The organism is Frankia sp. AgPm24 (assembly GCF_023243055.1).
In the GTDB taxonomy this organism is placed as follows: domain Bacteria; phylum Actinomycetota; class Actinomycetes; order Frankiales; family Frankiaceae; genus Frankia; species Frankia umida.
In genome coordinates, this window is the sequence record NZ_JALKFW010000158.1 from 1 (window position 1) to 54,260 (window position 54,260).

Here is a 54,260-nt window from a genome sequence, read left to right on the forward strand (position 1 = left end):
AGGCGTCTGTCAGTGAAACAGGAAAACCTGCCCGCGAGGGTAGGAATCCCCGGTCTTCAGGCCGGGGAGGATGTCAAGAGGACGCCAGGTACGCGCCGGCGCGGGCGGCGGCCGCCGCGGCCAGGGCGGCGCGGTCGGCCGCGAGCGCGTCCGGTAGCTCCCCGTGGGTCAGCAGGCGGTAGTAGAGCGGGGCGCAGACGGCGCGGATGACCTCGTCGGGGTCGGTTCCCGCCGGCACCTCGCCGCGGTCGATCGCCTGCGTCACGCAGGGCGCCCACTCGGCGATCCTGGTCTCGTAGAAGCCGCGCAGCGCGTGCGCGGTGGGCCCGTCCCAGGTCGCGGCGGCGATCATCGCGGTGAACAGCGCCCCCTGGCGCGGGTCGCACAGGGTGCGCCGGACGAGCTCGGCGTTGGCTCGCAGGTCACCGAGCAGGGTGCCGGTCTCGGTCCTGGGCACGGACTCCTGCGCCATCTCGGTCAACAGGTCGGCCACCAGAGCGACGGTCGACCCCCAGCGGCGGTAGACGGTGGTCTTGCCGACGCCGGCGCGGCGGGCCACATCGGCGAGGTCGAGGTGGGCGAGGCCGAGTTCGACCAGCGCGTCCGCGGCGGCCCGCAGCACGTTGGCGCGCACCCGCGCGGTGCGTCCGCCGGGCCGAGGCGTTCCCGACCCACGGCCGTTCTCGTCCACTGTAATGGTTCCCCATTCCCGTTAGCAGCCTGTTCGGTGGTACGGTTGGCTTCGATATTAACGGAACTATGGAACCGTTAGGTGGCTGCGATGGAGTATCGACGGCTGGGGGCGTCCGGGCTGCTGGTGCCAGCGCTGAGCTTCGGCACCGGCACGTTCGGCGGACACGGCCCGCTGTTCGGCGCCTGGGGAAACACCGACGTCGACCAGGCCCGGCGTCTGATCGACATCTGTCTGGACGCGGGTGTCACGATGTTCGACACCGCCGACGTCTACTCCGACGGTGCCTCCGAACAGGTGCTCGGTGCGGCCGTCCGAGGCCGGCACGACAAGGTCCTGCTCGCCACCAAGGCGAGTCTGCCCACCGGAGACGGCCCGAACGACGCGGGTTCGTCGCGGGCCCGGCTGCTCGCCGCCTGTGACGGCGCCCTGCGCCGGCTCGGCACCGACCACCTCGATCTCTTCCAGCTGCATGCCTTCGACGCGGGCACGCCAATCGAGGAGGTGCTGTCCACACTGGACGATCTGGTGCGGGCCGGGAAGATCCGCTACATCGGCGTGTCCAACTTCGCCGGTTGGCAGCTCATGAAATCCCTCGGTGTCGCCGAGCGGTACGGCTATCCGCGGTATGTGGCGCACCAGGTCCACTACTCGCTGGTCGGTCGCGACTATGAATGGGAACTGCTACCACTGGGCCTCGACCAGGGCGTCGGTGCGATTGTCTGGAGCCCGCTGGGCTGGGGTCGCCTGACCGGACGGGTCCGTCGCGGCGAGCCGTTGCCCGCGGGCAGCCGGCTGCATGCCACCGCCGATTTCGGCCCACCGGTGGACGACGAGTATCTGTACTCCGTGGTCGACGTGCTCGACGAGATCGCCGCGGAAACCGGCCGGGCGGTGCCGCAGATCGCGCTCAACTGGCTGCTGTCACGCCCGACGGTCGCCTCCGTCATCATCGGCGCCCGGGACGAGACCCAGCTGCGGCAGAACCTCGGGGCGGTCGGCTGGTCGCTGACCGCGGACCAACGAACCCGGCTGGACACGGCCAGCGCCCGCACCGCCCCCTACCCCTACTTCCCGTACTACCGACAGGACGGTTTCGCCCGGCTGAACCCGCCACCGGTCTGAGCCCGGACTCGGTCTGAGCCCGGACTCGGAACGGACCGTTCTCCGTCAGGCGGACACGGCCCCCGTCGGGACGTGCGGAACGGCCGAGGCGGGATCAAAGCCCGCGAACGCCAGCCCGATGACGAAACCCGCGGTTTCCTCGAGCTGACGGGCGCGGTCCAGGCCCCCCAGCGCGGCCGCTCTTCCCCCGACATCCCGGATGAGATCGCTGACGACCGACAACGCGGACGCGTCGTCGCCGCAGATCACCACGGTCGGAGTCGTCGCCCCGGGGTCGCTGCTGGGAGAGCGTGTCCACTGGTCAGCGGCAAACAGATGAAATGCCTTCACGACCTGTGCGCCGGGCGCGGCCGCGGCGATCCGGCTGGCCGCCGAGCTTCCCGGTTCGGGCAGCAGCAGGCCGACGCCGTGCTCCACGGCGTTCGTCGGATCTATCAACGGCGTTCCCGCGAGCGTGCCCTCGCCCGCGCCGGCGGCCCGAAGAACGTCCTCGATGCCGGCCCATGACACGGCGAGCAGTACCGCATCGCGGCCGGTGACGGCCTCCCGCGGGGTGCCGGCACGGGCCGCCCCGCCCAGCCGTGCGGCGAGCGCGTCTGCCTTGGTACGTGAACGCCCGCCGATGACCAGTTCGTGCCCGTGTCGCGCCCAACCCTGGCCGAGGGCGGCGGCCAGGGTGCCCGTCCCCAGAATTCCAATGCGCATCGGTGTCCCTTTCGCCGCGTGCTGATTCTTCGCGGCCCACGGTAGGCAGGCCGATACGCACCAATCGGTGCGTGCGAGACCTGCGACGATGGCAGGGATGAACGAGCACGAACGTCACTGCGAGGAACTGGTCGCCGATTGTCGCCTTCGGGCGGTGACAGAGTTGTTCGCCCATACCTGGGACCCGGTGGTGCTGGCCGCGCTGCGTGCGGGCCCTCGGCGACGCCGCGAACTGCGGGCGGCCATCGGTGGTCTGAGCGACAAGGTCCTGACGGAGACGCTGCGCCGACTGTGCGCTCGAGGCCTGGTGGGGCGACACGCCTTCGTCCAGGCGCCGCCGCGGGTCGAGTACGCGCTGACCCCGTTGGGGTGCAGTCTCGTGAACGGTCCGATGCGGGTGCTCGGCGAATGGATTCTCGAACACGGCGACGCGCTGCTGAAAGCACAGGAAGATCAGGAAGAACAGGAGAAAGCACTCCCTGCCACCTCTAACATATAGCAGGCTAAGGGGCTTGTCGCAAGACCCGGGTCGTGCCGCACAATCGTCGGCCGGGCCACGATCAGACGGGGCCATGGGCGCGATGCGCGTGTCGATGTCGACCGGTAGGGGACGCGGTGAGCGATCAGAACGTGGTGGGGCTGCACGAGGTCGACGAGGGTCAGCTGGCGCTCGTGGGCGGTAAGGGCGCGCGGGTGGGCGCGCTGTCGCGGATCGAGGGCGTGCACGTGCCGGCCGGTTTCTGCGTGACGACGAACGCCTTTCGGCGGATCCTTTCGGCGACGCCCGCGACCGCGGATCTGCTCGACCGGCTGTCGCACGCGAACCCGGACGACCGGGTGGCGATCGGTTCGCTCAGCGCGCGGCTGCGCCGCACCATCGAAGGCACCGCCATCCCGGCCGATCTGGCGTCAGCGATCACACGAGCGCACGCGGGGCTCGGCGAACGGGCCGGCTACGCGGTGCGCTCCAGCGCGACAGCCGAGGACCTGCCGACGGCCTCCTTCGCCGGCCAGCAGGACACGTACCTGAACGTCGTGGGACCCGCGGCGCTCCTCGCGCACATCAGCCGGGCCTGGGCCTCGCTGTTCACCGAGCGGGCCGTGACCTACCGCCAGCACCACGGCATCGATCACCGCCAGGTCGCGATGGCCGTGCTCGTGCAGCGGATGGTCCTCCCGCGAGCGGCCGGCGTGCTGTTCACCGCCGACCCCGTCACGTCCAACCGGAAGGTCGCCTCGGTGGAGGCCAGTTTCGGCCTCGGTGAGGCCGTGGTCTCCGGGCTGGTGAACCCGGATGTCCTCACGGTGCGCGATGGCGAGATCAGCACCAGGACCATCTCCGTCAAGCGGCGCGCGGTGTACGCCCTGCCGGGAGGCGGGACGCGGGACCAGGAGATCGACCCGGAGCACCAGGAACAACCCGCGCTGACGGACACGCAGGTGCTGGAACTCGTGCGGCTCGGCCGGCGGATCGAAACGCACTTCGGGTGTCCCCAGGACATCGAATGGTGCCTGGTGGACGGCGATTTCCGGATTGTGCAGAGTCGGCCGATCACGACGCTCTTCCCCGTCCCGCGGGTCAGCGACGGGGAGAACCATGTGTATGTCTCCGTCGGTCATCAGCAGATGATGACCGATCCCATGAAACCGCTGGGGCTTTCCTTCTGGCAGTTGACGACCCCCGCGCCCATGGCCGAGGCCGGTGGCCGGCTGTTCGTCGATGTCACTGCGAGAGTGGCCGCGCCGACCGACCGCACCAACCTGCTGGAGCTGATGGGCAGATCCGATCCGCTGACCCGCGACGCGCTGCGGACCGTCCTCGACCGGGACGGTTTCATCCGGTCACGGCCGGACGGTGCTGCGCCCACGCCGCTGGCCGGCGGCCCACCAGCGCCGATCGAGACCGACGCGGCCATCGTCACCGAGCTGATCGCGAGCAGCGAGGCGTCCATCGCCGCCGTGGAACGTGAGATCCGGACCAGGTCCGGGGTGGCGCTGCTCGACTTCATCCGGACCGACCTCCAGGAACTGCGGCGCATCCTGTTCGATCGGCGTAGCCATCAGGTGTTCATGTCGGCGATGGACGCCACGTGGTGGCTCAACGAGCGGCTGGCCGCCTGGCTGGGTGAGAAGAACGCGGCGGACACGCTCACGAAGTCCGTGCCCCACAATGTCACCTCGGAGATGGGACTGGCGCTGCTCGACGTCGCCGACGTGATCCGTGAGCACCCCGACGTGGTGGCGTTCCTGCGTCGCGTCGCGGACGAGGGTTTCACGGGCGGCGGTTTTCTGGCCGAACTACCCGGGCTCGCGGGCGGACGGGAGACACACGACGCTTTCACGGCCTGGCTCGACCGGTACGGAATGCGCTGCGCCGGCGAGATCGACATCACCCGGCCGCGGTGGAACGAGAATCCCGCCGCCCTGCTGCCCGTCCTCCTCGGCCACGTCCGCAACGTCGAACCGGGTGAGAGCCGGCGGCGTTTCGACCAGGGCCGCGCCGAGGCCGAACGCAAGGAGCAGGACCTGCTGGCGCGCCTACGAGCCGGGCCGGACGGGCAGCGCCGAGCCGCGGAGACCAAGCGGATGATCGACCGGGTCCGGACCTTCATCGGATACCGGGAGTATCCGAAGTACGGCATGATCAGCCGCTACTTCGTGTACAAGCGGGCCCTGCTGGCCGAGGCCGGACGGCTCGAGAAGGCCCACGTACTGCGCGAGCCGGCGGACATCTTCTACCTCACGTTCGAGGAGCTGTACGACGTCGTGCGCACGAACCACGTGGACGACCAGCTCATCCTCCGACGCAGGGAGGCGTTCAGGTCGTATCAGGGGCTCACCCCACCCCGGGTGCTCACCTCCGAGGGGGAGTGCGTCGCCGGGGCGCATCGACGCGACGACACACCGCCCGGCGCGCTGATCGGCCTGCCGGTCAGCACCGGAACGGTGGAAGGGCGCGCCCGCGTCATCCTGGACCTGGCCCAGGCGGTGCTGGAGCCGGGCGACATTCTCGTCACCGCCCACACCGACCCCAGCTGGACGCCTCTGTTCGTCGCCGCCGCGGGCCTGGTGACGGAGGTCGGCGGGCTGATGACCCACGGCTCGGTGATCGCCCGGGAGTACGGGCTACCGGCGGTCGTCGGCGTGGTCGAGGCCACCCGACGCATCCCCGACGGGCAGCGCATCCGCGTCCACGGAGCCGACGGCTACGTCGAACTACTGCCCGCGGATCCGCCGCCCGCACCTTCCGCGGACCTGACCGACTAGGCGCGGAGCTCCTCGTTCATGGCGACGAGCCGCTCATGGGCGAGGGCGAGTGGCGGGACATCCCAGGCGAGGCGTTCCTCGTCGGTGGTAGCGGGGTCGACCGGGTAGAACTCCCATTCGGCCCCCTCCCTGAAGTACTGGGTGCCGAACCTCTGCGGCAGGCCTTTTCGGGTGAGCCAACGGTCCAGCGCGGCGGCCGCGAGCCAACGGGCATCCCGACAGCCGGCGTCCGCGGCTCGGCAAGCCAGTTCGAAACTCAGGTGATTGTGCTCCGGAAGGCTGCCGTGCTGAAAGACCATCGCCGCATGGTAGAAATCGGGGGCGGTCCGGACCTGGCCGTCTGCCAGCAGACTCATGACGGTGCGCTGGCGTTCCGAGTCCCGATCGACCGCCTCGGGTGGCAGCTCCCGCCCCTGGCGGTCAGCCTGATCGGCTTCGTAGAGCTCGCGGAGCCGAGGGTCGGCGTCACCGGGGCATGGTGACGGAAGCTTCCGAAGTAGCTCTGGCAGGTTGAACATCTCAACGGACACGGATCGAGTCTGGTCCGTGCTCGGGCGGGCCGTCCGGGGTCCACTCCCAGTGGGGCACCTCGCGGATCGGGTGCAGGTCGGCGTCGGTCTCGGCCCAGGAGTTCTGCTGGGCGACCTGCGCGCCGAACTCGATGTGCTCGCGCACCGCGGTGCGGAACGGGGCGTCGTCGGGCAGGCCGGCCTCGTCGAGCGCCCGCAGGTACGTTTCGACGAACCGGTCGCGCTGCTCGTCGGTGATCTGGAGATGACGGTGCACGTCGATCAGGTACTGAAAGCCGGTCTCGCGACTGAAGTCGTCGGGGCCGCCGAACGACTCCCCGGTGAACGAGGTCAGCCGGTCGACATGGGTCGCCACCCGCTCAGGGAAAAGCCTGCTCAGGACCGGATCGGCGAGCGCGCGTTCGTAGAACAGCTCCTCGAGTCGGTGCAGGGCGCTCGCACCACCGGCGTGCTCGTACAGCGACTCGGCCATGGTCGTCGGGATCCCCTCACCTGGACGCGTCGTGCACGCATCCCCGGCGTGCAACGCTAGGGCGATGTCCACCGCAGGGGAAACAGAAGTTTTCGGTGGCCCCACAGCCGCTGTCGGTCGATCGACGGCACCGACCGTACCGCCGTTCGCCGCCGTGCGGTTCGACCTTCGGCAGCTCGCCTACTTCCTGGCGGTCGCCGAGGAACTGAACTTCACCCGGGCGGCCCGGCGCCTCAACGTGGCCCAGCAGTCGTTGAGCAGCGCGATCGCACGGCTCGAATCGCATGTCGGGTTCGACCTGTTCGAGCGGGCCCCCCGGGCGGTGGCGCTGACCGAGCGCGGATCGGCCTGGCTGCCCTACGCCCGTGACCTTGTGGCCGTCGCGCAGCGGTGCGTGGACGCCGCGCACGAACTCAACGCCGGCTCCGGCCCCAGCCTGCGGATCGGGCTGGCCGCCACCGCGGCCGTCGACATCACGCCCAGGCTGCTGCACGCCCACGCCGAGCGGCATCCCGGCGTCCGCGTCACGACGAAGCACTACGGCCTCGAGGATCCGACCGGTGGCCTGCGCACCCACCACAGCGACATCGCGATCGTGCGCCCTCCGTTCACCAGCACGGGCCTGGACCTGGTCGTGGTGGCCTCCGAACCGCGGTTCGTCGCCCTCCACACCGGCCATCCCCTGGCAACCAGGCGGCACATCGAGTTCGCGGAGATCGCCGACCTGCCCTGGATCGACATCGTCGGTTCCGATCCCATCTGGTGCGCGTTCTGGCGGGTGAACGAGCGACGCGGCAGACCGGCGCGGCTCGGCGCACAGGGCCATACCCTCGACGATCTGCTCGAGGCGGCCCGCTCCGGCCAGGCGGTCGGTCTGGTACCCGCCTCGATCGCCCGCGCGCAGCGCTGGCCCGGCCTGACGTTCGTCGAGGTCACGGACATCCCGGCGGCCGACGTCGCCATCGCCTGGAACGCGAACGTCCCGCTGCCCAGCCCAGCCCGTGACTTCCTCGACCTCGCCACGACCCTCACCGCCGCCCAGCCGGAACGCTGAGTCCGCCCGGTGGCTATGCGGCTGTTCGTGTCGCCGGCGCGCGCCGGTCGAGGTGGGCGACCAGCAGATTCGGGTCGACGCGGGTGAAGAAGGCGCTGTTGGAGACGTAGACGGTGTCGCCACGCAGCTGGACATGGGTGGGGTTGGACAGGCCGTCGGCGGCGGTCAGCACCACCTGTGGCTGCTGGCCCGGGCGGATCAGGACGATCTCGTTCGTCGCGATCAGCGGGGCGAGAATCGTGTCGTCCGGCCCGAAGACGGTGAAGTTGTCCACCCCACCGGTCAGCCCGCTGACCATCGTCCGGATCGGTCCGGCCGCACCGCCGGCACCGATCGGAATCCGCATGATCGTGCCCCGATCGGTGTTGCTGACCCACACCTGACCTCGATGGACGGTGATTCCGTTGGCGCCGAACAACTCGTCGCGGGTCAGCTCGGGGCCGCTGGCCCAGACCCTGGGCGTGCCGCCGGTCGTGGGTACCTTCCAGATCACGCCGAGGGCGGAGTCCGCGGCGTAGAGATCGCCGGTTCGCTCGTCCAGGGCGAGGCCGTTGGGAAACGCCTGCACGGGCAGGCGGGCGATCTGTTCCGGCACGCCGCCGCGCCGAATCCGCCACACTCCGGAGTCGGCGCTTCCCGTGCAGTTGAGGACGTAGACCGTGCCGTCGGGCCCGCGGGCGATACCGGAACTGTAGGAGCCCCCGAGGATCGGGCAGGCACCGCTTCTGGGCAGCTGGCCGACCGGCTCCACCTGTCCGTCGCGGCGCACCCGCACGACCGCACTCGCGTTGGCCAGCGAGATCAGTGCCGATCCGGTCGGCTCCAGCGCGATGCCCTCGGGCGACTGCCCCGTGTTGACGTCGAAACGCGCGACGATGCGCGGGGCGGACACCACCCACGTCGCCGCGCTGGCCGGGCTGGTCGGGGTGGCCGCGGTGGCCGTGGTTGTGCTGAAAGCGAGCAGAGAGGCACTCAGCGTGACCAAGGCGCCGAGTGTGCGGAGCCGTCTTCTCATCGGGGTCTTCGTCTCCAGAATCCGGGGAGGTGCGTCCGCCCGCGGCACTGTCGGCCGGGATGATGGACCGCACCTCGCGGGCCGAACTATCTCGGCTGTCAAAGTGTCTTGTGAAAACATATATCTCGGATAGGCGAGATACAAGGGGGTTGGGGACATGCCGGACGATCCGCCGCGCGGCGCGGTCCAGGTGCGGATCTTCGACTCGGTGGTGCGCATGATCGCGGGGGCGATCCTGCACAGTCACGAGGTCGCCGAGAAGGTCGGTCTCGGCCCGAGCGACGCCCAGTTCCTCACCCTGCTGCAGGTGCACGGGCCTCTGACACCCGGCCGGCTGGCGGAACTGAGCGGTCTGACGTCCGGCACCGTCACCGGTGTGGTCGATCGGCTGGAACGAGCCGGCTACGCCCGGCGGGACCGCTCGTCCGACGACCGTCGCAGGGTCGTGGTGTCCCGGGTCGAGGAGAAGGTGCGCCACGACATGGGTCCGCTGTACGAGGGGTACGGCCAGGCCCTGCACGAGCTGCTCGGGCGCTATGACGACGAGCAGCTCGCCGTCATAGCCGACTTCACCGCCCGGCTCGCCCACCCCTGACCGCGTGGCTAGCGCAGGCGGGACAGGTCGGCGTTCACGGCCTCGAGGTCGAACCATCGCGGGTCGAAATCGGTCGCCTCCGCCAGGCCGATCTCCGTCAGCCGCTCGTAGGACTCCTCGGAGTCGGGGTCGGCGTCCTCGCCCTCGAGGATCCGCAGGAACTCCTCGTAGACGTCCCAGCTCTGACAGCCTTCCGGCGGCGCAGCCCGCTGTCCGTCGAGGCACCGCGGATCACTCGCGCCGGTCGTGCGACCGCTGATCTTCGCCAGCTCGATGTCGAGCTCCCACTCGTTCTCGAGCAGGTACACGCCGACGATCTGGCTGCCGACCCCGGTCAGGACCTGGCCCAGGGAGACGGTCCGGGTATCGGGCCAGTCGGGCGCGGGGCCGGGGAAGTCCGGGTCCGGACCGTCGGGGTCGGGTGCGGTGAACGTGCCGAACGGCGTCTCGAACTCGTGCAGCTCGGACTCCTCCCAGCCGAACGCCGCCTGGATGACGGCGTGCAGCCTCGCCAGGGAGAGATCCGCGGGGACCTCCAACCGGCGCCAGATCGGCTGCCGTGCCCCGCGCATGTTCACCGTGATCTGGTAAAGCGGCGCCGGGCCTTCCTGCCGCGCCCACCTCGCGGGCAGCGGCCCGGGGTGGCGCGTGGGGGATCGGCGCGCCACGATACGGATCAGTTCGTCGCAGGCCGCCGTGTGCGGCCTGGGTGGCTGGTGGCGAAGGATCGGTAGCGCCTGGAGCCGACCGGTGAGCAGCAGCGCCGTGGCGTGGTATCCGGGCACGTCCTGACCGTGCGGATCGCTGCTGGGTCGAAAGCCGAGCAGCAGGTCCGCGGCCTCGTGCGCCGCCCGGATGGCCAGCGCTTCGCTGACCTCCCAGCGGAACTCGGCCGCGTCCAGCTCCTTCCCACCGAGACCGGCCGCGTCCCTCGTGGCGTCGGCCTGGACCTGGGCGATAGCCCGGTCGAGGTCGAGGTCGGTGCGCAGGGTGACGAGGCCGGCGGCCTCACCGCATCTCAGGGGGTTGAGCCTGACGGCGAGGATGTGCCGGCGGCCGGCCCGCACGAACTCACCGCCGAGGACGGCGGTCTTCCCGGCGGCGAGCCCGGTCGTCCTGCGAAGCAGCCGAAAGCCGGTGGCGGTGATCGGTTCGGCCAGCTCGTCGGCCCAGGACGGCGCGGGAACCCCCGCGGCGGCGAGGACCGCGGCACTTGTGCGGGCCGCCTCGCCCGTCGACTCCGGTGTCGCCGCGCCGATCGCCAGCAGGATCGCGAGCGCCTCGGTGTTGGCGGCAGCGGTGACGCGGGGTAGCACCTCGTCGACGAACAGCCTCGTGGGCTGCCCGTCGGGTCGTCGGTAGCGTGCCGCGATCACGGACCCGGCGGTCTCCGCGTCCAGGGGATCGGTGCGTTCGCGCAGCCATGCGCCCGTGCTGAGCAGCCCACTCACGATGCGCTCCGCCCCGGGTATGTCGTCGTTGGCGCACCGTGGGCAGAGGCAGAGCGGAGGGGTGCCGGGCGAGTGGGGCCGCGATCCGAACCCGCGGGGGGTGGGTCGCCGACCCGGATTTCCGTGGTTTCCCTTGCGGCGCCTGCGGCCGCGGCTTGTCGGACTCATGCGCAGATCGTCGACCGGCCCCGAACACCGCATTCGGGTGCCCCGCCTGTCTTTTCACCCTCTGGACGTCATCGTGGGGGTTCCGTCGCTTCAGTGGTCCACGGTCGAGCATCCGCGCCGAGGTTTCGATGACATCAGGCCTGCTCTTTGCTGCCCAGCATGAATTCCTCCGTGGCGACTCGGCTTCGATCCGGCAGCCGCCGGCGATCGAGAGGTTGGGCCCGCGCGGGCGCCGACACCGCGCCAAAGGCCTTGGCTTTCGGCTACAGCCGGATGGCGAGGTCGAGGCCGTCGTCGATGGGGACGGGCAGGCCGAGATAACCGTTCGCGGGGTCGTGGACGTACTCGAGATAGCCGTGGGTCTCCTGCGCGAACAGCGTCACGTCGTCGGCGACGACCAGGGCGCCGGGTGCGAGGTGGGGCTCGAGCACGCGCAGCAGCGGCAGGTAGAGCTGGTTCCAGCCGTCCAGCAGCAGCAGGTCGATCGGCCCGGGCAGATCCCGCAGGGTCTCGAGGGCGTCGCCGACCCGTAGGTCGACGAGGTCCGCCAAGCCCGCCTCGGCCAGGTTCGCGCGGGCCGCCGCCGCCTTCGTCGCCGCCAGCTCGGTCGTGATGACCCGGCCGCCGCCGTTGTCACGGACCGCCGCGGCCAGGTGGATCGTGGAGATCCCGAAGGACGTGCCGAACTCGACCACGAGCGCGGCGCCCCGCGCCCGGGTGAGCAGGTAGAGCAGCCGTCCGACCTCCGGGGCGACGGGCATGTAGATCTCGGCGGCGGCCTCGGCCACCGTCGCGGCCAGGGACACGTCGATCTCACCGCTGAACCGGTCGCGCAGCGCCAGCAGGGAGGGACCTTCCTGGGCTGCCGCCGTGAACAGGCGGTCAAGCACGGTGCGGGTGGCGTCATCCAGCAGTGTCGCGGGCATGGCGAAGGCACCTTTCGGGAGCGGTGGTGTCACAGCGAGATGCTGGTCAAAGCCTAGGCAGCGGACGATCTGTCTTCAAATGCAGGTGAAGCACTGAAAAGATGCGCGGCATGCATAGTTCTGATGCGCCGGCGTCCCCGTCCTCCCCGACGTCCCCGGCGGCAGGTGGGGCACGGCCGCTGTCCGGCATCGACCTCAACCTGCTCGTCGCCCTCGACGCGCTGCTCACCGAACGCAGCGTCAGCGGCGCCGCCCGCCGCCTGCACCTGACCGAACCGGCGACCAGCCGTGCCCTCGGCCGGATCCGTCGGACCACCGGCGACCAGATCCTCGTCCGCTCCGGCCACACCATGGTCGCGACCCCGCGCGCCCTGGAGATCCAGGCGGAGGTCGCCGACCTGGTCCGCCGCGCCCACGGTGTGTTCGCACCGGTCGGCATGCCCGACCCCGCCGACCTCGACCGGACGTTCACCATCCTCAGCAGCGACATGCTCATCGCCGCCATCGGCCCCGACCTGCTCGGCCGGCTCGCCACCGCGGCCCCCGCCGTGCGGGTGCGCTTCCTGCCCGAACCGACCCCGGTCGCCGATCCGCTGCGCGACGGCACGGCCGACCTCGAGATCGGCGAGATCGACTCCACCGCGCCGGAGATCCGAGCCGAGACGCTCGGCACCGATGACGCCGTCCTCATCGTCCGCGCTGGCCATCCGTTCACCGCGGGTCCGGTCTCGCTGGACCAGGTCGCGGCGGCCCGGCACGTCGTCGCCTCCCGGCGTGGCCGCTTCCGCGGCCCCCTCGACGACGCGCTCGCGGCCCGGGGCCTGCGCCGTACGGTCGCCGTCGCCGTGCCGTCCCACACGGTCGCCCTGACGGTCATCGCCCAGAGCGACCTGGTCGGCATCGCCCCCCGTCGCCTCGGCCGGCCCGCCCTCGCCGCCGCGGGCCTCGCCGTCCTCGACCTCGATCTCGACCTGGCTCTGCCGCCGCTGCCCATCAGCCTCGCCTGGCATCCGCGCAACGATGCCGACGCTCCTCATCGCTGGCTGCGCGCCCACGTCCGCGACGCCCTCACCGCCGCACTGACCGGGCCGGGGCCGGGCGGCCCGTCGGGCACTGACCGCTGATTATCATCAGCCGGGTGGCCAGCCTCTTTGTTCTGGATCTTACGTATACCGCCGACCTGACCGAGGTCGACCGTCATATGGACGGTCATCGGGAGTTCCTGCGGCGCAACTATGATGCCGGAGTTTTCCTGGCGTCCGGACGGAAGGAGCCGCGCACGGGCGGAATCATCCTCGCGACAGGTGACCGTGCCGCGATCGAGGAGATCATCGAGAGCGACCCGTTCAAATACCACGGCGTCACCGCGTACTCCATTACCGAGTTTCTGCCCACCACGACCGGCCCCCAGCTCGAGGCGTTCCGACACCAGCTCTGACCAGACTGACGGCGATCATTGGCCTCCTCCGCCGGGGTCGCGCCGGTCGCGACACCCACATCGAGATGACGATCGGGCGACCCTCGGATCGTCACCCGGGAAGCGGGAAACGGGAAACGGCCGATGCGCCGCCGTCAATTGCAGCCGCTGGCGGCGGCGCGCGCGTACCGGCGGGCCAGGGCGGCGAAGGCGTCCGCGAGCTCGGGTGGCCCGAGGACCTCGATGTCGGCGTCGAACCGGCCGACGGTGGCGGCCAGGCTGGGCCAGGACCAGGAACCGAGAACGAGCCGGCAGCGGTCCGGGCCGAGTTCCTCGACGATCCCGTCCTGGGCGTACCGGGAGACGAAGGCGGCGGGCAGATGAATGATCATCTCCCCGTGGCAGGGCTGGCGCTCCGGTCCGAAGGAGCCCTCGAAACGCTGGGCGACGAAGGCGGCCACATCCGTGCCGGGCAGCTGCCGCGGGGTGAACCGCGGCCCGGTCGGGGTGCGCGGGCTGATCCGGTCGGCCCGGAAGGTGCGCCAGTCCTCCCGGTCCAGATCCCAGGCGACGAGATACCAGCGTCCCGCCCAGGTGACCAGGTGGTGCGGCTGCGCCCGCCGCGGCGGGGAGGCAGCGGCCGACTCCGATCGCGACGAGACGGCGTAGTCGAAGGAAAGCTCCTCGCGGGCGTGGACCGCGGCACCGAGCGTCACGAGAACGGCCGGGTCGACCCGCGGGTTCAGCCGATTTCCGCCGCGTTCGACCGCGGTGACCTGAAGCGCGTCGATCCGGTGGCGCAGCCGGGCGGGCATGACCTGCCGGATGGTGCTCAGCGCGCGGGCCGCCGCCTCCTCGACACCGACGCCGGAGCTGGCGGCGATCTGGAGCGCGACGGCGACGGCGACGGCCTGCTCGTCGTCGAACAGCAGCGGCGGCAGGTCCGCCCCCGCATCGAGCTGGTAGCCACCGTCGGGGCCCTTGGTGGCCCGGATCGGGTAGCCCAGCTCACGAAGGCGGTCGACATCGCGGCGCACCGTGCGCGGACTGACCTCGAGCCGGGCGGCCAGCAGCGCCCCCGGCCAGTCCCGGCGTGCCTGCAACAGCGAGAGCAGGGCCAACAGGCGCGCTGAGGTCGTCGGCATGTCACTGAGATTGCCCGTAGAAGAGGCCAGAAACTGACCGCTTCTCCGGTGACAGTGGTCTTCAGTCGACCACGGCGACAACAGAAAGGCCGATCATCATGACGACCGCCCCCGCCCCCGCCCCCGGGCACGCCAGCGTCCTCGACGCCGAGCGGGCCGACCTGCTCGCCGAGCTCGCCGCGGCCCGCACCCTGCTGATCAACACGACTCGTGGCGTCAGCGACGCCCAGGCCGGCGAGCGACCGACCGTCAGCGCCCTGTGCCTGGGCGGGCTGATCAAACATGTCGCCTCCTGCGAGGAAACCTGGGCGCGGTTCATCCTCGAGGGGCCCTCGGCGTTGGACGTCGCGCTGCCCGACGGCGTCACCTGGGACGAGTTCATGACCGGCACCGCGCGCGAATACCCGGCCTGGGCCATCAGGCGTCACAACGACTTCCAGATGCTGCCGGGTGACACGCTGGCCGGGGCCATCGCCCGCTACCGGCAGGCCGCTGCCCGCACCGACGAGATCGTCGCGACCATTCCCGACCTGTCCGCGGCGCAGCCACTGCCGGCGGCACCCTGGAACGAACCGGGCGCGCGACACAGCGTCCGCCGGGTGCTGATCCACATCATCGCCGAGACCACCCAGCACGCCGGGCATGCCGACCTTCTGCGCGAGACGATCGACGGCCAGACCACAACCTGACGACCGCCTCGTCCAGGCCCTGGATGGGGCTGGACGGGCCTGGCGGTGGACGAGTCGCACCAGCGTCCGTGCGGGTCCGCGGCGTCGGCTACCCGGTCACACCCAGCCCGCGGCGGACGGCGAGTTCGACGGGGGAGTAGGTGTCGTCGGCGCGGTCCAGGTCGAGCAGGCCTACCGGGTCCAGCGGGGGCTGGGCGATGAAGCGTGGAACGGACCCGCGGTGTCGTTGCGCGGCGTGGATGAGGAACGGGTGGCAGAGGTACACGTCACCGGCCCGCCCGGTCGCGAGGACCACCGGACGGTCGGGACTGTCGAGGCTGCCCGCGGCGTCCATCTGCCCGCACAGCTCCAGCCCGTTTCGGCCGCGTTCACCCCCCGGCGCCAGAAACGGCGGCACATCGAGGTGTGATCCGGCCTTGATGCGGGTCGGTGCGTCGTCGGGGCCGATGTCCGAGAACAGGAACAGCATCAGCAGGGCGCGGCCGCGGGACCTGATGTTCAGCCAGAACCACGTCTCACCGTCGGGCAGGTAGGAGCCGTCCATGTGCCAGCCGGCATCACCGGGGTCGCCGGGGTGCGGGAAGCGGATGGGAAACGTGCCCAGGCCGGTGCGTGGCCGCCATCGACCAGGCCCGACCAGCTGATCGAAGGCGGCGTGCAGTCGTGGTGTGGTGGCGGCCCGCTGGAAGGGCTCCTGCGCGCTGCCGTCGATCCGGATGACGGGACGGGTCCAGCCAGCCGGGTTGTCGGGGTCGAGGCCGGTCAGGCGCCACAGGATCGCACGGCACTCGTCGGCCAGGTCCCTCGGGAACGCCTCCCGGACGTGGACGAAGCCCTCGTCGATGAACGTCTGGATCTCTTCGTCGGTCAACGTCGACACCGCGGCCATCACCTCGACCTCGGATTCTCGTCGGCCGGGGACGGTCACTCAAGCGCATTTCGTGCGGCCACGGCGCGCCCGCACCGGATGCGCTGGGCGGTCAGACGGCTGGGAACAGCAGTGGGGCGAGCCGTTCGAGCTGGTCGACCGCCTGAGTGAGGTCCGCCGCGAACGGGTTGACCAGCACGTGGTCGGCGCCCGCGTCGAGATGGGCGGTCAGCCGGGCCGCGACAGTGGTTTCGTCGCCCCAGGCGAGGACGTCGTCGATCAGCCGGTCGCTGCGTTCGCCGGTCACCTCCGCCTCGCTGTAGCCGAGCCGGCGGTAGTTCCTGGTGTAGGGGGACTCGGGGGCACCCGCGCCGAGGCTGAGGATGCGGCGCAGCCGCGCCCGGGCGGCCGGCGCGTCGGTTTCGAGGACCACGGCCTGATGGGGGATGACCAGGAGGTCCGGGCCGACCGCCGCGCGGGCGACCGCCGTGTGCGCCACGGGCTGCAGGAACGGATGGACGCCGTCGGCTCGTTCGCGGGCCAGTTGGTGCGCACGCGGTCCAAGGGCAGCCAGGACGCGCGGGTAGGGGGGAGCCGGTAGCTGCGTCAGACGCCGCCCGGCATCGTCCATGGCATCGAGGTAGTCACGCAGGTGAGCAAGAGGCCGCTCGCCGGACTGACCACCAAGGCCGAGGACGAACCGGTCCGGATGGGCCTCAGCCAGTGTGGCGGCGCCGGTGTGCATCGAGCCCGCGGCGCGGACACTGATGTTCGCGATGCCGGTGCCGACGGTGATCCGATCGGTCGTGGCCAGCATCAGACCGTGCTGGGTGAACGCCTCGCGGCCGCTGACCGGCGCGACTGGCGGGGTCTCCCCGCTCCACACTGATCCGTACCCCAGCCGCTCGATGCGGACGAGCTCGCGGCGCTGCATGGCCACCGGCGTACTGAGCAGGACGAACGGGGGAATCCAGACCCCGAACCGGCCCAGCCTTCGCCTGGTCTCCGCAACCGTCATCGCCGATCCCTCCACCTCTTCAAGTCAAACGGAGGCTGCCTCCGCCTGAGGGAGGCGAGCTTACCGGAGGCAGCCTCCGCCTATGGCTGTGGGGGGGAGGTACCCTCCGCTTGTTCGCCGGGAAAGGAAGCGCGGGTGAGTGCAGTGGCCGAGCCGAGGCCCATGCGGGCCGATGCCCGGGCCAACTACGAGCGTCTGCTGGCGTATGCCCGTGCCGCGTTCGCCGAGCACGGCATCGGGGCCTCCCTGGAGGACATCGCCCGCCGGGCCGGAGTTGGTACGGGAACGCTGTACCGGCACTTCCCGTCGCGAGAGGCTCTTCTCGAGGTCCTCCTCCACGATCGGTTCGACACACTCGCGGCCAGGGCCCGCGAGCTGTCGGCCACCGCGGCGCCCGGATTCGCGCTGACCTGCTGGCTGCGGGAGTTCGTGGAGTTCACGGGCACCTACCGCGGGCTCACCGCCGCGTTCACCCGGACCCTGCGGGATACCTCGACCGAGCTCCACACGGCCTGTGAGGGCATGCGCGAGGCCGGGGCGTCCCTGCTCACCCGCGCGCAGCGGGTGGGCGTGGTCCGCGCCGACCTCGACGCGCTGGAACTGTTCACCCTGGTCAGTGGACTCGCGTGGTCCTACGAGCAGACCTCGGCCGCAGTCCCGGGGCGGGTGACGGTCGACCGGCTGCTCACGCTCGCGCTCGAGGGCGTGGCGCCGACGGCCCTCCCCGACCGCGGTCGGGGTCGCCGTCGCGGAAAGGCGGACGAGCCTTCCGAAAGAAGGTCGCCGCACACATCAGTGTCGGAACAGGCGAAGCCCGGTGTCGACGAGGGCGACCCCTTGATCACGGCAGGCACTGAGGATCTCCGCGGAGCGGATTGATCCGCCGGGTTCGGCCACGTAGCGCACCCCGTGTCGGCGGGCATGAACAATGTTGTCCTGAAAGGGGAGGGCGCCGTCGGAAGCGAGGCTGGCCTGGTCGAGTCGACTCAGCCATCGGGAGCGCTCCGTGGCGGTCAAGGGCGGGCTCCCGCCGGGCCCGAGCGGGAACGCGGGATCGGCGGAGCTCGCCTCGAGGTAGTGGATCTGGGCATTGATTCTTTCTTGGATCTTCGAGTTCTGGCCGACGTGCAGTGCCCGGACGAGGCGGTGTCGGCGTAGCCACGTCCACCCGGGACTGTTGGCCCGCGCCCACGCCGAGCGTCATCCCGCCGCGGACGTAGGCGACCGAGTTCGACTGGGTGTGACGCACCACGAGAAGGCCCGAGGAGCAGGTCGTCGAGGGCGTGGTCGGGAATCGTGCCGACGCGGATATCGGCCAGGGTCTGCCGGTTCGGAACGGCGTCATCCCAGGGCTGGGTGAAGCGCATCCCGTGCACCTCGCGGATCTCCCAGGGGGTGGCCGGTGGGTCGGGTCGGCCTCCAGGGTCAGGAATGTGCCGTTCTTCTTCGCGGACAGGGTTGCCACGACCCCTGGCTCATAGCCGGGCGCCACGATTCCGTCGCAGACCAGCTGGCGCAGCAGCAGGGCTAGCGGGGCTGGCGGTCGCCGGCCGCTGGCGAGGATTCATGCCGTACCGCAGGTCCATCGACCGTCCTCACCGCGCACAGTCAGCTGTGCGTCGCGGGCCCAGGCGGTCGGCGTCGACGATCTTTCGGCCGTTCCCCGGTGGTCATCCACCCGCGCCAGTAGCGGCCACGTCCAACCGTAGCAGCTACACATCAGCCGGTAGCTGCGCATCAGGATGATCTTGTTTATGGGGTGTGGTCGGCACGCTTTTGTTGGTGTCCGCCATGACCATTCTCGCGGTTACCGAACATGCGGACGCGCTGCGCTCCGTGCCTCAGCCAGACGAGAGGGGCGAAACGCCGTGTGCGGAGGACGGGGGGCGAGGTGGGTGGACAGCGCGCCGAGCAGAGTGATCGTGCGGGCGTGTTCCTCAGGTGTGGTGACTCCGGAGAGGTTGGCGATGACCTGGGTGGCGCCGGCGTCGGCCAGCCGGGTCAGCTCCCTCTCGACGTGGCGTTCGTCTCCGATGATCGCCACGTCGGCTGCTGTCCGGGCGCCCTCACGGTCGAGGATCGTGCGGTAGGACGGTACCGAGTCGAAGAACGCGAGGTTGGTCGCGGCGCGGGCGCGGACCTCGTCGGGTGCGTCGGTCACACAGATCGGGAGGCCGGCGATGACCTCACGGTGCTGTCCGCCGGCACCAGCGGACAGCGTGGGCACGATGTGCTCCGCGAGCGTGCGCGGCCCGGCCAGCCAGGTGATCGTCCCGTCGGTCAGCTCGCCGCACAGACGCAGCATGGCCGGGCCGAGCGCCGCAAGCAGCAGCGGAGGAGGCGGAGTGGCTCCGGCGACCCGGGCGGACCATCCCGAGGTGTCTGCGGTCATCTCCTGGCCACGAAAGGTGACTGTTCCGGATTCGAGGAGCGGGCGTAGAGCCGCGAGATACTCGCGCATCCGGCGCACCGGCCGGTCGAAGCGCAGGCCGTGGCGCTGTTCGACGGCGGCCCGGTGGCCGACGCCGAGACCGAGCCACAGGCGTCCGTCGACCGCGGCCTGGGTGGTCTGTACCTGGCTGGACATCGCGATCGGGTGTCGGGAGTGGATGGTCGTCACGGCTGTTCCCAGGGCCAGCCTCGGGACCTCGCGCCCGATGAGGGCGAGGGCGGTCAGCGCGTCGACGGTGTAAACCTGGCCGAGCCACAGCGATGCCAGGCCGGCGTCCGCGACCACGCGAGCTCGGGTGACCAGGTCGTCCACGGCGTTGGGGCCGTCCGCGGCGGGCAGCTCGAGCGCGAGTCCGAGTGGGATCATCAGTGGTCACCGCCGTCGCTCGCGAACGAAAAGCTCGTCCGATGTCCACCTACGATGACCATGCGCAGGTGCCGCCGAAGTCGGTGCCCGGCATGGTGCGATGAGGCGCGGCGTGCCGCTCTGGTTCTTCCGACCGGCGATTCCACGGGGGTGGGGGTGGGCACTGCGTGGCTCCCTTCAACGGCGGCTGTGGAAATCCGACCCCAGATTCTCCGTAACGCGCCATGAACCCACACATTCACTTTCACGGGATGAAAGTCGGTCCACTCGCGGTGAGGAGCACACACAGTGTCGGTGGTGGGCAGAGCGTTCTCGATCCTGGACGCCTTCGCGGACGGGACGCCAAGCCTGCGGCTGACCGCGATCGCCGAGCGTGCCGACCTGCCACTGCCGACGGCGCTGCGGCTGGTACGTGAGCTGGTCGCCTGGGGTGGCCTGCAACGACAGTCCGACGGCTCCTACCGGCTGGGAAGCCGGCTGTGGACACTGGGTGGGCAGGCCCCCTGCCAACGGCGGCTGGTGGAGACCGGACGCCCCGTTCTGCACGGTCTGAGCCGGGAGACGGGGCTGCCGGTGCTGCTCGCCGCGCTGGATGGCAGCCGCCTCGTGGTGCTGGACGGTGCTGATGCCGGGGCCGGCACCGCCGTGCGGCCGGGGACGATGCTGCCGCTGCACGCCACCGCGGCCGGCAAGGTCCTGCTGGCCTACCTGCCGGACTCCCGCCGTCGGCAGCTGCTGACCGACCTGGTGCGCCTCACGCCGCACACGCTCACCGCACCTGGCCTGCTGGATCGGCAGCTGGCCGCGATCCGGGCCGGAGTGCCCGCGAGCGCATGGGAGGAATGGCATCTCGGCGAGAACGAGGTGGCCGTTCCCGTGGACCCGTTCGCCGTGCACGGCCCTGAGGCTGCCCTGGCCGTGACGGCACGCTCGGCGGCCCAGGCCCGCCGTGTGCTGCCGCTGCTCGCCCGGGCGGCGCTGACGATCAGTGCTGGACTGCGACCCTCGGGGCAGGCCACGGCCTGTGCGACCCGTGCAGGCGAGCCGCGGTGACCAGCGGCGCGGAGCGGTCTGACTACCAGTGATCGTGATGGAGAACCTGGTCGGCTCGACACCTGGTAGCTGTTCGCAGGTGTCAGCGGACGAGGGGCTGGAGCCCGCGCAGCATGAGGTTGCGGACTGTCGCGCCGCTGCGGGCGTGCGAGACGGTTCCGATCCGTCGTGACCGCGCCGCGATCTGCTGTGCCTTCTTGCGGCGCTCGCCGTCATAGCGACGCAGCGCGGCGGTGACGCCGTCGTCGCCGTCGTCACGGGTAGCAGCCGTCAGATGGTGCACGAGACTGATCGCGTCGATGATCGCCTCACATCCTCCTCTTCCGGCGTGCGGGGTCATGGCATGTGCGGCGTCGCCGAGCAGCGCGACCCGGCCGGCGACGAAACCGGGCAGCGGCGGGTGCAGGTCGTAGATCGGGTTGCGAAGAAGATCCGCCTCCTGGGCTGCGGCGAGGATGGTCGGAATGGGCTCGCGCCAGGCTCCGAACCGTTCACGTAGTCCGTCGAGTCCCGGGGTGTCCTGCGGCTGCGCACGGAACGCCGCGTAGAAGTTCGTCCTGCCCGGCTCCATCGGGGTGTTGCCGAACAGGGCGCCGTCACCCCACGTCTCGCCGTAGGAGCCCGACTCGAAGTCGACGGTGCCCCGGTAGCCGATCAGCCCGCTGTAGCGGGGTGTGGTGCGGTCGCCGAAGAACGTCTGCCGCACTGCGCTGCGCAGCCCGTCGGCACCGATCAGGACGTCGGTCTCGGTGAGTTGGGCGCGCAACGCGGCCTGGTCCGCCCGCACGCCGGTCCGGATGTCGATGTCGTTCGCGTGCGTCAGCAGGAGGTCCATCAGCGTGCGGCGGCTGATCAGGCGCACGCGTGGAGTGCGCGGTGAGTCCCCGGGTAGCCGGAGCAGCCGGCGGCCGTCGTGGCGGTAGATCGCCGCCTCGGTAACGGGCACGGACGCCTGGGAGAACTGGTCACCCAGGCCGATCGTCGCCAGCCCGTCCTGTGCTTCGGGCCAGAGGCCCAGGGCGGCGCCCACACCGACGACCCGCGGCCACCGCTCCCAGACGGTGACCGACCATCCCGCGTCCCGCAGGCCGATCGCGGTGCTCAGACCGCCGACGCCCGCGCCCACGATCAGTGCTTGCTTCGCCATGCCTCAAGAATACTACGCCTGTAGTAAAACTACAGTCGTCTCGTGTCCACCCAGCGCAGCCGACGCGAGGCGGTCCTTGATGCGGCGATCGAGGTGCTCGGCAGCGGCGGCTCCCGGGCTCTCACCCACCGCGCGGTCGACCGCCTCGCGGGCGTCGCGGAGGGCACCACCTCCAACTACTTCCGCACCCGGCAGGCATTGGTCGCAGGCGTGCTGGCCCGTATCGCCCGACGGGAAAGCGCACCGTCCACGAGCCCGGCCGCCGTACCGACCGACGCCGAGCAGCTCGTCGCCGTGATCGCCGAGCGGCTGCGGTTCCTGCTGGGCCCGGGCCGTACGCTGACCCTGGCGCGGCACGCCCTGTTCCTGGAGGCCGCGCTCGACCCGCGGCTGCGGCCCGATCTGCTGGCCGAGTCGGCGCCGTGGTGGGAACTGGGGGAGACGTTCCTCCGGGGATTGGGCGTTCCCGATCCCCGGACACGCAGTCGCCTGCTGTTCGCCTACCTCGACGGTCTGCTCGCCGACCAACTGGCCCGGCCGTCTGCCGACTTCGACCCGGCGGTGGCAGTACGCACGGTCATGCGCGGTCTGCTGACACCCTGACGAGGCGCAGCTGTCTGCTCGCCTGGAGAACCTGACTTCTACCTCGCGTGCAACGCATCCTTCCCATCGCCAGCGGTATTGATGGTTGGGGGGGTTCCGGAGGTCCGTGTGTCGAGATCGGCGTAGATCGGTGCGTGGTCGCTCCAGCGTTGGTCGTAGGTGGGTGCGCGGTCCACGGCGGTGGCGAGGAGTCGTCTGGCGAGGTGCGTGCTGGAGATCAGGTAGTCGATGCGCCAGCCGGTGTCGGTGTCGAAGGCCTTGCCGCGCCACGACCACCATGTGTAGGGGCCCGGTTGTTCGCCTGTGGCCTTGCGTACCAGGTCCACGAAGCGGTCCTCGGTGAACAGCTGGTCGAGCCAGGCTCGTTCCCGGGGAAGGAAACCGGCTTTCTTCAGGTTGCCTTTCCAGTTCTTCAGGTCGACCTCGCGGTGGCAGATGTTGAGGTCGCCGCACACGAGTAGGTGCCGGCCGTCGGCGGCAAGCTTTGTCATCCGTTCACGGATCGTGGCCAGGAAGCGGTATTTTTCCTCCTGTATCGGCGTGTCCGCTTCGCCGGTGTGGACGTACACGGACGCCACGGTGAGCAGTCCGGGATCGCTTTCCAGGGCGAAGTCCGCCTCCACCCATCGGCCGGTGCCGGTGAAGTCGCCGAGCCCGGTGCGGACAGCCGTGGGAACGATCCGGGACAGGATCGCGACTCCCGCCCGGCCCTTCGCCGCCCCGGCCTCGTGGACGATGTGCCAGCCGGGCCCGACCAGGTCCGCCAGGATCGTGTCGTCGGCGCGGACTTCCTGGAGGCAGAGGATGTCCGGGTGGCGGGCTTCCAGCCACGCGTCCATTCCCCGCCGCCTGGCGGCGCGGATGCCGTTCACGTTGACCGTCGCCACCCTGAGCACAGCGCCCTCGTCTCCTCGTCAGCACGTGGTCCGTTCCATCGCGTTGTGCACCATGGAAGCAGGCCGGCGAAGCGGAGGATCGGCTGCCATCGTCACCCGCGGGGCCGATCAGTCCTCGAGGTGGGACTCGACCTCACGGACACCCGCCCGTGCGCGGCGCCGTTGCCACAAGGTCACCGCGGCGCTCGTTGCCGAACCGGCGACCTTCGCCACCAGGAATCACGCCAGTTTCGCTTCCGACTGCGCCGATGGGTGAGTTACTTCACGCATCCATATCCCGACGATCTCGATGTGAGAGGAGTCGTCGGAGGCAGTCTCCGATTTCAGGTGCACTTCAGGTCAACGGTCGCGCGGCGCGTCGGTCGCAGGCGGCCTGCGAGCAGCATGCGGAGAAAGCCGTTCTCCGTCCCGAGCGTGTGTTCATGCGCTACTTCCGCTTGAGGAACGAACTGCTCACGTCGGAGGCGGGGACTTCGTCCATACGGATCTGATTGCGGCGGAACCTCCGGGCCAGGAACCACTGGGCGACGAGCAGGTTCGGCACCCAGCACAGGAACGGCACGGCATAGTAGGCCCGGTCGAACGCGACGTCATCGCTGGTGCCGGCCAGCCCGGCCTGGGCGGCGATCAGCACGGCCAGCCACAGCCGCAGGGTCACCGCCGCGTAGGTAAGGGCGAAGGCCCGGACCGCCCAGCGTCGGTGGGCGGGGACGTCGCGGCGGCGGATGGCCCGCCACGCCGCGACGGCGAAACTCATCCAGAGCAGCGCCAGCAGCCCGAAGCCGGGTACGCCGATCGGGCCTGCGACGTTCACCGGCGACAGCACGGCACCGGCTGTCCCGGCGACCACAATGGCACTCAGCGTAATCCGTCCGGCCATTCGGTGCAGCCCGCGCGCCCGGGCACGCACCCATGCGGAGAGCTGGATCGGCGACAGCAGCAGGGCCGTCCCCCCGAACACGATGTGCAGGTAGAACGCGGCCTGGATGAGCGTCGACCGGTCTGCGTAGTTCGGCGCGAGCCGGCTGTCCTGCTCGGCCAGGGTCGTCAGCGACGTCGTCAGGTACGGAAGCGGGGCGAACACCGCGATCGCCACCGCGCTGAGCGCGAACCACCAGACGGCGGCGGTGCGGCCCCAGCTCCGGCCGCGGCCGGGTACAGGGGCGGAAGTCAGGGCGGACATCGGGTTCCTCCGGGACAGAGCTCAGGAGCGGACGTGGGGCAGGCAGGTGGGGCAGCTCCGGAAACCGCGTGGACAGCCGCGGACAGGCTGCGGACGGACCATGGACGGATGCGGACGGGCCGCCGGACGGGCCGCCGGACGGGCCGCGGATGCCCGGTCCACGTCGAGCGGCCGGCGCCTGGGAAAGGGTCTCCGGGCGGGGCGCCGGCGGTCGACACCCTGGCGGGTCACGGCAACCCGCCCCGCAGGACTCCCGGGCTCACCCGCGCGGGTGACACGGGCTGCCCGGCATGGGGATCGCGTGCCGGAGGCCAGGCCGGCCACCATGGTGTGTGTGTTCTCAGGGTTGGTCGCTTCTGATGTCCTGTCCGTCGCCGCCGTCTCCGCCGACTCGTTGGGTCGGGAGGCCACCGCCTCCCCGGGGGCTCGGCGCGGGCGCACGCTGTGGCGCGCGCGTCCGCACCGGGCCGATGTCGGGCTGGCGGTCGGGCTGGCGACCGTGACGATCGCCGCGACCCTGGTCTCGTCCGGTCAGGCGCCGTACCGTGCGCTGGACGCGGTCGCGCTGATGCTGGCCGCGATGTCCGGGCTGGCGCTGGCGTGGCGTCAGGCCGCGCCGCTCGTCGCGACGGCGGTGACGTCGGCGATCGTCGCGGGCAACGCCGCGGCCGGCTACAGCGTCGTGGCCGTCCAGTGGCCGCCGTGGCTGGCCCTGTTCGGCTGCTTCTCGCTGGGCGGCCGGGGTACCCGGACCGCAGGCGTCGCCATGTGCGCCGTGGCCGTCGGTGGCTACGCCCTGTTCGACCGCGGTGGCCTGCCGGTCGAGGCCATGGCCGGGATCGCAATGACCTTTCTCATCGCGACAGTCGGTGGCGACGCGGCGCGCAGCCGCCGCGCGGTCGCCGCGGCGCAGCACGCCCGGATCCGCGGCGAGGCGCGGGAGCAGGCGCTGGCCACCGAGCGGCTGCTACACGAGGAACGGGGCCGGCTGGCGGGCGAGCTGCACGACGCGCTGGGCCACACCGTGAACGTGATGGTGTTGCAGGCTGGCGTCGCGCGGCGGCTGTTCGCGGACAACCCGGTCTTCGCCCGACAGGCCCTCACCGACATCGAGAACATCGGCCGCGAAGCACTGGGCGAGCTGGACCGGATGCTGCGAGTGCTGCATCCGCAGCCGGACCCGCGGCCGGCAGATCCGCGCTGGGAGAACTCGCAACCGGGCGACGGATGTCCCGGCAGGGGGGATGACGGCGCGGACGACGTCGACGCCCAGGAGCGGCCGGCCGGCATCAGCGGCCTGGTGGTGCTCGTCGACCGGATCCGTGCCACTGGCCGAGCGGTAGATCTCGACGCGGCACCAGTGGATCTGTCCGCCGGCACCGAGCGGGCGCTGTACCGGATCGTGCGGGAGGCGCTGACCAACGCCGTCCGGCACACCCACACGGGACGGATCCGCGTCCAGGTCAGCCGGGTCGCCGACCAGATCCGGGCCGAGGTGTTCAACGAAGGCACCGGGTTCGCGTCCCCGGTGCCCGGCCGGGGACTGATCGGCATGCGGGAACGGGCCCGGCTCGAGGGCGGGTCACTGGAGGCCGGTCTGGTCGAGGGCGGCTTCCGGGTGCTGGCGACGCTCCCTGCGCACCCGGTCACCAGATCATGATCAGCGTGTTGCTGGCTGACGACGACCGCCTGCTGCGCAGCGGACTGCGTGCGCTGCTGGATGCCGAGCCGGACATCGTGGTCGCCGCCGAAGCGGCCACCGGCGAGGAGGCGGTGTTGGCGGCGCGTAGCCACCGCCCGGACGTCGTGCTCATGGACGTGCGGATGCCCCGGCGGGACGGGGTGTGGGCGACCGCCCAGATCGCCGCCTGGCCGCAGCCCCGGCCGCGGGTCCTGGTGCTGACGACGTTCGATATCGACAAGGTGGTTGAGGGTGCCCTCGCCGCCGGGGCTGACGGCTTCCTGCTCAAGCGGGCAACCCCCGAACAGCTGATCGAGGGCATCCGCGTGGTCGCCGCGGGCGATGCGCTGGTCGCCCCGGCCGTGACCCGCCGGCTGCTGGCCACGATCGCCAGCCGTCGCGCGCCGGACCGCGAGCTGCTGGCCCAGGCCGACCGGCTGACCGACCGGGAGACGGACGTGCTGCGGGCGTTGGCCGAGGGCCAGACGAACAGCGAGATCGCGGCCACCCTGCACGTGTCGGTGGAGACGGTCCGCACCCACGTGAAGCGGATCCTCAGCAAGCTCGGTGTCCGGGACCGTACCCAGGCGGTGGTGTGGGCCTACCGCACCGGATTCGTCGACATGACCACCCGCAACCCCTGATCCACGAGTCCGTTCTCGCCGACGCGCAGGCCGGCAGGCCCACCGAGCCCGCCGGGATCACACGGACTGCAGGCGAACCGAGCAGCACGCGTCGGCCACCGTGACACGGTCGGTTACGGTGGCGGCGTGGGCCTGCACCTGAGTCAGATCGACGAGGCGGACGAGCTGCTGACGAACGATCCGTTGGCCTTGCTGATCGGGATGGTGCTGGACCAGTAATGTTCGGAAAGGTGGAACGGCGCGGTCCTCTGATCTGGGGTTTCTCGCGCGGGGCTGCTGCCTCGTGATCGTCGAGCGCGGCCGAAGCCGGCCAGGCGGGCAGTGACTCACCCTGACCCCTCCCGCCCGGCAGGCACCGTGGACGAGCCACGCCGAGCTGACATACCGCGGTAGTTGCTACTCCGGTATTCTGGAGCGGTGAAGGTTGACAAGATGAGCGTCTCGTTCGACGGCGAACTGGGTGACGCGGTTCGGGACGCCGCCCGGCGCGCTGGCGTCGGGCTGTCGGCCTGGCTGGCGGCCGCCGCTGCCGCGAAGCTTCGAGCCGATGCCCTCGCCGAGTTCCTCGACTCGTGGGAGACGGCAAATCCGGCGTTGGCGCCGGAGGAACTGGCGCGGGCTGAGCGCGAGCTGGGCCTGCGCGCGGATCAGTCGGCGGCGTGAGCGCGCTCGTTCTCGACGCGGGCGCGTTCCTGGCTGTCGAGCGCGGCGATCGGGAGATGGTCGCCCGACTCCGGGTCGCGCAGCAGCACGACATCGGGCTACGGAGCAACGCCGTCGTCGTTGCCCAGGTCTGGCGGAATCAGGCCGGGCGGCAGGCCGCACTGGCCCGCCTGCTACGCGCGGTGGAGGTGTGCACCGTTGATGAGCGGACCGGCCGCGATGCCGGTGTGCTACTTGGCCGCGCCGGCACATCTGATGTGGTTGACGCGACGGTCGCCCTGCTCGCCCGTCCGGGCGACCGCATCCTGACCAGCGACCCCAAGGACATCACCCGGCTTGTTCAGGCGGGCGGCGTACCAGCCGTGGTGGTGCCCTGCTAGCAACTTCACCAGCCGGCTTCCCTTGGCCAGCAGCACGGCTGCGACGCCACCATCACCTGACTCACCTCATCTTGACGGGTAGGGCTCTCCGGCCGTTGCTGCGGTTCCTCGTCAGACCCGTCTTGACCCGCCGGCAACACCGCGACCGCGACGACTACCCGACCTACCGCACCAGCCCGCTCAGCCACGATCTCGGCAGTCGCCGCAACCCCGTCCGAGCCGGAGACGCCGCGCCTGACGGCCCACTTGGGAACGACACTCGGCTCTTCGACCTGTTCCGCGGACCCCACTTCACCGTGTTGACCTTCGGCAACCGATCAGCCACCACCGGCGAGGCCGCCCACCTGCACGCCCATACGGTCCTACCGGCGGGGTCGGCGGCGCCCGCCGAGGCATGCATCGACACCACAGGCCTGACCCACCGCGGCTACGGCGCCCGTAACGGCACCCTTGTCATCGTCCGACCCGATGGGTACGTAGGGCTCGTCGCCCACGACCCGCGTCCAGACACGCTACGCAACTACCTTGCCCAGGTCCGCCTACTACCGCTGCCGGCGCCCGGAGGTGCCCCGGCAGCGAGGCCGTAGCCCGCCCGCCTTCCCCTGGCCGCGCCTTGTCACCAAAATCGTGTGGCTGTGAGCGGATGGGCGCGTAGGCAACTTTGGTCCCGCGAGCGTCCGCGCCCTGACTCGGTTTGGATGCGCAAGCGGAGCCCCGTGTTCCGCTTGCACATCCAAACACCGCCACTACCCACCAAGCCAGGACGGCCCCGAGGAGCGCCTCGTTGGCGGTCTGCCACTCAGTCGAAGCAACGCGCCGACGGCGAATCCGACCATCGTCGCGAGCACCGACGACCCCACGAGACTGCGCCCGTGACCGGGAGCAACGAGCGTACACGGACACCAGCGAACGAACCCCCGGTGAACTCTTAATCCGCTGGATGGGTCGCCGAGCTGCAGGAGGTGTGAGCGATCCAGCCATGGCACGATGATCTGATCAGCACCCCGCCGCGAGCGCGGCTGGCCCGTGCGCATCACCGCGACGACATCGCTGATGACGTCCATCCTCAACCCCAGTCAGCTCCTCCAGAGACGATCGGGTATGGATCGAGGACGTTCACGCATGGTCCGTCCTCGATCTTCGCCTTACGTTTCGGCGTGTGCAGGCTATGCGAATCCACGGATACGGCGACGCGGCCGTCATCCGCCGCGACGACATCCCGCCGCCGGTCCCTGGCCCTGGTGAGGTGCTCATCCAGGTCGCGGCGACCTCGTTCAACCCTTCCGAAATCGGAGTGCGCTCCGGGATGCTGCGCTCCCTGTTCCCACTCGATCTGCCGCACACACTCGGCTGGGACGTCGCCGGTACGGTCGTCGAGGTCGGCAGCCGGGTCCGCACGCCTGCCGTCGGCGACCAGGTCGTTGGCCTCCTGGCCGGGGGTGCCGCGGCTGAGTACGTCTCGGCCGCCGCCGATGCTCTGGTACCGGCTCCGACTTCCATCCCGCTTGCCCACGCGGCCGCCCTTCCCGTCGCTGGCATCACCGCCTGGCAGGCGGTGTTCGAGCACGGCCGCGTCGCGCCTGGGCAGCGGGTGCTCATCAACGGTGCCGGCGGTGGCATCGGCGGGTTCGCCATCCAGCTGGCCAAGCACGCCGGAGCACACGTCATCGCCACAGCCAGTCCGCGCAGCACCGCGGCGGTCCAGCGGCTCGCCGCCGACCAGATCATCGACTACACCGCCCGTTTCATTGCCGACGGGCTCGATCGGCCGGTCGACGTGGTCCTCAACCTCGTCGCGCTGAGCCCGCCACAGGCCGCCACCCTGGTGCCGCTGGTCCGGCGCGGCGGCGTTCTCGTTTCCGTCACCACCCCGATCGAGCCACCGACCGGTGTCCCCGTGACGGCCACGCACTTCGTGGCGCGGAACGACACAAGCCAACTCGCCGCACTGGTCAAGCTCGTCGACGCCGGCGCCGTCCGTGCGGACATCGCCGCCACCCGTCCGTTCGCCGATCTCGCCTCAGTACACCGCGAGGCCGAGGCCAATCGAACCCGCAGCAAAATCATCATCATTCCGTGACGAGGTTCCCCGGGGCCATCACCGGCCACGAAGGACTACGCCGGCTGCACGGCGATCCGGCAGACGTCCCCATGGCCGCCCGACGCAGTCGGCTACGGTGATGGCGTGGGACTGCACCTGAGCCAGATCGCCGAGGCGGACGAGCTGCTGACGAACGATCCGTTGGCGTTGCTGATCGGGATGGTGCTGGACCAGCGGGTATCGGAAAGAACGAGCGAAATGGTGTCGTAGGCCCAGGCTCCGAGCCGTGATGTCTGGCAGGGATGGCGGTCACCGGACTCCGTTGTCCCCACCAACATGCGGATGCCCGCTCTGAGCCGGGATCGGGCTCATGGTAGTCGGTCATGGTAGTCGGCCTGAGTGGTACCATGATTGCATCCTGATGCGTCGAAGGCATCCTGATGGGGAGTCATGGACCGCGAGACAGTGGCCCGTACGATCGGCGACCTGGCTCGGCTCGGCAACGACAACTACCGGTTCGAGATCAAGAAGGCCAGGGGCGGCATGCCCCAGTCGTTGCACGAGACGATCAGCGCATTTGCGAATGGTGAGGGCGGGACAGTCCTTCTCGGTGTGGATGAGAAGGCGGCCTTCGCTGTTTCCGGACTCGCAGATCCGCGGTCAATTAGCGATAGTTTCGTCACCTTGTGTCGCTCTATGGATCCGGTGGTCGCGCCGTTGGTCGACATTGTGGACATGGGTGGCCCGAAGGTTCTCTATGCCTACGTGCCCCCGATTCCGCGGGACCGTCGGCCCTGCCATCTGGCGCGGCTTGCTCCGTGGGACGCATCCTTCGTCCGTATGTCGGACGGCGACCGAAAGCTATCGGCATACGAGGTCCAGCTCCTCCTCGAGAACCGGGCCCCGGCGCGGCACGATGCGTCCGTCGTGCCGGAGGCAACACAGGATGATCTCGACTCGCAACGGCTACGTGCCTTCGTCGCCCGGGTTCGGGAGCAGCGGAGCGTTTTCGAGACAAGGTCTGATGTGGAAGTCCTACGTCTTCTGAACGTGCTCCGAGAGACCGACGATGGTCCTCGGCCCACACTCGCCGGCCTACTAGCATTCGGAATTTATCCGCAGCAGTACTTTCCGCAACTGAACGCCACGGTGGTCGTCTTCCCGACGCCTGATCCGGCCCGGCCAGGGCCGCGCGGGGAGCGGTTTCTGGATAACCGTTCCGTAGACGGTCCGATACCTGTGATCGTCCGTGATGTTATAGGAATCCTGAAACGACACATGAAACGGCGCGGCATTATCACCGGACTGTTCCGTGTTGATGAATGGGAGTATCCCGAGGAGGTGCTCCGGGAGACTCTGGTGAACAGTCTGGTGCACCGCGACTACTCACCGTCAGCCCAGGGTGCCCAGATTCAGGTAGAGCTCTACCCTGACCGATTGCAGATCCGGAACCCGGGCGGACTCTTCGGGCCGGTGGGTCTACGAGAGCTTGGACTCGGCACAGTGCCACCGTCATCGCGCAATTCTGTCCTGCTCAAGATCCTGGAGGATACCCCGCTTGATCCGGGCCGGACAGTGTGCGAGAACCGAGGCACCGGTATCGCGCGCGTCCGGGCGGCGCTCGCTGAGGCGGGCATGGAGCCACCGGTCTTCGAGGACGACATCGCGACCTTCACCGTCACAATCCCCAATCACGCGCTGCTCGACGAGGACACCAGGGACTGGTTGTCCACGTTGAACATCGCCGGACTCACGGGTGCGCAGCTCACCGCGCTGGCGCTCACTCGACGCGGGGAGACCTTGACCAACGTCAGCTACCGGGGTGCGACCGGCGTCGCGGACAGTCGAACCGCGACCACGCAGCTCAAAGAACTGCGCGCACGCGGCTTGCTGGTGCAGGAAGGAGACCGGGGAAGCGCCACCTACCGGCTGAGTCCCCACGCCGGCCGGGCAACGAAGCAGCTCGACCGCGGCCGGACACAGAATGACCTTGTGCTGGCCGTGTTGACCAGGACACCGGTCAGCCGCGCCGAGATCGCTCGCCAGGCCGGTCTTACCGACGAGCAAGCTCGCCAGACGCTCGCGCGGTTGCGTCGGATCGGGCAGGCCGAGTTGGTAGGGGCGCCCCGATCCCGGAACGCGCTGTGGCGACTGGCTGATCCATCGCATCACGGCGGCTAGCCGATGCGCCAGCGGAGCGTCCGCGTCTCCCTCCCCACCCAGCTATTGATCAATGGTCGGAGGTGGGCGTCTACGAGGTGTTCCGGGACGACGCCGACTGCACGGAGATCCGCCCGGCAGCGCGACGGCCGCTGCTGGGCGGTCGGTTACGGTGGTCGCGTGGGACTGCATCTGAGCCAGATCGACGAGGCGGACGTGCTGCTGACCAACGACCCGCTGGCGCTGCTGATCGGAATGGTGCTCGACCAGCAGATTCCTCTTGAGCGGGCGTTCGCTGCTCCCCATGAGCTGACCCGGCGTCTTGGACAGCCGTTGGACGCGGAGGAGCTGGCGAAGCACGACCCCGACGCGTTCGGCGCGATCTTCTCCCAGCCGCCGGCGCTGCACCGGTTTCCCGGGTCGATGGCCAAGCGGGTGCAGGCCATGTGCCAGATCATCGTGGACGCCTACGACGGAGACGCGGCCCGGGTGTGGACGACTGCGGCCGACGGCAAGGAGCTGTTGAAGCGGGTGGCGGCGCTGCCGGGGTTCGGTACGCAGAAGGCCAAGATTTTCGTGGCGCTGCTGGGCAAGCAGCTTGGCGTGACCCCGCCGGGGTGGCGGGAGGCGTGCGCGCCGTTCGGGGACGAGGGCAGCTTCCGTTCAATCGCGGACATCATAGACGTCTCCACTCGCGACCAGGTCCGCGAGTACAAGAAGCAGATGAAGGCCGCCGCCAAGGCGGGATCCGCCTGAGCTGCGGCGTTGCCCGGAGGGCCGGTTGGGTAGCGGGAGTCCAGGAACGTCGGCCTCGGCCGTCAGCGGCGGTCGATCCAATCGGCTGCGTCCGCCAGGATTCGATGGATGGCCAGCAGATTCGGTGCCTCATATATGAAGAACCTGGCTGGGTTGTAGACCCAGCCAGCCGAGCGCGAGCCTGAAGGGCTCCGGTCGGGGCTTGTACGCGCGGGCATCCTCGCTTGTCACGATGAGATCGACCCCGATATCATTATGGCTGATCGCCTCCTCAAAATCGGCGCGGTCGATGTTCGACACGATACAGACCGGCAGTGCGATCTCGCCCAGGAATGCCGTGGCCTCCTGGAACAGGGTCGGCTGCCGCCAGTATGCGAACATCTGCCTACTCAGTGTCTCCTCGTCGGTCGCCGATCTGAAGCGCTGGATCGTTTCTCGAAGCGACTGCCGTTCCAGGGCCCGCTGGGTAGCGAAGGAAGGCCCCGCGGACACCGTGCACAAACGCGAGTCATCTATGTCAGGCCAGGGACCAGGTCAGGCCAGGGACGGCGGAAGCGCGGGCGCGGCGAGTAGCCCGCTGGTGATGGCGCGTAGCGCCGCGGCGAGTCGATGACCCTCGTTGTTTTCCAGCAGCCGCAGGATCGGGTCGCTGTGCAGCGAGCTGAGCAGGACGTGAGCGACCAAGTCCGCGTCGAGGTCCGCTCGTTCCTCGGCGATCAGTGCGCTGATGTGGGAATGCCACACGTCGTACACCGGCCGGGCCTCGTCCGTCGCCGCGTGGCCCGGCTCGGTCGTCTTGGTCGTCAGGTCCGGAACGTCAGCGCAATGAGTGCCGGTGGTGGAACGCTCGACACTTGGCAGAGCGGCACCGAGCGCGGCGACCAGCCCTTTGTTTCGGCCGACAATCTCGACGACAGCATCCAGAAAGGCGTAGAGGCGCTCGTGGGCTGACGCTCCGGGGCCGAGCGGCGGCGGCCCGCTGGCGATGGATTCGTTGAGGGCGAACGCCCGTTCCTGCATCACGGCCATCAACAGATGTCCGCGGGAGCCGAAACGGTGAAAGACGGTGCCCTTCCCGACGCCGGCCGCGCGGGCGATCTGTTCCATCGTGATCTTCTCCGGTCGGTGCCGGGTCAGCAGGTCCTCTGTCGCGGCCAGGATCGCGCGCCGGTTGCGCGCGGCGTCGGCGCGCTCCCGCCGCTGGTCGCTCATCAGATCCTCCTCGAAGCGGGCGTCCACTGGGTCGCACGCTAGCTGATCGTGCTCCCGGTCCTGCCTGTCGTCGACACCAGGAGGGGACGCCCGGACACATGGTGAAGCGGGGCGAGCTTCGGAGCGCTGCCGGTGCCCGGCCGACCAGATCGATCGTCGGCGGGCCGCCATCGACAACTGGACTCAGGGTCCAGTAACATGACGTCGCATTAACTTGACCGCTACTCCACTTAACTGTGTTGTCGGGAGGCTTCCATGCGCCGGATTCGCTACTACTCCTACGGCGGCCCCGAGGTCCTGACGGTCGAGCAGGCCGATATCCCCGTGCCCGGGCCTGGCCAGGTGCTGGTGCGAGCGAGTGCGATCGGCGCGAACTTCGTCGACACGTTGCTGCGTCGCGGCCCGTCGAGCGGACCGATCTTTGACCGTCCGTTGCCGGGCCGGCTCACCGGCGACGTGGTCGGCACGGTCGAGGCCGTCGGCCCCGGAGTGGCTGTGGACCAGCCGGCCAGCCTGGTCGGCCGGCGGGTGGCGACCCTGTCCGAAGACGCCTTCGCCGAATATGTGGTGGCCGACCTCGACTGGCTCGCCGAGGTGCCGAGCGGCCTCGACGTCGGTGCGGCGAGCACGCTGCCCTTGGGCGGCCCGACGGCGCTCGGTGCGTTGCGCGCCGGGCACCTCGCGCCGGGGGAGACGGTGCTCGTTCATGCCGCCGCCGGCGGTATCGGCCATCTCGCGGTGCAGCTTGCGAAAGTGCTCGGTGCGGGCCGGGTCATCGCCACCGCGGCCGGTGCGGCGAAGCTCGACTTCGCCCTCGACCATGGTGCCGACGTCGCCATCGACTACTCCGCGGACGACTGGCCCGACCAGGTGGGTAAGGCCGCGCCCGACGGGGTCGACGTCATTCTCGACTCGATCGGCGGCCAGACCCTGCTACGGGGTCTCGACCTGCTGGCACCGCTGGGCCGTACGGTCGTGTACGGAGTTGCCTCCGGCGACTTCCGGGAGATTCCGGTGACCAGCCTGTTCGCCCTGCGCTCCGTCGTCGGATTCTCCCTGCTCGCCTGGCGGGCGGCAGACCCGGAGGCTGGCCGTCGTGACGTGGCCGAGATCGCCGGGCATCTGGCCGCCGGCCGGCTGCGCACGACCGTGCATGCCTGCCTTCCCCTCGACGAGGCGGCCAGCGCGCACCGCATGTTCGAGGAACGCGCTCACCGTGGTCGCATCCTCCTTCTTCCGTAGCGCCTGCGGTCGCATCCGCGCCCTGACGACGCGAGTCGGAGCGCGGGCATCCATCGTGTGCCGGCGTTTCGCCGACTCTCCATGCCGCCCGGCGAGTTCGTCAGGCCTTGCCTGTCGCGGGGCCGGTGGTCGGGACGGCCGAGCCGGCGGCCGCGACAAGGGCCGCGACCAGGGCGTCGCCGCTGTAGGCGATGCCGCCGATGCCCCAGCCGCTGTCGGGGGCGTTCAGAATGTTGACCCAGGTGTCCGCCCGGTCGTGGTCGTCGACCGTGAGCGCGTCGACGATGTCGGTCGCCGCGGTGATGAACGCCGCGCGGCTGGCCGGTTCCGGTAGACCGATGTTCGGCAGTTTGAGCTCGACCATGACAACACGCCGGTTGATTCCCCCCGCGTAGATGTTGCCTGGGTCCAGGATCTGCACGGTGCCGCCGACGAGGGCGGTCAGGAACTCGTTGCCGGCGGCACCGCTCGCCTCGACCAGAGCAGTGGTCAGCCGCGGCAGGATCTCCCGCTGGCCGATGTCGGTGAGCTCACCATGAGGCGCGGTGACGGTGATGGGCACGGATGGACCTCCAGAGATACGCTAGGACGTACGTACTAGAAGAACCCTGGCATAGGATGGTCGTACTAGTCAAGCCGAGAGGAGCTGCCGCGTGGCCGACACGCGTGGCCGGATGGTCGCCGCCGCCGTGGACGCGCTGCAGCGGCAGGGCGTCGCCGGCATGTCGTTCACCGATGTTCTCCGGGACAGCGGTGCCGCCCGCGGTGCGATCTACCATCATTTCCCGGGCGGCAAGGCACAGCTTGTCGCCGAGGCGGCTGAGCGTAACGGTGCGGATGTGCGCGCGGCCCTGGCCGCGCTGCCGGCCGGCGATCCGGTGACCGTGGTCACGGCGTTCCTGGATGCCGTCCGGCCGGTGCTTGCCACCTCCATGACCGGCGGCGGCTGCGCCATAGCCGCGATCACCGTCGGCGCCGGGGGGCGTGACCTCGGCGCGGTTGACCTCAGGCGGATCGCCGCCGCCATCTTCGCGTCGTGGAGCCAGGCCCTGACCGACCTGCTGGAGTCCGCAGGCCTACCGGGCGCCGAGGCCGCGGACCTGGCCACCACGTTGATCACGCTGCTCGAGGGGGCGCACGTCATGTGCCGTGCCGCCGGGAACCTCGATCCCTTCGAGCAGGTCGCACGCACCTCTGTGGCGCTTGTCCGCGGCAGGTACAGCGCCGGTGCATGATCGATGCGGCTCCGACGGGTACGGGGGGCTACCAGGGGACGGGGGTGCCGTCCCAGGAGAAGAAGCCTCCGGTCGGGCCGTCGTCGGGCAGCAGGGCGAGGCGGACGGCCCCCGCCGCGCCCTCGGCCGGGTCGCCGGCGCGGGACGAGGCGCGCGCCGGCCCGTTCAGGTCGGTGCGCCGCGCGCCGGGGGCGAGTGCGTTGACTTTGAACCCGTCGTCGGTCAGGGCGTTGGCGTAGAGCACGGTGAGCTCGTTCAGCGCCGTCTTGGACGAGCGGTATGCGCCCAGAGCGCCCGTCGGCCCGCTGGCGAAGGCGATGATGCCCTCGGCCTGGCCGGTGGAGGCCGCGAGGGAGGCGGCGCCGCTGGAGATGTTCACGATCCTGGGATGCGCGGAGCGCCGCAGCGCGGGCAGGAACGCGTTGGTGACGGCTACCACGCCGAACACGTTGGTCTCGTAGATGCGGCGGAACGTGTCCGGGTGCTCCTCGGTCACCGGCCTCGGGTCGACGGAGGAGATGCCGGCGTTGTTGACCAGGATGTCCAGGACGGGCACCTGCTCTGCCGCCGCTGCGATGCCCTCGGGGCTCGTCACGTCGAGGACGAGCAGCCGCGCGTCGCCGTCGATGTCCGCGACGGCCTGCCTGCCCCGCCCGGGGTCGCGCGAGCCGACGTACACGGTGTGCCCCGCCGCCGCGAGCTGCCGCGCAATGTCCTTGCCGATACCCTTGTTGGCTCCTGTGACCAGTGCGATCAGGTTGTCCATGTGATCCAGGGTGCCCGGGGCCCGGTGCCGCATCCAGGCACCATCAGTACGAGGCTGAGCGGCCGGGCGGGGCGGTTCGAATGGCGGGGCGGATGGCACGACAGGGACTGGCCAGCTTTCTGCGTGACCGGCGGGAGGCACTGCGCCCGGCGGACGTGGGCCTGCCGAGAGGTGCTCGTCGGCGTACGCCGGGCCTGCGGCGTGAGGAGGTCGCGGCGCGGGCGAACATGTCGGCGGAGTACTATGCGCGCCTCGAACAGGCGCGCGGGCCGCGGCCGTCGGCACCGGTCCTGGACGGCGTCGCGGGCGCGCTGCGGCTGACACGCGCGGAGCGGGCGCACCTGTTCCAACTGGCCGGCGTAGCCCTGCCGGCCCCGGCCGGACCGCCGCGCCGGGTCCGCCCTTACGTGGCGAGCCTGCTGGAGCGGATGCCGGAGACCGCGGCGATCGTGACGGCGGCCAGCTACGACGTGATCGCGTGGAATCCCCTGGCGGAGGCGCTGCTGGGGGGCCTTCGCGACCGGCCCAATCTCGCCCGGCGCCGCTTCCTGCCGGGCGAGGAGGCCCTGACCACCGGCCACGAGGAGTTCGGTGAGATCGCCGTCGCGCGGCTGCGTGCCGCGGCGGATCGCTATCCGGGCGACCAGGCGCTCGCCGCGCTGCTGGCGGAACTGCGCTCCAGCAGCGCGGAGTTCACCGAGATCTGGGACACCCATCCGGTGCGTGTCCCCGGCCACCGGACCAAGACGGTGTTCCACCCGCAGGCGGGCCCGCTGCGTGTCCACTGCGATGTGCTCACCGTCCCGGATGACGACCAGCAGGTCGTCTTCCTCACCGCCGCGCCGGGCTCCCCGAGCGCCCGCGGCCTGCGGCAGCTGGCCGTGGGCAGTGTCGCGGGCGGTGGGCAGTAGACGGCCTGCCGGCGCCGGACCGTCTGGGGAGACCTGGTCAGAGATTCTTGATCAGGCCGCCGTCGATCAGGTATTCCACCCCGGTGATGTTCGTGGGCGAGGCGAGGAAGGTCACCAGCCGGGCACCCGCGCAGGAGAAGACCAGGTTGAAGGTGTCCGTTCCTAGGGAAGGCCGCCGGGAGCCACTGTTCCGGTCTCGTAGGCGATGACGACAAGCTGAGCCCGATCCCGGGCGTGGAGCTTGGCCAACAGGCGGCCGATGTGTGTCTTGACGGTGGCCACACCGACGAACAACGTCGCGGCGATCTCCGTGTTGGACTGTCCGGAGGCGACTTTCACGAGAACCTCCAGCTCGCGCTCGGTAAGCAGATCATGAAGGTTTGTTCGGGCCGCCACGGGCCGCGGCTGACGCACGAACTCGGCGATGAGCCGCCGGGTGAGGGCGGGTGTCAGCAGCGCGTCTCCGCGGGCCACGATTCTGATCGCGGCGAGGAGGTCCTCCGGCCGGGTGTCCTTGAGGATGAAGCCGCCGGCGCCTCCTCGCAGCGCTTCGAAGACATGCTCGTCCTGGTCGAAGGTCGTCACCACGAGAATGTGCGGGGTGGCGGTCTCGCTCCCGGACATGAGGACCCGGGTGGCCTCCAGGCCGTCCATGATGGGCATGCGGATGTCCATGAGCACGACGTCGGGCAGGAACTGCCTGGTCAGTCGCACGGTCTCCACACCGTTGCCGGCCTCGGCCACCACCGTGAGATCGGGTGCCGATGCGACCAGCGCCCGCAGACCGGCTCGGACGAGCGCCTCGTCGTCGGCGATCAGCACACGGATCCGGCTGCGCCGGCCCGGCGCGTCGTCGTGTTCGGCCCCGGTCATCACACCTGATCCGCCGCGTCGTCAGCTGGCTCTCGGGTAACCGGGTGATCCGCTGGAAAGCGGGCCACGACGGCGAATCCGCCTTCGTCTCGAGGCCCGGCGGTGAGCGTCCCGCCGAACAGCTCCGCCCGCTCCCGCATCCCGATCAGACCGAGCCCGCCGCCCTGGCTATGGGATCTGTGGCCCTGGGGTTGGTGGACCCGGCCGTCGTCGACGACGCTGACGACCAGTTCCCGGGGTTCGTGGTGAACCTCGACCTGCGCGCGGGTCGCGCCAGAGTGCTTCACCACGTTGGTCAGCGCCTCCTGCACGATGCGATAGGCGGAGGTCTCCAGGACCGGAAGGTAGTCGCGAGCCTGGCCGCTGCCACGGTAGGAAACCCGCAGACCATCGTGACGCAGGCCGGTGACCATCGGTTCCAGGTCGCGCAGCGTCGGCCCCCCGTCCCGCTCGGCACCGCTGGACGGTCCCGAGGTCGGGTTCGCCTGGTTCGGGGCCGCCGGTCCGGTCCCGTGCCGCGTCTGGCGCAGGACGCGGCGCACCTCGTCGAGAGCTGACCGGCTGGTGGTCTCGATCGCGATCAGCGCGTCCCGTGCCTGCTCCGGCTGCTCGTCGAGCAGCAGCCGGGCCACTCCCGAGCGGACGGCGATCATGCTCAGCGTGTGCGAGACGACGTCGTGCACGTCCCGGGACACCCGCAGCCGCTCCTCCGCCCGGATGCGGCGCTCCCGTTCGGCAGCCTCGCGTCGGCTCTCCCACGCGAGGCGACGCCGATAGTCGCGCCGGACGCGCAGGGTGTCGCCGAGCAGCCAGGCAGGCGCGGCGACCAGGACCTGGACGACGTTCTGATCCTGATCGGGATGCAGCGGTATCGCGACGGCAGCGGCCACCGCCGTCGCGATCGCGGCCGCGGCGCACCAGAACAGCGAGCGGCGCCGCGGGCATCGATCGGCGACGACGAAGACGGCAAGGGCCAGCACGGGTCCGGCGTTGCTCACGAACGGCGTGAAACGCACCCCGAGCAGGCTCGCGGCACATTCGACCGCGGTGACGCCGACGAGTGCCGCGACCGGCCATCGCCGACGTACAACCAGGGGCGTCACGGCCAGAGCGCCGAACAGCACGACGTGCGTCGTCGACCCGTAGGCGGCCGGGCCCGATCCGACGGCCACGCCCGCCGCGCCCGGCAGGGTGAACGCGGCGAACGAGACCGCGGCGAGCGCGACGTCCCATGCGTCGACCCGATCTCGCCGACTCGGCCACCCCGGCCACCCCGGCAGGCGGCGGCTGTACCCGGAGGTACCTGCCGGGTCCGCGGATCGCGGTGTGGGTACCGATGTCCCGTTCACCATGTGGGTGACGGTAGACGCGGGGCTCGGTCCTCGGCGTCGGTCCGGAGTCGGACCATCGTGGTCATCCCCGGGTCGGACGCGGCGGTCGACCCGGGTCCACGGGTGGAGCCGAAGTCGAGCCTGTGGCCGGACGACGGCGCGCGCTGTCCACTCGACAGTGAGAGCCATGAAATTGGCTGCCATGAAATCGACCGGCAGGTTCTCGACGTCACCCGCCGGAACGGAGATCCGCACCGCCGCCCGGCAGGTGTCCGTACCGCTCGTGGGATTGTGTGCGGTCTTGCTGGCCGCGGGCATTACGACCGGTGGCGTGAGCTACCTCCACCGCTCACCGGTCCGGGCCGAACACAGCCCTGGTACCGCCGCGTGGTGGCCGCACCTGGGTGTGTTCGTGCTGTGCGTGGCCTTTCTCGGTGGATCCTGGCTGCGCCGCCGCTGGGTCCGTTCGCTCGGCGACGGCGGGCTGTTTCTGCTGGCACCACTCGGCCGGCCGGCGGCTCGCCGCGTCCGCCGCACGATCTCCGCCGCTCGTCGCCGGCCGGCCGTGCTCGCCCGGCTCGTTGCCGCGGTGCTTCCGGCAGCTCTGCTGCTGTACCTCAACTGGCGCGTGGGTGAGCAGGTTCTCGGCGGCCTGGACCCGAACTTCACCGTCAACGCCTGGGGCGGTCCGACCTATCTGGGCGCCATGGCCTGCCATTATCTCGACGCGGTGGCGATGGCCATCCCGGCGGTCCGGCTCCTCGACCGACTGCTGCTTCCCGGCGCCCCACCCCGATCCGCCCCGACCGCTGCCTGACCAGCGATGCGACGGCCGCGGGGGCGTAATACGCCGTGTTACGATGATGCTGTGCCCAACATTCGGTTCACGATCTCGACGGCCTCGGACGTCCAGGCCGCGATCAGGGCGCACGCCGAGGCGGCGGGCATGGACGTGTCCGCCTACATGATCGCGGCGGCCGTTGCGCAGATGGCGCGCGACGACGCCGCCGCGGCGACCTTCGCGGCGCTGGACGCACGTAACCGGACAGCCGCCGAGCAGAGCACCGACGTCCCCGAGGCGGACCTGCCTTCGCTCGACGCCCTGACGGTGGACGAGCAGGCCCTCGTCCACCGGGTGCTGGGCAGCGCGCTCGGATCGGATGCCGCGGGCGTCGCGTGATCGCCCGTACCGTCGTCTACGACGCCGGGATGCTTCTGGCACTTCTGCGGGGCAGCCCCGCGGCGCGGCTGCTCCACCATGGCCTACGCGCAGCGCCGCACCGGCCAGTCGTCATCGGCCCGGTCCTCGCCCAGGCGTGGCGACCGGACCCGAAGACGGTCCGTGCTTTCAGTCGGTATCTGACGGACTGCACCGTGCCGCAGACTCGGGAGGCCGCGCCACCCGTACGCGGCGCGGCGAGCGTCTCCGCTGGTTGCGTCGCCTGCGCCAGGACCTTCACCCTCGACTCGTACAAACGGGCCGGGGCCATGCTCACCGACGCGAGGCTTCCCACGAAGAAGCGGCCGGACGTCATCGACGCCCTGGTCGTCATCGCGGCCGCTCTGCACGGTCCGGCCCAGATCCTCACCAGCGACCCCGCGGACATAGCTGCCTACACCGCCACACTCGACCGCGCGGACATCGTCGTCGAGTCGATCTGAGTCGCCTCGTCCCTCATGCGACGGTCGCTCTGCTCGCCCGTCCGGGCGACCGCATCCTGACCAGCGACCCCGAGGACATCACCCGGCTCGTTCGGGCGGGTGATGTGCCAGCCGCGGTGGTGCGCTGCTGACGGTCCTGCTGGCGCTGAGCGAACTGAGGCGGCGTAGACGTCGTCTGAGGTGGTGTTGTTCGGCGAGGCTGATGGTGGCGGCGATGGCTCGTCGGTAGGTCTCGGCCGCGTCGGCTGTTCTGCCGGCCCGCTCGAGGAGGTGGGCGCGTACGGAGTCGATGCGGGGCAGGCCGGGATGGTCGGCTTCCAGCGTGTCGATTCGGGCGAGGGCGACCTCGGCGCCGTCGACCATGGCCTGGGCGACGATGCTGTTGAGGGTGACCGTGGGGTTCTGGTGGCCGGTGACGATCCCAAGCAGCCGGTAGAGCGCGAGGATCTCGTCCCAGTCGGTGGCCGTGAGGTCGGGGGCTTCGGCATGCAGCGCCGCGATGCAGGCCTGGAGCAGGTAGGGGCTGGGTTCGGCACCCCGGGCGGTCTGTTCGACGAGTGTGATCCCTTCGCTGATCAGCTCCTGGTCCCACCGTGACCGATCCTGCTCAAGGAACGAGGCTGGGCCGACGCGTGCGCTGGGCCTGATGCCGCGCGCCTGAGGTGGCGAGGGTCGCGGGCGCTCAGCGCAACCGCGGCGTGAGCTCGTCGTTCTTCGAGGGCCCGAAGGTGGCCCGAAGGAGGAACCGCGCGTCGTCGTCTTCACCACGGAGGGGCGAATGCTCGAACGGCTCGTGCCAGGAATTTCCCACGACCACCACGCCGGGCGCCCGGGGTGCGGTCGGCTACGGTGATGTCGTGGGACTGCACCTGAGTCAGATCGACGAGGCCGACGAACTGCTGACCAGCGACCCGTTGGAGTTGCTGATCGGGGTGGTGCTGGACCAGCCAGTACCGGAACCATGGAGTGGGGACGTCCGAGACCGGGGGACGACCGGGTGAGTCTCTAGTCGCCGCCTGGCGGTATGACCCCGTCATCGGCGGCGAGCCGGCAGGATGTCAGAAATCCAAACATGCCCGTACCGTCCTTGTGTCGGAAGAAGTCCACCATCTCGGTGTTGAACTCGTGGCGGCGTGCGGCCGGGACACTGATGGCATCCATCCCCTGGGACATGAGGTGACCATTCATCATGTAGCGGGCGGTGCGCTTGTTGCCGTCGTAGTAGAACTGCTGAAGCGAGCCGAAGAGAAAATAGGCGATCGCCTGCTCGAACTCGGCGTCGATCTCGGCGGACAGGAATTCCAGCCCCCGCGAGAGGATGCGACGTAGGTTCTCGCCACCGCGCTCGGTAGCGGGTGGCAGGTAGCGACCATGCTGTCCGAGGCTGACGCCGGGGGTGAGAGTCTCCTTGCCCTCGCCGCGGAAGTGGCCCGACTCCAGTGCCTCGTCCCGGGCGAGCAGGAACTGGAGCCTGTCGGAGATCTCTTTGGAGAGCCGGAACTTGCCCGTGCTGACGAGCCGGGCGAGCTCGTTCGCCGCTTCGGCGAGGTTCAGGATCTGACGTTCGTCGCTGATCTTCCGCCCGCCAACGGTGATCCCGTCCAGGAGTGTCTGGACTTCGGGGTAGGTGAACGGGTTGCCCTCGAGCACCGCCGCGTCCCACACGTACTCTGGCAGCGACTGGCGAAACCGCCAGACGGCGCGCTCGACGGCGAACCGTGGAATGTCCCGCCGTACGGCGGACCGGTCCCAGATGAACCCCATCGCATCCAGCATCGCCTCGATCGTCGCCATGATCGCGCCTCCTCGGGGTCGCGCGCGACCGGCACGTGCCGCCAGCCATGTCTGTGATCCAACGATACGGCGACCGTGGCAGGCCAGGTCGGGGACGGTACTGGCAGAGTCGCGTGTTCGACCGACTTGTTGATCAAATGATGCGGGCGGGCTCCCCGCCCGGACTGGCTGCGCGGGCGGCGCGTGCGAGAGCCGCGATAGCCGGTGACGTGCTGTAGGCGGGCCAGGCGAGCAGCAGCGTGACGGGCTGCGCGTCGGCCACCGGGCACGCTCACGAGGTCGTGGCGCAGTGGCGTGGTCACGAAACGGGGGACCAAGGCGACGGTCTGGCCCAGCGCGACGAGTGGTAGCAGTTCGGTGGGGCTGCGTGCTTCGGGACCGGTGGATGGTCCTCGCTGCGGGTGCACGTTCTCGTCGTGAAGGTCGGCCATGCGCAGGCTCGTCCGTACGGCGAACGGGTGCGTAGCTGGTAGCACAGCCATGAGGGGTTCGGTCAGCAGCGGCTCGGTGTCGAGCCCGCTCAGGTCATCGGCCAGGCTGTAGACCAGTGCGGCGTCGGCGCGGCCGTCGCGCAGCAGCCGACCCCGGTCCGTTCGAAAGATCACCCGCACTGGCAGCGAGCATGGCTCGCATTCGCAGGCGGCGAGGATCGCCGGGAGCAGGCCGGCGTCCCCACCCGCCTTCATCGCCAGGACCAGGTGCGGATCATCGGCGCCCGCCCGCCGGGTACGCCGGGCCGCGGCATCGACCGCGTCCAGGGAGTGGCGCGCCTCGCGGGCCAGCAGCACCTGCCCTGCCGCATCCGGGCACCGTCAGTACGAGGCTGAGAGGCCGAGCGGTTCGGAGGGCTGTACATGGCACAGCAGGGACTGGCCAGCTTCCTGCGGCGCGAGGAGGTGCTGACCACCGGGCACGAGGCTTCGGCGAGATCGCCGTCGCGCGGCTGCGCGCCGCGGCGGATCGCTATCCGCACGACCCGGCGCTCGCGGCGTTGCTCGCGGACCTGCGAGTGGGCAGCGCGGAGTCCACCGCGATCCGGGACACCCATCCGGTGCGTGCCCCCGGCCACCGGACCAGGACGATGTTCCACCCGCGGGCAGGCCCGCTACACGTCCACTGCGACGTGCTCGTCGTCCCGGCGGAACAGGTACCAGCGAGCCCGGCGAATCCGCTCGACAGCTGTGAGGCAGCCGGTGCTTCTGCGTCCTGGCGGTCGGAGAAGCCGTGCATCATTGATTTGCCCCATGGCTGGGCTCAACGGCACGGCGGCCCGGTAGTTTCGGTTCTGGCGAGGTACTCAGCCGTGCGTGGACAGCGGTGGGTGGGCGACGGCGATACTGCCGAGGAAGTTCAGCGCCTGCGCCGCGGGACTTCCCGCGGCTGCTGTGTAGACGACCATGAGGTGATGGGCGGGGCCAGGAACGCGGAAGGTCTGGTAGTCGAGGGAGACCTCGCCCACCGCGGGGTGGCGGAAACGTTTGCGGCCGTGCGTCTTCTCGTGCACGTGATGCCTGGCCCACAATGCGCGGAAGGTGTCGCTGCTCAGCGACAGTTCACCGATCAGGCGCACGAGCCGCGGGTCGTGGGGTTGGCGGCCGGCGGCCATACGAAGGATGCCGACCGTGGTGCGGGCGGCTTCGTCCCAGTCGGGATGCACCTGCCTCGCGTCGGGGGCGAGGAAGATCTGGCGGGCCATGTTCCGCTCGTTCGGCGGCAGCCGGGGAAAGTCGGCGATCAGGGCCGCGGCCAGGTCGTTCCACGCCAGAACGTCACTCCGGTCGTTCATGATCATGGCAGGGGTGAGGACTGCTTCGACGACCTGCCGCAGGACGGCGGCACGCGGTGGCGCGCCCTGCTCGGAGGTACCGGCCGTCGGCACGGGGCGACGAGGCGGTCGGGCCAGGTCGTACAGATGAGTGCGTTCGGCGGGTCCCAGCCGCAGTGCCCTGCTGAGCGCGTCGAGGACCTCGTCGGAGGGGCGCCTGGCACGGCCCTGCTCGAGGCGTACGTAGTAGTCGGTGCTGAGGCCGACGAGCTCGGCGACCTCATCGCGGCGCAGCCCCGGCACCCGGCGGGTGCCGGTCCCGGGCAGGCCGACGTCCGCCGGGGTCACCTGCCCCCGCCGGAGACGGAGATACTCCCCCAGGGAATCGGCGATCATGAAGGTTGCGGCCATGTACTCAATGATGTGGCCGGGACGACGGTCGCGGTGGCCGACAGGGTGGCCCCGGTAGTCCCAGGGAACGGCTGTCTCTTCAACGTCCCGCGGCGGCCGTAAAACGATCGGGACATGTCCCAGCGTTCTCGTCCTGGATCTCGATCGGATCCTCATCCGCCCACCGCGGTGGCACCGAGCATCGGGGCCGCCGGGCCCGAGGCGCGCCAGCGAGCCGCCGATCATGGCGGCGGCTACCGGCTCACGGTGGCCGCGGTCGGCCTCGCCAGTCTGATGCTGCCGTTCCTCGTGTCCGGGGCCGCCGTCGCGCTGCCGGACATGGCCGCCGACCTGGACGCCTCGGTCGGCTCCGCGCAGTGGATGCTGAACGGCTTCAACATCGCGTTCGCGGCCCTGCCCCTGGCCGCCGGCGGACTGGCGGACCGCCTCGGTCGACGTCGTGTGCTGCTGGCCGGTATCGCCCTGGTCGGCGCCACCTCGCTGCTGGTCGGGTTGGCGCCGTCGGTCGTCGCGGTCGACGTGGGACGGGTGATCCAGGGGTGCGGCGCCGCGGCCGTGCTGGCCGCGGGGGCGGCGGTGCTGGCCGATTCGACCTCCGGCCGGCGTCGGCAGGTCGCCTTCGGGGTCCTCGGCACATGTTTCGGTGCGGGTCTGGCGATCGGGCCACTCGCCGCCGGGGCGCTCGTTGGCGCGGCCGGCTGGCGGTCGGTGTTCCTGCTGGTCGCGGCGGTGTCCGTGCCCGTCTGGACGTGCGCGCTGCGCTCTCCGGAGTCCCGCGACCCCGGGCCGTCGAGCCTGGACCTGATGGGCCTGGCCCTGTTCACGGGCGGGCTGTCCTGTCTGTCGCTCGTCTTCGTCCAGGCCACCACCGCCGGCTGGGCCACGCCGGGCACTCTGCTTCCACTCGCCGCGGCCATGGCGTTGCTCCCGCTGTTCGTGCTGGTAGAGCTACGCCGCGCTGACCGTGCGATGTTCGACGTCCGGCTGTTTCGTCGACCTGCCTTCGTGGCCGTGGTCTGCCAGCCGTTCACCGTCACCCTCGGCTTCGTCATTCTGTTGATCTACCTGCCCGCCTATCTGCAGGGTGTTGGTTCCCGTACCGGTCTGGCGAGCGGGTTGCTTCTGCTGCCCATGACCACACCCGTCCTGGTCCTGCCCCTGGCCGCCAGCCACCTGGCCGCGCGTACCTCCATCCGGACGGTCCTGACCAGCGCTTCCCTGCTCATCGCCCTGGGCGCCCTCCTGATGGTCACGCTTCGCGGCGACGCGTCCTGGTGGACGTTGGCCGTACCGCTGGTGCCCTTCGGGGCAGGGGTGGGGCTGGCGTTCGGGGTTATGGACAACGCCGCTGTCAGCGCCGTCCCGGTGCGCAGTGCCGGGGCGGCCGCGGGCATGTTCAACACGATGCGCGTGACCGGTGAATCCTTGGCCGTGTCGGCTGCGGCAGCCCTGCTCACCACGCTGTCCGCGGCCCGGTTGCGGGAGACCGGCATACCCGCGCACACCGCGAGGTCTCTGGCGGGCCAGGCGGTTCACGGCCAGGTGAGCGCACCGAATCACGGCGCCGTGGCCGCCGGCTTCACCGATGCCTTCCACACCCTCGGTCTCATCCTGGCCGCCCTGTCCGTCGCCGGTGCCGGACTCACCTGCCTGGCGCTCACCCCCCGCGGCGAGGTACCGCCGCCCCACTCCGGCTTCCAGGAAGCCGACGACGGCCATGCGATGTCGGACGTACGCCGTGGTTCTTCGGCGTAGGTGGCGTGTTTCTCCTACCGAGGGTAGGGCGACGGTGATGCGATGTCCTTCTCGCCGACTGCTCAGCCCGTTCCGCCCTGGAACTGATCTCGGGAACCTGGACGGTTGTCCTCCTGATCGCCATGTGCGACGACGCTCAGCGCTACTCGGACCTGCTTGAGCGGATCGGCGGGATCAGCCGAAAGATGCTGACGCAGTCGCTGCGGGCCTGCGTGCGGGCGAGGCTGGCCGACCCGGGTGACAACAGGCATCGACCTCGTTCCGGACCTGATCACATATCATCGTCCCAGCCGACCGACCGGTCGGTCGGTCAGTCAACGGGAGGTCCGATGCCCTTCGTAGCGACGCGTGCCGGGCGGGTGTTCTACGAGCAGCGTGGATCCGGCCGGCCGATCGTGATGCTGCCCGCGACACTGCACGATCACCAGGACTTCGACCCGGTGGCGGCGCGGTTCGCGTCGCGGTATCGCACCATCGCGGTGGACTGGCCTGGTCACGGTCGGTCGGACGAGCCTGACCCGGCTCAGCGCGTCAGCGCCTCCCTGCTCGCCGGGGTTCTCGCCGACCTCGTCGACGACCTCGACCTCGGCCCGGCCGTTCTCGTCGGCAACTCGGTGGGGGGATACGCGGCGTCCCGGCTCGCCCTGGACCGACCGGCCGCTGTCGCAGGGCTCGTGCTCGTCAACGCGGGTGGGTTCAGCCGGCAGACCGTACTCAGCCGCACCGCCTGTGCGTTGCTTGGACGACCAGCGGTAACCCGACGCGTCCTGCCCCACCTGGTACGGGCCTACCTGCGGCCGGTGAACGACCACGACCGGGCGGTCGCCGAGCGGGTGCGGGCCCGGGCCCGCACCGTCGAGGGCGCCCGGACCGCCGCCGCACTGTGGCACAGCTTCACCACACCCGCGTTCGATCTGCGCGCGGACGGCCCCCGTCTCACCGTCCCCACCCTGCTGACCTGGGGAACCCGGGATGTTCTCCTACCGCTGAAAGCCGGTCGGCAGACCCACGCCGTACTGCCAGGAGCGCGGTTCCACCCCTTCGCTGCTGGACACGTCGTGTTCGCCTCGGACCCCGACGGATTCACCGCACTCGTCGAGCCGTTCCTCGACACCGTGTTCCAGACATCACCACCCGACCCTCGCCCGCCGACGGCATCGTTGCCACAAGGCCCCGCCGGCCCCAGGGATCTGTCCTGATGCCGTCCCGGCAGGAACGTGCGGTGCTCACCCGCGAACATCTCGTTGACACCGGCCTGGCGCTGGCGGAGGAAACCGGCCTGGCCGGCATGAGCGTCAACCTCATCGTGGAAGCGGCCGGCGTCGCGAAAGGAACGTTCTTTCACCATTTCGAGGGCCGGGCGACCTTCCTGGCCGCGCTCCACCGAGAGTTTCACGACCAGCTGTTCACCGCGATCACACGATCCGTGGCCGGGACCCCCCACGGACGCGACCGGCTACTCGCCGCGACCGAGGCCTACCTCGACCACTGCCTACGCCACCGCGGAATCCGCGCGCTGTTGCTCGAAGCCCGAGCCGAACCACTCGTCGCCGACGCGATCGCCGAACGAAACCGCCAGGCCTGCCGATTTCTCACCCCTGACTTCGCCGCCATGGGCTGGCCGCACCCCGCCGACGGTGCCGCCCTCTGGAACGGCCTTGTCGTCGAAGCGGCCCTGCTGGAACTCGCCCATCGATCCCGGCGTCCCACCACCAGAGAAACCCTCGCCCATTTCCTCACCCGGTGACACGGGCCTCGTTCCGGCACCGGAGACCTACCGCATCGGCTACGTCGTAGGCCTGGGTGGACCAGCACCAGGTCCCGGCCGGGGCGGTGTCGGTGATCGCCTGCAGCTCGCGGAGCCGTGGGCGACGCAGAGCTGGTGAGTGGCGTCGGCGTAGCTGTCGTACGCGGCCCAGACGTCGTGGACCACGACCCCGTAGCAGGATGTCACGGGTGCGCGCCGGACAGGCGGCGTAGACGTCGTCTGAGGTGGTGTTGTTCGGCGAGGCTGATGGTGGCGGCGATGGCTCGTCGGTAGGTCTCGGCCGCGTCGGCTGTTCTGCCGGCCCGCTCGAGGAGGTGGGCGCGTACGGAGTCGATGCGGGGCAGGCCGGGATGGTCGGCTTCCAGCGTGTCGATTCGGGCGAGGGCGACCTCGGCGCCGTCGACCATGGCCTGGGCGACGATGCTGTTGAGGGTGACCGTGGGGTTCTGGTGGCCGGTGACGATCCCAAGCAGCCGGTAGAGCGCGAGGATCTCGTCCCAGTCGGTGGCCGTGAGGTCGGGGGCTTCGGCATGCAGCGCCGCGATGCAGGCCTGGAGCAGGTAGGGGCTGGGTTCGGCACCCCGGGCGGTCTGTTCGACGAGTGTGATCCCTTCGCTGATCAGCTCCTGGTCCCACCGTGACCGATCCTGCTCGTCGAGCGACGTCAGGTGGCCGTCCTGCGCCACCCGGGCTGGGTGGCGGGCCTCGGTGAGCAGCATCAGCGCGAGAAGACCGGCGGTCTCGACGGACTCGGGGACGCTGCGGCGAAGGAGCCGAGCCAGGCGAATCGCCTCGGTGGCGAGATCCGCGTCGCGGGGAGGCGCTCCGGCGGTCGTGTGGTGCGCTTCGGTGAACATCACGTAGAGCACGTCGAGTACGGCGGTGACGTCCTCGCCCGTCTGCCCGGGCGGGGGCAGCGGCCGGCCGAGTTCACTGACGCGGCGTTTGGCCCGGGTGATCCGTTGGGCGATGGTGCGCTCGGGGAGCTGGTAGACGTTGGCGATCTGGGCGGTGGTCAGCCCGGCGACCGCCCGCAGGGTCAGCGCCACCTGCCCGGAGCGTGGCAGGTCGGGGTGGCAGCACAACTGGAGGACCAGCAGCGAGTCGTCCCGGCATACGGCCTCCGGCGGCACCGGAGCCTGCAGTGACGCGGCGCGCGCCTCACGGTGGCGGCGCCGGGCGTCACTGCGGGCACGGTCGGCATACCGGCGGCGGGCGGTGGCGATCAGCCAGCCCAGCGGGTCGTCCGGAAACCGCGCCGGCCACTGCTGGTACGCCTGCAGGAGCGCCTCCTGGACGGCGTCCTCGCACAGGTCGAACTGGGCGCTGCCATGGCTGCGCAGCAGCCGGGCGAGGGCCTGTCGCGCGAGGTCGCGCCACTGGCCCCCGCCGAGGGGCTCACCTGGGATCATCCCTCGCCCAGATCGGCGAACATCACCGGCCGAAGCTCGAGCGCGAGGCCGGGAATGTGGGCATCGGGGATCTGCAGGGCCAGCTCCACCGCCCGGGCCTCGTCCTCGACGTCCAGGAGGTAGAAGCCGCCCATGAACTCCTTGCTCTCGACGAACGGTCCGTCGGTCACCTCGGGTTGCCCCCCGGAGCTGCGAACGACCTTCGACTGGCCGGGGTCGGCGAGGGCCTGGGTCGCGACGAACTCACCACGCTCCTTGACCGCGGCGATGAACGCGCCGTGTCCCTTCCGGATCTGCGCCTGCTGGTCGTCGGTGAGCTGCTCCAGCACGGCCGGGTCCACCTGCATGATGATCAGATACTTCACGGTCTCCTCCTCGGTGGAGCGGCCACCCGTGTGGCGGCTCACCAGGTGGTCGTCGCCGACATGGCTGCCGCGACAGTACGCAGCCGAAATTCTTCGCCGCCGTTTGTCGCGCGGGGCGCGCCGGTGACGACCACCTGCCAGGCGGCCGCGACGGGCGGGTGCCCATGCTCAGGGAGACAGGCCATGACGCAGCGGGTTCGGGTTCACTGCTTCAACGTCACCAGGGACGGTTTCGGGGCGGGTGAGGATCAGAGCCTGGAACGCCCGTTCGGCCGGGCGGACCCCGGTGTGCTGTTCGCCTGGGCCGGTGCGACGGCCAGCTGGGTCCGCCGCACCGACCCGGGCGGCACCCGAGGGCTCGACGACTACATCGTCCGCGACTTCACCCGCAACATCGGTGCGGAGATCATGGGGCGGAACAAGTTCGGTCCGACCCGTGGCCCCTGGCCGGACCACGAGTGGCAGGGCTGGTGGGGCGACGAGCCTCCCTTCCACACGCCGGTCTTCGTGCTCACACATCACGTGCGGCCGTCGTTCACCCTCAGCGACACGACATTCCACTTCCTCGACACGACGCCGCACGAGGCGCTGAAGCAGGCGAAGTCCGCCGCGGCCGGCCGGGACGTGCGGATCGGCGGTGGCGTCACGACCATCCGCGAGTTCCTCGACGCGGACCTGATCGACGAGATGCACATCGCCGTCGCTCCGAGTGAACTCGGCAGTGGTCTGCGCCTCTGGGACAGCCCGGACGAGCTGACCGACCGATTCCACCTGGAGCGCGTGCCAAGGCCGAGCGGTGTCGTGCACCATTTCTTCTGGCGACGATAGGCACTGGCGACGGCGGACGCCGGCCGACGATCCGTTGATTGGGCCAGGGTCTGTGCGCAGCACGACCCGGCCATGATTGCCGCGGGTCGCGACTATGCGCGTCCCGTTGGCATGGTCTCCGATGCGGTTACCAGGCTACTGGGCCGTTGGCGTCGATGAAGGTTCCTGACTCCGCATCGGCGGGCAGCGTCGCGGCCGTGACCACGATCTGCGCCGCTTCGTCGGCGGTCAGCGGCGCCTGTTGTCTGCTGATCGGTGTCAGATCCGTCTGAACGAAGCCGGGGCACACTGACGTGACCTTGATCGGAGTGCCTTTCAGGCTTTTCGCCAGCTCGACGGAGATGCTGTTCAGCGCGGCTTTCGAGCTTCGGTACGCCGGCAGGAGCATCGAGTAGTACGGCGAAAGAGGGTTGTTCTGATCGGTGAGCGACCCCATGGTCGACGAGACGTTGACGATCCGACCGGCGACGCTCTTGTGTAGCAGCGGCAGAAAAATCTCCGTCACGGTGACCGGCCCAAACGTATTGGTCTCGAACGTTTGGCGGAAGATGTTCGTGTCGGCGAACGCGTGCTCCACGATGTCCGTCGACTCGGGCAAAATGCCCGCATTGTTTACCAGCGCGTCGAGTCGGCAGTAACGTTCCCGGATGATCTCCGCGGCGGCTCGCACACTCGGCGGGCTGGTGACATCGAGCTCGACCCAGTCCACGGTGAGCCCCTCCTCTTCCAGGGTATCAACGGCTTTGCGTGCGGCGGCCTCGGCACGTGCGCCGATGATGACGACGGCACCGGACCGAGCCAGGGCCTTGGCCGTCGAAAATCCCAGGCCACGATTTCCGCCGGTGACGAGAACAATTTTCGACATTCTTCTGCAAGCTCCTGTCCGTATGGTTCCTCTGTAGTATGGCCGTTGCGACGGTGAAATTCTGGCGAGATTCCGACGTCACGTTCGCGGTTGCCCGGCAGGGGGCCGGAGGCGTGGTGGTCAAGACACTCGCCGGCCCCCACCGGCGGTTGCTGTCTCGCCGCGGTCGGACCAAGCGCTGCAACCCTGGTGACGTGGGACTGCATCTGAACCAGATAGCCGAGGCGGACGAGCCGCTGACGAACGACCCGCTGGCGTTGTTGATCGGGATGGTGCTGGACCAGCCCGTACCGGAACCATGGAGCGGGGACGTCCGCGGTCGGGGGAGTCTCTAGTCGCCGCCTGGCGGTATGACTCCGTTATCGGCGGCAAGCCGGTGCGACATGTGCCCTGGATCAGATGGTGACGATGTCGACGAGGTCTTCGAGGCCGGTGAGGTCGGCGGCGTTGCGGGTGTAGATGCTGGCGTCGTGGGCGTGTGCGGTGGCCGCGATCAGCAGGTCCATCGTCCGGGCTGGTGGTTGGCGTCCGATCTCGACGACGCGGGCGGCGAGCCGCCCATAGCTGTCGGCGACGGCCTCGTCGAGAGGTAGGGGATCGAATCGTCGTTGCAGCGCGCTGAGACGGGCGAGGCGGTTCGCGCGGGTCTCGGAGGTCCTGGCAACCAGGACGCCGAAGTGGAGCTCGGCGATGCTGATGACGCTGATCGCGAGTTCACCGGGGATGGGCGCGACGTCGGTGGCGACCAGAACACTGGTGTCGAGGATGCCGCGACTCATCGGCCTTCCCAGGGGTCCGTGAAGGTGCCGTCGACAAGATCGCGGTCGCTGGGCCAGTCCGTGTCGGCCGGGAGCAGGAAGATATCGGCGAGGTCGTCCCAGCGCCGCCATCTGTGCGGGGCCAC

Annotated in this window: 60 protein-coding genes and 5 pseudogenes (1 of these 65 running past the window's edge); 35 read left to right on the top strand and 30 right to left on the bottom strand. The window is 70.1% G+C overall.

Annotation, left to right across the window (positions count from 1 at the left end; translation table 11 throughout):
- Positions 1-73: 73 nt before the first annotated feature.
- The gene (locus MXD61_RS07875) at positions 74-691 is read right to left on the bottom strand and encodes a TetR/AcrR family transcriptional regulator (protein ID WP_248812179.1); all 618 of its coding nucleotides are present in this window, start codon (positions 689-691) and stop codon (positions 74-76) included.
- A gap of 90 nt (positions 692-781) precedes the next feature.
- On the opposite strand from MXD61_RS07875, the gene MXD61_RS07880 reads away from it, so the two are divergent.
- Complete coding sequence (locus MXD61_RS07880) at positions 782-1,816, top strand: aldo/keto reductase (protein ID WP_248812180.1); 1,035 nt, start codon at positions 782-784, stop codon at positions 1,814-1,816.
- Positions 1,817-1,861: 45 nt separating this feature from the next.
- Here MXD61_RS07880 and MXD61_RS07885 read toward each other — a convergent pair whose 3' ends face one another.
- Positions 1,862-2,521 carry an NADPH-dependent F420 reductase gene (locus MXD61_RS07885; protein WP_248812181.1) on the bottom strand — a complete coding sequence of 220 codons (660 nt, stop codon included), beginning with the start codon at positions 2,519-2,521 and terminating at the stop codon, positions 1,862-1,864.
- 97 nt (positions 2,522-2,618) lie between these two features.
- On the opposite strand from MXD61_RS07885, the gene MXD61_RS07890 reads away from it, so the two are divergent.
- Complete coding sequence (locus MXD61_RS07890; protein ID WP_248812182.1) at positions 2,619-3,020, top strand: helix-turn-helix domain-containing protein; 402 nt, start codon at positions 2,619-2,621, stop codon at positions 3,018-3,020.
- A gap of 116 nt (positions 3,021-3,136) precedes the next feature.
- Positions 3,137-5,788 (top strand): rifamycin-inactivating phosphotransferase, encoded by a 2,652-nt coding sequence (rph, locus tag MXD61_RS07895; protein ID WP_248812183.1) that lies wholly within the window; start codon positions 3,137-3,139, stop codon positions 5,786-5,788.
- Here the strand turns inward: rph and MXD61_RS07900 are convergent.
- Entirely contained in the window at positions 5,785-6,144 is a 360-nt protein-coding gene (locus tag MXD61_RS07900; RefSeq protein WP_248812184.1) for a hypothetical protein, read from the bottom strand. The two genes, rph and MXD61_RS07900, sit on opposite strands and share 4 nt — an antisense overlap.
- Before the next feature lie 163 nt (positions 6,145-6,307).
- Positions 6,308-6,790, bottom strand: a complete 483-nt coding sequence (locus MXD61_RS07905) for a group II truncated hemoglobin (RefSeq protein WP_248812185.1) — start codon at positions 6,788-6,790, stop codon at positions 6,308-6,310.
- A gap of 154 nt (positions 6,791-6,944) precedes the next feature.
- Here MXD61_RS07905 and MXD61_RS07910 point away from each other — a divergent pair, with 154 nt between their 5' ends.
- On the top strand, positions 6,945-7,844 hold the full coding sequence (locus MXD61_RS07910; protein ID WP_248812186.1) for a LysR family transcriptional regulator: 900 nt from the start codon (positions 6,945-6,947) through the stop codon (positions 7,842-7,844).
- Positions 7,845-7,857: 13 nt separating this feature from the next.
- On the opposite strand, the gene MXD61_RS07915 is transcribed toward MXD61_RS07910, so the two are convergent.
- Positions 7,858-8,859, bottom strand: coding sequence for an SMP-30/gluconolactonase/LRE family protein (locus MXD61_RS07915; RefSeq protein WP_248812187.1), 1,002 nt, complete (start codon positions 8,857-8,859; stop codon positions 7,858-7,860).
- Positions 8,860-9,016: 157 nt separating this feature from the next.
- On the opposite strand from MXD61_RS07915, the gene MXD61_RS07920 reads away from it, so the two are divergent.
- Complete coding sequence (locus MXD61_RS07920; RefSeq protein ID WP_248812188.1) at positions 9,017-9,454, top strand: MarR family winged helix-turn-helix transcriptional regulator; 438 nt, start codon at positions 9,017-9,019, stop codon at positions 9,452-9,454.
- Positions 9,455-9,462: 8 nt separating this feature from the next.
- On the opposite strand, the gene MXD61_RS07925 is transcribed toward MXD61_RS07920, so the two are convergent.
- Positions 9,463-10,905: a plasmid pRiA4b ORF-3 family protein gene (locus MXD61_RS07925; protein WP_248812189.1), complete on the bottom strand. Its 1,443-nt coding sequence runs from the start codon at positions 10,903-10,905 to the stop codon at positions 9,463-9,465.
- 431 nt (positions 10,906-11,336) lie between these two features.
- Complete coding sequence (locus MXD61_RS07930) at positions 11,337-11,999, bottom strand: O-methyltransferase (protein ID WP_248812190.1); 663 nt, start codon at positions 11,997-11,999, stop codon at positions 11,337-11,339.
- A gap of 110 nt (positions 12,000-12,109) precedes the next feature.
- On the opposite strand from MXD61_RS07930, the gene MXD61_RS07935 reads away from it, so the two are divergent.
- Together MXD61_RS07935 and MXD61_RS07940 are read left to right on the top strand one after the other, a co-directional pair.
- Entirely contained in the window at positions 12,110-13,123 is a 1,014-nt protein-coding gene (locus MXD61_RS07935) for a LysR family transcriptional regulator (protein WP_248812191.1), read from the top strand.
- A gap of 14 nt (positions 13,124-13,137) precedes the next feature.
- Complete coding sequence (locus MXD61_RS07940) at positions 13,138-13,437, top strand: YciI family protein (RefSeq protein ID WP_248812192.1); 300 nt, start codon at positions 13,138-13,140, stop codon at positions 13,435-13,437.
- A gap of 134 nt (positions 13,438-13,571) precedes the next feature.
- Here the strand turns inward: MXD61_RS07940 and MXD61_RS07945 are convergent, their stop codons facing one another.
- The gene (locus MXD61_RS07945; protein ID WP_248812193.1) at positions 13,572-14,561 is read right to left on the bottom strand and encodes a YafY family protein; all 990 of its coding nucleotides are present in this window, start codon (positions 14,559-14,561) and stop codon (positions 13,572-13,574) included.
- A 98-nt stretch (positions 14,562-14,659) separates the two neighbouring features.
- Here MXD61_RS07945 and MXD61_RS07950 point away from each other — a divergent pair, with 98 nt between their 5' ends.
- A complete protein-coding gene (locus tag MXD61_RS07950; protein WP_248812194.1) occupies positions 14,660-15,250 on the top strand; it encodes a DinB family protein in 591 nt (196 codons plus the stop codon).
- A gap of 88 nt (positions 15,251-15,338) precedes the next feature.
- On the opposite strand, the gene MXD61_RS07955 is transcribed toward MXD61_RS07950, so the two are convergent.
- Complete coding sequence (locus MXD61_RS07955; protein WP_251079609.1) at positions 15,339-16,139, bottom strand: phytanoyl-CoA dioxygenase family protein; 801 nt, start codon at positions 16,137-16,139, stop codon at positions 15,339-15,341.
- Between the two features lie 91 nt (positions 16,140-16,230).
- Positions 16,231-17,136, bottom strand: coding sequence for a TIGR03620 family F420-dependent LLM class oxidoreductase (locus MXD61_RS07960; RefSeq protein WP_248812196.1), 906 nt, complete (start codon positions 17,134-17,136; stop codon positions 16,231-16,233).
- Positions 17,137-17,271: 135 nt separating this feature from the next.
- Here MXD61_RS07960 and MXD61_RS07965 point away from each other — a divergent pair, with 135 nt between their 5' ends.
- Positions 17,272-18,015 carry a helix-turn-helix domain-containing protein gene (locus MXD61_RS07965; protein WP_308222698.1) on the top strand — a complete coding sequence of 248 codons (744 nt, stop codon included), beginning with the start codon at positions 17,272-17,274 and terminating at the stop codon, positions 18,013-18,015.
- Here the strand turns inward: MXD61_RS07965 and MXD61_RS28755 are convergent.
- Positions 17,978-18,628, bottom strand: coding sequence for a hypothetical protein (locus MXD61_RS28755; protein ID WP_374628601.1), 651 nt, complete (start codon positions 18,626-18,628; stop codon positions 17,978-17,980). The two genes, MXD61_RS07965 and MXD61_RS28755, sit on opposite strands and share 38 nt — an antisense overlap.
- Before the next feature lie 315 nt (positions 18,629-18,943).
- Complete coding sequence (locus MXD61_RS07970) at positions 18,944-19,954, bottom strand: TIGR03564 family F420-dependent LLM class oxidoreductase (protein ID WP_248812197.1); 1,011 nt, start codon at positions 19,952-19,954, stop codon at positions 18,944-18,946.
- Between the two features lie 297 nt (positions 19,955-20,251).
- Between MXD61_RS07970 and MXD61_RS28400 the strand changes: the two genes are divergently transcribed.
- Positions 20,252-21,007 carry an IclR family transcriptional regulator gene (locus MXD61_RS28400; protein WP_248812198.1) on the top strand — a complete coding sequence of 252 codons (756 nt, stop codon included), beginning with the start codon at positions 20,252-20,254 and terminating at the stop codon, positions 21,005-21,007.
- 82 nt (positions 21,008-21,089) lie between these two features.
- Here MXD61_RS28400 and MXD61_RS07980 read toward each other — a convergent pair whose 3' ends face one another.
- Positions 21,090-22,154, bottom strand: a complete 1,065-nt coding sequence (locus tag MXD61_RS07980; RefSeq protein ID WP_248812199.1) for an FAD-dependent monooxygenase — start codon at positions 22,152-22,154, stop codon at positions 21,090-21,092.
- Between the two features lie 42 nt (positions 22,155-22,196).
- Here MXD61_RS07980 and MXD61_RS07985 point away from each other — a divergent pair, with 42 nt between their 5' ends.
- A complete protein-coding gene (locus MXD61_RS07985) occupies positions 22,197-22,757 on the top strand; it encodes a TetR/AcrR family transcriptional regulator (protein ID WP_248812200.1) in 561 nt (186 codons plus the stop codon).
- A gap of 38 nt (positions 22,758-22,795) precedes the next feature.
- Here MXD61_RS07985 and MXD61_RS07990 read toward each other — a convergent pair whose 3' ends face one another.
- Together MXD61_RS07990 and MXD61_RS07995 are read right to left on the bottom strand one after the other, a co-directional pair.
- Positions 22,796-23,653 (bottom strand): exodeoxyribonuclease III, encoded by an 858-nt coding sequence (locus MXD61_RS07990; protein ID WP_248812201.1) that lies wholly within the window; start codon positions 23,651-23,653, stop codon positions 22,796-22,798.
- A gap of 427 nt (positions 23,654-24,080) precedes the next feature.
- On the bottom strand, positions 24,081-24,836 hold the full coding sequence (locus tag MXD61_RS07995; RefSeq protein ID WP_248812202.1) for a DUF2306 domain-containing protein: 756 nt from the start codon (positions 24,834-24,836) through the stop codon (positions 24,081-24,083).
- A 325-nt stretch (positions 24,837-25,161) separates the two neighbouring features.
- Here MXD61_RS07995 and MXD61_RS08000 point away from each other — a divergent pair, with 325 nt between their 5' ends.
- The 10 genes and pseudogenes from MXD61_RS08000 (at position 25,162) to MXD61_RS08040 (ending at position 33,161) form a co-directional block, all read left to right on the top strand.
- Positions 25,162-26,496, top strand: a complete 1,335-nt coding sequence (locus MXD61_RS08000; RefSeq protein ID WP_248812234.1) for a sensor histidine kinase — start codon at positions 25,162-25,164, stop codon at positions 26,494-26,496.
- The gene (locus tag MXD61_RS08005; protein ID WP_248812203.1) at positions 26,493-27,161 is read left to right on the top strand and encodes a response regulator transcription factor; all 669 of its coding nucleotides are present in this window, start codon (positions 26,493-26,495) and stop codon (positions 27,159-27,161) included. The genes MXD61_RS08000 and MXD61_RS08005 overlap by 4 nt, the downstream gene beginning before the upstream one ends.
- A gap of 126 nt (positions 27,162-27,287) precedes the next feature.
- A pseudogene (locus tag MXD61_RS28405) lies at positions 27,288-27,377 on the top strand (Fe-S cluster assembly protein HesB); the annotation flags it as partial.
- 216 nt (positions 27,378-27,593) lie between these two features.
- Positions 27,594-27,824 (top strand): hypothetical protein, encoded by a 231-nt coding sequence (locus MXD61_RS08015; RefSeq protein ID WP_248812204.1) that lies wholly within the window; start codon positions 27,594-27,596, stop codon positions 27,822-27,824.
- Positions 27,821-28,204 (top strand): twitching motility protein PilT, encoded by a 384-nt coding sequence (locus MXD61_RS08020; protein ID WP_248812205.1) that lies wholly within the window; start codon positions 27,821-27,823, stop codon positions 28,202-28,204. The genes MXD61_RS08015 and MXD61_RS08020 overlap by 4 nt, the downstream gene beginning before the upstream one ends.
- A gap of 122 nt (positions 28,205-28,326) precedes the next feature.
- Complete coding sequence (locus MXD61_RS08025; protein ID WP_248812206.1) at positions 28,327-28,791, top strand: hypothetical protein; 465 nt, start codon at positions 28,327-28,329, stop codon at positions 28,789-28,791.
- A gap of 572 nt (positions 28,792-29,363) precedes the next feature.
- Positions 29,364-30,284, top strand: coding sequence for an NADP-dependent oxidoreductase (locus MXD61_RS08030; RefSeq protein ID WP_374628606.1), 921 nt, complete (start codon positions 29,364-29,366; stop codon positions 30,282-30,284).
- 105 nt (positions 30,285-30,389) lie between these two features.
- Positions 30,390-30,515: a hypothetical protein gene (locus MXD61_RS27940; protein WP_283096539.1), complete on the top strand. Its 126-nt coding sequence runs from the start codon at positions 30,390-30,392 to the stop codon at positions 30,513-30,515.
- Between the two features lie 180 nt (positions 30,516-30,695).
- The gene (locus MXD61_RS08035; protein ID WP_248812207.1) at positions 30,696-32,426 is read left to right on the top strand and encodes an ATP-binding protein; all 1,731 of its coding nucleotides are present in this window, start codon (positions 30,696-30,698) and stop codon (positions 32,424-32,426) included.
- Between the two features lie 159 nt (positions 32,427-32,585).
- Complete coding sequence (locus MXD61_RS08040) at positions 32,586-33,161, top strand: HhH-GPD-type base excision DNA repair protein (protein ID WP_248812208.1); 576 nt, start codon at positions 32,586-32,588, stop codon at positions 33,159-33,161.
- 129 nt (positions 33,162-33,290) lie between these two features.
- Here MXD61_RS08040 and MXD61_RS08045 read toward each other — a convergent pair whose 3' ends face one another.
- On the bottom strand, positions 33,291-33,653 hold the full coding sequence (locus MXD61_RS08045; RefSeq protein WP_308222700.1) for an HAD family hydrolase: 363 nt from the start codon (positions 33,651-33,653) through the stop codon (positions 33,291-33,293).
- A gap of 42 nt (positions 33,654-33,695) precedes the next feature.
- The gene (locus MXD61_RS08050) at positions 33,696-34,373 is read right to left on the bottom strand and encodes a TetR/AcrR family transcriptional regulator (RefSeq protein ID WP_248812210.1); all 678 of its coding nucleotides are present in this window, start codon (positions 34,371-34,373) and stop codon (positions 33,696-33,698) included.
- 255 nt (positions 34,374-34,628) lie between these two features.
- Between MXD61_RS08050 and MXD61_RS08055 the strand changes: the two genes are divergently transcribed.
- The gene (locus MXD61_RS08055) at positions 34,629-35,615 is read left to right on the top strand and encodes a zinc-binding dehydrogenase (RefSeq protein WP_248812211.1); all 987 of its coding nucleotides are present in this window, start codon (positions 34,629-34,631) and stop codon (positions 35,613-35,615) included.
- A 100-nt stretch (positions 35,616-35,715) separates the two neighbouring features.
- On the opposite strand, the gene MXD61_RS08060 is transcribed toward MXD61_RS08055, so the two are convergent.
- Complete coding sequence (locus tag MXD61_RS08060; RefSeq protein ID WP_248812212.1) at positions 35,716-36,177, bottom strand: hypothetical protein; 462 nt, start codon at positions 36,175-36,177, stop codon at positions 35,716-35,718.
- Between the two features lie 91 nt (positions 36,178-36,268).
- Here MXD61_RS08060 and MXD61_RS08065 point away from each other — a divergent pair, with 91 nt between their 5' ends.
- Positions 36,269-36,850, top strand: a complete 582-nt coding sequence (locus MXD61_RS08065) for a TetR/AcrR family transcriptional regulator (RefSeq protein ID WP_248812213.1) — start codon at positions 36,269-36,271, stop codon at positions 36,848-36,850.
- 28 nt (positions 36,851-36,878) lie between these two features.
- On the opposite strand, the gene MXD61_RS08070 is transcribed toward MXD61_RS08065, so the two are convergent.
- The gene (locus MXD61_RS08070; RefSeq protein ID WP_374628615.1) at positions 36,879-37,616 is read right to left on the bottom strand and encodes an SDR family NAD(P)-dependent oxidoreductase; all 738 of its coding nucleotides are present in this window, start codon (positions 37,614-37,616) and stop codon (positions 36,879-36,881) included.
- Between the two features lie 92 nt (positions 37,617-37,708).
- On the opposite strand from MXD61_RS08070, the gene MXD61_RS08075 reads away from it, so the two are divergent.
- Positions 37,709-38,527, top strand: a complete 819-nt coding sequence (locus MXD61_RS08075) for a helix-turn-helix transcriptional regulator (RefSeq protein ID WP_248812215.1) — start codon at positions 37,709-37,711, stop codon at positions 38,525-38,527.
- A 162-nt stretch (positions 38,528-38,689) separates the two neighbouring features.
- Here MXD61_RS08075 and MXD61_RS08080 read toward each other — a convergent pair whose 3' ends face one another.
- Together MXD61_RS08080 and MXD61_RS08085 are read right to left on the bottom strand one after the other, a co-directional pair.
- Entirely contained in the window at positions 38,690-39,400 is a 711-nt protein-coding gene (locus MXD61_RS08080; protein ID WP_248812216.1) for a response regulator transcription factor, read from the bottom strand.
- On the bottom strand, positions 39,400-40,752 hold the full coding sequence (locus MXD61_RS08085; RefSeq protein ID WP_248812217.1) for a sensor histidine kinase: 1,353 nt from the start codon (positions 40,750-40,752) through the stop codon (positions 39,400-39,402). Before MXD61_RS08085 ends, MXD61_RS08080 begins: the two co-directional genes overlap by 1 nt.
- A 310-nt stretch (positions 40,753-41,062) precedes the next feature.
- On the opposite strand from MXD61_RS08085, the gene MXD61_RS08090 reads away from it, so the two are divergent.
- From MXD61_RS08090 to MXD61_RS08100, 3 genes are read left to right on the top strand one after another with little or no spacing between them, the layout of a single operon-like run.
- Complete coding sequence (locus tag MXD61_RS08090; protein ID WP_248812218.1) at positions 41,063-41,548, top strand: hypothetical protein; 486 nt, start codon at positions 41,063-41,065, stop codon at positions 41,546-41,548.
- A 51-nt stretch (positions 41,549-41,599) separates the two neighbouring features.
- Entirely contained in the window at positions 41,600-41,911 is a 312-nt protein-coding gene (locus MXD61_RS08095) for a hypothetical protein (RefSeq protein WP_248812219.1), read from the top strand.
- The gene (locus MXD61_RS08100) at positions 41,908-42,393 is read left to right on the top strand and encodes a hypothetical protein (protein ID WP_248812220.1); all 486 of its coding nucleotides are present in this window, start codon (positions 41,908-41,910) and stop codon (positions 42,391-42,393) included. Before MXD61_RS08095 ends, MXD61_RS08100 begins: the two co-directional genes overlap by 4 nt.
- A 78-nt stretch (positions 42,394-42,471) precedes the next feature.
- Here MXD61_RS08100 and MXD61_RS08105 read toward each other — a convergent pair whose 3' ends face one another.
- Positions 42,472-43,161, bottom strand: coding sequence for a hypothetical protein (locus MXD61_RS08105; protein WP_248812221.1), 690 nt, complete (start codon positions 43,159-43,161; stop codon positions 42,472-42,474).
- A gap of 89 nt (positions 43,162-43,250) precedes the next feature.
- On the opposite strand from MXD61_RS08105, the pseudogene MXD61_RS27945 reads away from it, so the two are divergent.
- Positions 43,251-43,349, top strand: a pseudogene (locus tag MXD61_RS27945) (Fe-S cluster assembly protein HesB); the annotation flags it as partial.
- 49 nt (positions 43,350-43,398) lie between these two features.
- Here the strand turns inward: MXD61_RS27945 and MXD61_RS08115 are convergent.
- The gene (locus tag MXD61_RS08115) at positions 43,399-44,058 is read right to left on the bottom strand and encodes a cell filamentation protein Fic (protein WP_374628611.1); all 660 of its coding nucleotides are present in this window, start codon (positions 44,056-44,058) and stop codon (positions 43,399-43,401) included.
- Entirely contained in the window at positions 43,944-44,873 is a 930-nt protein-coding gene (locus MXD61_RS28760) for a LysR substrate-binding domain-containing protein (RefSeq protein ID WP_374628617.1), read from the bottom strand. Before MXD61_RS28760 ends, MXD61_RS08115 begins: the two co-directional genes overlap by 115 nt.
- On the opposite strand from MXD61_RS28760, the pseudogene MXD61_RS28765 reads away from it, so the two are divergent.
- Positions 44,810-45,271 (top strand): annotated as a pseudogene (locus tag MXD61_RS28765) (hypothetical protein); the annotation flags it as partial. The gene MXD61_RS28760 and the pseudogene MXD61_RS28765 sit on opposite strands and share 64 nt — an antisense overlap.
- A 213-nt stretch (positions 45,272-45,484) precedes the next feature.
- Here MXD61_RS28765 and MXD61_RS08120 read toward each other — a convergent pair.
- Entirely contained in the window at positions 45,485-46,363 is an 879-nt protein-coding gene (locus tag MXD61_RS08120; RefSeq protein ID WP_248812223.1) for a helix-turn-helix transcriptional regulator, read from the bottom strand.
- A 114-nt stretch (positions 46,364-46,477) separates the two neighbouring features.
- Between MXD61_RS08120 and MXD61_RS08125 the strand changes: the two genes are divergently transcribed.
- The 4 genes and pseudogenes from MXD61_RS08125 to MXD61_RS08140 all read left to right on the top strand — a co-directional run bounded on the left by MXD61_RS08125 (position 46,478) and on the right by MXD61_RS08140 (position 49,865).
- Positions 46,478-48,118, top strand: a complete 1,641-nt coding sequence (locus MXD61_RS08125; RefSeq protein ID WP_248812224.1) for an MFS transporter — start codon at positions 46,478-46,480, stop codon at positions 48,116-48,118.
- An 86-nt stretch (positions 48,119-48,204) separates the two neighbouring features.
- Positions 48,205-48,333, top strand: a pseudogene (locus tag MXD61_RS27950) (winged helix-turn-helix transcriptional regulator); the annotation flags it as partial.
- Between the two features lie 114 nt (positions 48,334-48,447).
- Positions 48,448-49,317: an alpha/beta fold hydrolase gene (locus MXD61_RS08135; protein WP_248812236.1), complete on the top strand. Its 870-nt coding sequence runs from the start codon at positions 48,448-48,450 to the stop codon at positions 49,315-49,317.
- Complete coding sequence (locus MXD61_RS08140) at positions 49,317-49,865, top strand: TetR/AcrR family transcriptional regulator (protein WP_248812225.1); 549 nt, start codon at positions 49,317-49,319, stop codon at positions 49,863-49,865. Before MXD61_RS08135 ends, MXD61_RS08140 begins: the two co-directional genes overlap by 1 nt.
- Before the next feature lie 203 nt (positions 49,866-50,068).
- On the opposite strand, the gene MXD61_RS08145 is transcribed toward MXD61_RS08140, so the two are convergent.
- Both MXD61_RS08145 and MXD61_RS08150 read right to left on the bottom strand, forming a co-directional pair.
- Positions 50,069-51,298, bottom strand: a complete 1,230-nt coding sequence (locus MXD61_RS08145) for an RNA polymerase sigma factor (protein ID WP_248812226.1) — start codon at positions 51,296-51,298, stop codon at positions 50,069-50,071.
- Positions 51,295-51,663, bottom strand: coding sequence for a YciI family protein (locus tag MXD61_RS08150; RefSeq protein ID WP_374628619.1), 369 nt, complete (start codon positions 51,661-51,663; stop codon positions 51,295-51,297). The genes MXD61_RS08145 and MXD61_RS08150 overlap by 4 nt, the downstream gene beginning before the upstream one ends.
- A 183-nt stretch (positions 51,664-51,846) precedes the next feature.
- Between MXD61_RS08150 and MXD61_RS08155 the strand changes: the two genes are divergently transcribed.
- A complete protein-coding gene (locus MXD61_RS08155) occupies positions 51,847-52,491 on the top strand; it encodes a dihydrofolate reductase family protein (RefSeq protein WP_248812228.1) in 645 nt (214 codons plus the stop codon).
- A gap of 127 nt (positions 52,492-52,618) precedes the next feature.
- Here the strand turns inward: MXD61_RS08155 and MXD61_RS08160 are convergent, their stop codons facing one another.
- Complete coding sequence (locus MXD61_RS08160) at positions 52,619-53,356, bottom strand: SDR family NAD(P)-dependent oxidoreductase (protein WP_248812229.1); 738 nt, start codon at positions 53,354-53,356, stop codon at positions 52,619-52,621.
- Positions 53,357-53,550: 194 nt separating this feature from the next.
- On the opposite strand from MXD61_RS08160, the pseudogene MXD61_RS08165 reads away from it, so the two are divergent.
- A pseudogene (locus MXD61_RS08165) lies at positions 53,551-53,649 on the top strand (Fe-S cluster assembly protein HesB); the annotation flags it as partial.
- 102 nt (positions 53,650-53,751) lie between these two features.
- Here the strand turns inward: MXD61_RS08165 and MXD61_RS08170 are convergent.
- Both MXD61_RS08170 and MXD61_RS08175 read right to left on the bottom strand, forming a co-directional pair.
- Positions 53,752-54,135 (bottom strand): type II toxin-antitoxin system VapC family toxin, encoded by a 384-nt coding sequence (locus tag MXD61_RS08170; protein WP_248812230.1) that lies wholly within the window; start codon positions 54,133-54,135, stop codon positions 53,752-53,754.
- Positions 54,132-54,260 carry the 3' portion of a type II toxin-antitoxin system prevent-host-death family antitoxin gene (locus tag MXD61_RS08175; protein ID WP_308222699.1) on the bottom strand. Its footprint extends 120 nt past the window's final position, so the window shows 129 of its 249 coding nt (coding positions 121-249); the start codon falls outside the window, past its right edge — the gene reads right to left on this strand; it ends in the stop codon at positions 54,132-54,134. The genes MXD61_RS08170 and MXD61_RS08175 overlap by 4 nt, the downstream gene beginning before the upstream one ends.

Coding starts and splice junctions, on each gene's coding strand:
- MXD61_RS07920 (WP_248812188.1), top strand. CDS start 9,017: ATGCCGGACGATCCGCCGCGCGGCGCGGTCCAGGTGCGGATCTTCGAC.
- MXD61_RS07960 (WP_248812196.1), bottom strand. CDS start 17,136: ATGACGGTTGCGGAGACCAGGCGAAGGCTGGGCCGGTTCGGGGTCTGG.
- MXD61_RS08015 (WP_248812204.1), top strand. CDS start 27,594: ATGAGCGTCTCGTTCGACGGCGAACTGGGTGACGCGGTTCGGGACGCC.
- MXD61_RS07880 (WP_248812180.1), top strand. CDS start 782: ATGGAGTATCGACGGCTGGGGGCGTCCGGGCTGCTGGTGCCAGCGCTG.
- MXD61_RS28760 (WP_374628617.1), bottom strand. CDS start 44,873: ATGAAGGCGGGTGGGGACGCCGGCCTGCTCCCGGCGATCCTCGCCGCC.
- MXD61_RS08160 (WP_248812229.1), bottom strand. CDS start 53,356: ATGTCGAAAATTGTTCTCGTCACCGGCGGAAATCGTGGCCTGGGATTT.
- MXD61_RS08170 (WP_248812230.1), bottom strand. CDS start 54,135: ATGAGTCGCGGCATCCTCGACACCAGTGTTCTGGTCGCCACCGACGTC.
- MXD61_RS08075 (WP_248812215.1), top strand. CDS start 37,709: ATGGCACGACAGGGACTGGCCAGCTTTCTGCGTGACCGGCGGGAGGCA.
- MXD61_RS08005 (WP_248812203.1), top strand. CDS start 26,493: ATGATCAGCGTGTTGCTGGCTGACGACGACCGCCTGCTGCGCAGCGGA.
- MXD61_RS08000 (WP_248812234.1), top strand. CDS start 25,162: ATGGTGTGTGTGTTCTCAGGGTTGGTCGCTTCTGATGTCCTGTCCGTC.
- MXD61_RS07900 (WP_248812184.1), bottom strand. CDS start 6,144: ATGAGTCTGCTGGCAGACGGCCAGGTCCGGACCGCCCCCGATTTCTAC.
- MXD61_RS07945 (WP_248812193.1), bottom strand. CDS start 14,561: ATGCCGACGACCTCAGCGCGCCTGTTGGCCCTGCTCTCGCTGTTGCAG.
- MXD61_RS08055 (WP_248812211.1), top strand. CDS start 34,629: ATGCGCCGGATTCGCTACTACTCCTACGGCGGCCCCGAGGTCCTGACG.
- MXD61_RS07970 (WP_248812197.1), bottom strand. CDS start 19,954: ATGATCCCACTCGGACTCGCGCTCGAGCTGCCCGCCGCGGACGGCCCC.
- MXD61_RS08080 (WP_248812216.1), bottom strand. CDS start 39,400: ATGACCGGGGCCGAACACGACGACGCGCCGGGCCGGCGCAGCCGGATC.
- MXD61_RS08140 (WP_248812225.1), top strand. CDS start 49,317: ATGCCGTCCCGGCAGGAACGTGCGGTGCTCACCCGCGAACATCTCGTT.
- MXD61_RS08125 (WP_248812224.1), top strand. CDS start 46,478: ATGTCCCAGCGTTCTCGTCCTGGATCTCGATCGGATCCTCATCCGCCC.
- MXD61_RS08035 (WP_248812207.1), top strand. CDS start 30,696: ATGGACCGCGAGACAGTGGCCCGTACGATCGGCGACCTGGCTCGGCTC.
- MXD61_RS07885 (WP_248812181.1), bottom strand. CDS start 2,521: ATGCGCATTGGAATTCTGGGGACGGGCACCCTGGCCGCCGCCCTCGGC.
- MXD61_RS08120 (WP_248812223.1), bottom strand. CDS start 46,363: ATGGCCGCAACCTTCATGATCGCCGATTCCCTGGGGGAGTATCTCCGT.
- MXD61_RS07915 (WP_248812187.1), bottom strand. CDS start 8,859: ATGAGAAGACGGCTCCGCACACTCGGCGCCTTGGTCACGCTGAGTGCC.
- MXD61_RS08085 (WP_248812217.1), bottom strand. CDS start 40,752: ATGGTGAACGGGACATCGGTACCCACACCGCGATCCGCGGACCCGGCA.
- MXD61_RS07980 (WP_248812199.1), bottom strand. CDS start 22,154: ATGGCGAAGCAAGCACTGATCGTGGGCGCGGGCGTCGGCGGTCTGAGC.
- MXD61_RS07955 (WP_251079609.1), bottom strand. CDS start 16,139: ATGGCCGCGGTGTCGACGTTGACCGACGAAGAGATCCAGACGTTCATC.
- MXD61_RS08070 (WP_374628615.1), bottom strand. CDS start 37,616: ATGGACAACCTGATCGCACTGGTCACAGGAGCCAACAAGGGTATCGGC.
- MXD61_RS08050 (WP_248812210.1), bottom strand. CDS start 34,373: ATGAGCGACCAGCGGCGGGAGCGCGCCGACGCCGCGCGCAACCGGCGC.
- MXD61_RS07930 (WP_248812190.1), bottom strand. CDS start 11,999: ATGCCCGCGACACTGCTGGATGACGCCACCCGCACCGTGCTTGACCGC.
- MXD61_RS08155 (WP_248812228.1), top strand. CDS start 51,847: ATGACGCAGCGGGTTCGGGTTCACTGCTTCAACGTCACCAGGGACGGT.
- MXD61_RS07890 (WP_248812182.1), top strand. CDS start 2,619: ATGAACGAGCACGAACGTCACTGCGAGGAACTGGTCGCCGATTGTCGC.
- MXD61_RS07995 (WP_248812202.1), bottom strand. CDS start 24,836: ATGTCCGCCCTGACTTCCGCCCCTGTACCCGGCCGCGGCCGGAGCTGG.
- MXD61_RS07950 (WP_248812194.1), top strand. CDS start 14,660: ATGACGACCGCCCCCGCCCCCGCCCCCGGGCACGCCAGCGTCCTCGAC.
- MXD61_RS07905 (WP_248812185.1), bottom strand. CDS start 6,790: ATGGCCGAGTCGCTGTACGAGCACGCCGGTGGTGCGAGCGCCCTGCAC.
- MXD61_RS07935 (WP_248812191.1), top strand. CDS start 12,110: ATGCATAGTTCTGATGCGCCGGCGTCCCCGTCCTCCCCGACGTCCCCG.
- MXD61_RS08145 (WP_248812226.1), bottom strand. CDS start 51,298: ATGATCCCAGGTGAGCCCCTCGGCGGGGGCCAGTGGCGCGACCTCGCG.
- MXD61_RS08135 (WP_248812236.1), top strand. CDS start 48,448: ATGCCCTTCGTAGCGACGCGTGCCGGGCGGGTGTTCTACGAGCAGCGT.